Source organism: Streptosporangiales bacterium (assembly GCA_009379955.1).
Taxonomy (GTDB): domain Bacteria; phylum Actinomycetota; class Actinomycetes; order Streptosporangiales; family WHST01; genus WHST01.
In genome coordinates, this window is record WHST01000018.1 from 1 (window position 1) to 56,749 (window position 56,749).

A 56,749-nucleotide genomic window follows, 5' to 3' on the forward strand; every position below is an offset into this window, starting at 1 on the left:
CACGCCGGCACGGTGAACCGGCCGGGCCTCGGGGCTGATCCGCGGCCGGTCACCAGCTCAGACGTTGTTCCAGACGGGGACGTGGTACTTCTCGGCGAGGCACATCGGGCACGGGAGCCGGTTGCCGTGCGGCTCGCACCGTTCGTCCGTGTCGTCGTCGATCGGTGCCGTCTGTTCCTCGCTCACTGCTGTTCCCCCAGTCACTCCCAGACGAGATCGCGCTTCATGTCCGCGACGGTATGTGGGGCGCTCGGGGGCGGGCTACGAGTGTGCCGAAAGTTGCCCCTACGGGGCGAGCGACTCCGCGGCGCTGGCGATCAGGGCGCGAGCCGCCGCTCCATGCACAGCGGTCGCGGCGAGAGCGTCGAACTCGTCGCGGTACAGCGCGAGCTCGGATGGCGTGGTGATCTGGAGGTAGCCGGAGACCAGCTCCACGTTGACTTTCCTCCAGCCGGGTCCTTCCATCATTGCGAACCCCTCACACGGCCAGCGCAGCGGGCGATCGACGTCCGACGGAATGATGCCGAGAGAGACCGACGGGTAGGACATCACCGCACGGAGGTGCTTCAGCTGGGCGCGATGGACGTCAGGGACGCACACGCGATGATGTAGCACCTGTTCTTCCACCACGAACAGCCAACGGGCGTCGGGTCGATGGAGCACATGTTGGCGATCCATCCGCTCGACGACAGCCTCCGCGACGTCATCACCACTGAGACCGAGAAGGTCATTCACGGACTCCAACGCGGTTGCTGTGTAGTTCGCGATTTGTAGAAGCCCCGGCACGACCATCGGCTGGTAGCAGCGGTAGAGGCGGACCTGTTCAAACTCCGAGCGTACGGACTCCTGTGCCTGTTTCAACCCGGCGCGGTGCAGGCGCTGCATCGTCGTCCACATGCCGGCAGCAGTCGATCGCTCGGCCAGCAGCTCCTCTGTCCGTTCCGGTGAGACCCCGCAGATCTGGCACCACGTCGACAGGTCCACCGCCGAGATCGGGCGGACGCCATGCTCGACCCGGCTGATCTTCTGCGGGCGCCAGCCCGCCTCGGCGGCGAGTGCCCGTGCCGTTAGTCCAGCTCGCTCCCGAACCTCCCGTAGCTGGACGACGAGGGCTTGTCGGGCGGCCTGCGCGCTGGAGGAGCTGGACGACGGCACGGGTGGGGGGCCGTCAGTCCGGCTGGAACTCGCCGTGCAGGATGCCGTGCTCCCATGCGGCGTCGAAAGCGGCGATCGTCTGTGCGACCACGGCCGGATCGTTGGTCAGCTCGTCGCCGTGGTCGATCAGACCCTCACCCTCGGGGTCGGGTGACAGATGGTGGAACTTCACGGTCCGCCGGTCGAACAACCAGAGGTCGTTGCCCGGCAGCAGCAGCCCGGAGGCGCGGCGGCGGGGCAGCCACCGCACCTCCTCGCCCGCCTCGACGTTCACCGCGGTGGTGATGTGGTGCTCCCACCTCAGGTAGTCCGTCAGCGGCTCGGGAACGACCCGCAACCGCCGCCAGGTCACGCCACGTGCAACGGATTCCCGGACCAGCTCGTGCCACTTCTCCGCTTCTGCTGGCAGGACAGCATCGCCACGTTGCCCTTCCCGCCACCGTAGGTAGGCAGGGTCGTCGTGGCCGTAGTGCTCGCGCATCTCCAAGTGGGCGAGCGACCGTTGGGTCGCGCCGACCAGCTTGGCGAACGTCGGTCGTCCCGGTCCCTGGCGGCCCTTCTCGTAGGTGCCGCCTGCGGCCTCCGCGATGATCGGCCACATCCGAGCGGGCATCCGGAACACGCCCTCATCCGCGGCAATCGCGGTGTGCTCCGATACGTACGCGATGGTGGCGGGGTCGGTGACCTTCTTGCCGACGAACAGTCCGTCGCCGCTCTCGTCGTCCACGAGTACCGCCGGGCACTTCTCAGCTGGGCTGTCAGGATCCGTACCTACGAGGTCGAGTGCCATGGTCGACGCCTCCATGTCTGGTTGCCGGGAGTTGCCCCCCACGCAACCGACCCTCACCGCACCCGGTCAAGGAAGTTGCCAGAAGTTGCCCCTGGTTGCTCGGCAAGCATCGTTGTGCTGCCTGACGACGTCAAGAGCGTCCGTCGCCGCACCGTTGCGTCCGAGTAACCGGTGGCCATGGCGACCACTTACTCGGACGCAACGACCGGCGAGACCGCCGAGTAGGCTGTGCGCTCGAACCGACCGGTACCTTGACGCCGTGGCCGTACGCGTGGCGCGGGACTGAAGCGGAAGGTACGTGATGTCCGAGCCAGCGCCTCGGCCGCAGGCCGAGCGGCCCGGCCGCCTCACCGTCGGCGTCGTCGGCGCCGGCCGGGTGGGTGCGGTGCTCGGGGCGGCGCTGCAGCGCGCGGGTCACCGGGTCGTGGCCGTCGCGGCCACGTCGGAGGCGTCGCGCACCCGGGCCGAGGCGATGCTCCCCGGCGCCGAGATCCTCCCGGCACGCGACGTCGTCGCCGGTGCCGACCTCGCGCTGCTGTCGGTACCCGACGACGTGCTGCCCGACCTGGTCACCGGGCTCGTCGACGTCGGCGCGGTACGCGAGGGGCAGCTGCTCGCACACACCAGCGGTCGGCACGGCATCGGCGTCCTCGAGCCGGCGCTACGGGTGGGCGCCCTGCCGCTCGCACTGCACCCGGTCACCGCGCTCACCGGCACCTCCCTCGACCTCGGCCGGCTGTCCGGCTGCTGCTTCGGTGTCACCGCGCCGGACGTCCTGCGACCGATCGCCGAGGCGTTGGTGATCGAGATGGGCGGCGAGCCGGTGTGGGTGCCCGAGGAGCACCGCCCGCTCTACCACGCCGCGCTCACCGTCGCGTCCGACCACCTCGTGACACTGGTGGCGCAGGCGGCCGACCTGCTGCAGCAGGCGGAGGTCGCCGACCCCAGGCGGCTGCTCGCGCCGCTGGTGTCCGCCGCCGTCGACCAGGCGCTCGCCGTGCCCGACGTCACGGCCGGTCCCGTCGCCCGTGGTGACGTGACGACCGTCGCGGCGCACCGCGCCGAGCTCGACCGCACGTCGCGCGAGGCCGCCGCGGCGTACGTGACGCTCGCCCGCCTCGCCGCCGACCGTGCGCTCGCAGCGGGAGCGCTGGCACCCGACCAGGCCGAGGCACTCCTCGACGTGCTCGCCGCCCCCACCGACAGGGAGGCCTGAGCCGGCATGCTCCTCACCATCGACGTCGGCAACAGCAACACTGTGCTCGGCCTGTTCGAGGGCGCCGTGATGGCCGAGAAGTGGCGCATCGCCACCGACCCGCTGCGCACGGCGGACGAGCTTGCCGTCGTCCTGCAGGGCCTGCTCGCGCAGTACCCCGAGCCGGGCGGTGCCGAGGTCACCGGCATCTCGCTGTGCTCCACCGTGCCCAACGTGCTGCAGCAGGTGCGTCAGCTGTGCAGCCGCTACTTCGCCGACGTCCCCACGGTGATCGTCGAGCCGGGGATCAAGACCGGCGTGCCGATCCGTTACGACAACCCGCGCGAGGTCGGCGCCGACCGCATCATGAACTCCCTCGCCGCGCACGAGCTGTACGGCGGCCCCGCCATCGTGGTCGACTTCGGCACCTCGACGAACTTCGACGTCGTCTCCGGCCGCGGCGAGTTCCTCGGCGGCGCGCTCGCTCCCGGCATCGAGATCTCGCTCGACGCGCTCGCGGGCCGCGCCGCCCAGCTGCTCAAGGTCGAGCTGCGCCGGCCGCGGTCGGTCGTGGGCAAGTCGACGGTCGAGGCGCTGCAGTCCGGCATCCTGTACGGCTTCGTCGGTCTCGTCGACGGCATCGTCGAACGGATGATCACCGAGCTCGGCCTCCCCGCGGGCGACGTCACGGTGATCGCCACCGGCGGCCTCGCGCCGACCATCGTGCCCGAGTCGCGCACGATCACCGTGCACGACCCGTGGCTCACCCTCGTCGGCCTGCGCCTGGTCTGGGAGCGCAACGTCGGTTCCGAGAGCCACGCGGCCTCCTGACGCCGGCAACCGGCGCCCGGGTAATCGGGTCGCGGGGCCGTCGGGGCCCGGCTATAGCCTGGCGGGGTGAACGAGCAGCCGACACCGTACGACGACCTGCCCGAGCAGATGCGGGTGCGCAGGGAGAAGGTCGACCGCCTGCGGGAGCGGGGGATCGACCCCTACCCGCTGGGCTTCCCGCGCACCGACACGGCGGCCGACGTACGAAAGCGGTTCGGCGATCTCGAGGCCGACACCGCGACGGGGGAGCGCGTCACCGTCGCCGGGCGGGTCATGCTGAGCCGCAACACAGGCAAGCTCTGCTTCGCCACGCTCCAGGACGGCACCGGCCGGCTGCAGGTCATGGTGTCGCTCGCGCAGGTCGGCGAGGAGTCCCTCGCAGCATGGAAGGCCGACGTCGACCGCGGCGACCAGGTGGGCGTCGAGGGCGAGGTCATCACGTCCAGGCGCGGTGAGCTGTCCGTCCTCGTCGACAGCTGGGCGATCACCAGCAAGGCGCTGCGCCCGCTCCCGGAGAAGTGGCTCGGGCTCGCCGACCCCGAGGCGCGGGTGCGGCAGCGGTACGTCGACCTCCTGGTCAACCCCGACAGCCGCCGCGTCCTGGAGATCCGCGCCGCCGTGACCAACGCGCTGCGCGACTCCATGCGCGAGCGCGGCTTCCTCGAGGTCGAGACCCCGATGCTGCAGGTGATCCCCGGCGGTGCCACCGCCCGGCCGTTCGTCACCCACATCAACGCGTACGACCTCCCGCTCTACCTGCGGATCGCTCCCGAGCTCTACCTGAAGCGGTTGCTGGTGGGCGGCGTCGAGAAGGTCTACGAGATCAACCGCAACTTCCGCAACGAGGGCGTCGACCGTTCGCACAACCCCGAGTTCACGATGCTCGAGGCGTACGAGGCGTACGGCGACTACGACAGCATCGGCGCGCTCACCCGCGACCTCTACCAGGACGCCGCGCGCGCGGCCTTCGGGTCCACCGTCGTCACCCACGCCGACGGCACCGAGCACGACCTCGGCGGCGAATGGCGCCAGGTCACCATGTACGGTGCGCTCGCCGAGGCACTCGGCGAGGACGTTTCACCGGAGACCGCCCGCGACAAACTCGCCGTGCTCGCGGACAAACACGGTATCGAGGTGCACGACTCCTGGGGACAGGGCAGGATCGCAGAGGAGCTCTTCGACGAGCTGGTGCCGCCTACCCTGATCGCACCGACGTTTGTCCGCGACTATCCGGTCGAGACCTCACCGCTGGTACGTTCGCACCGCGAGACTCCCGGCGTCGTCGAGAAGTGGGACTTGTATATCCAGGGGGTCGAGGCCGGTACGGGCTACTCCGAGCTGATTGACCCGATCGAGCAACGTGAGCGTTTTGTCGCACAGGCCGCGCTCGGTGCGGCTGGTGACGACGAAGCGATGTGGCTCGACGAGGACTTTCTGCGCGCGCTCGAGCACGGAATGCCCCCGGCGGGCGGCGTGGGCTTCGGAATCGACCGGCTGATGCTCTTCCTCACCGGCCTGCCGCTGCGCGAGACCATAACCTTTCCCCTCGTGAAGCCGGAGCAGTAATGGTCGACGTGCTCGTGGCCCTTCTGCCACCCGGAGTCATGGCGGGGGTCGTCATCGCTTTCGTGGTCTGGGTATTCCGTCAGCGGTCGAAAAAGGACGCCGAGGATCACCTGCAGAACCCCTCGCACCCCGATGAGGACCGCACTAAGCGCTGAATCCCTCGGTGTGCCGTCTCCAGATTTGCGTTCCCGAGTGATTTACTGTTTCCTAGGCGGGACGATTTCAGGGAGCGAAGGGAAGCCCAGTGGCGCAGAAGGTCATGACCCTACTCGTCTGCGATCTCCACGGTGACGAGACCGAGGGCGTCGAGACGATCGCCTTCGGCCTGGAGGGCAGTGCGTACGAGGTCGACGTGTGCAAGAAGCACGCGAAGGAGATCAGAGACGCGGTCGGCAGGTATGTGCCCGCCGCGCGCAAGGTGACAGCCCGGTCGGTCGGACGTGGCCGGGGCCGCCGCGGCTCGAAGGTCGCCGGCGCCTCCACCGCGGACGTCCGCACCTGGGCGATCGACAGCGGCTACGACGTGGGCGAGCGGGGCCGCATCCCCGCCGCCGTCGTCGACGCGTACCGCGCGGCACACTGACCGACGCGACGTCACAGGGCCTGCACGAGGTCGCCTCGTGCAGGCCCTGCGCACGGCCGGGTGCCGGACCCGGGACCGCTTCGTCACGCGGAATGCCTATCCTGTGACGCTATGTGATGATCCTGGCCCGCCGCCGTTCGCTCGGCGCGTAACGCGAAGACTCGGTGACCGGAACATGGTCAATTCGCGACCTGTTGTGGTCAGCATGGGAGAAGCACCCGCACGTGCGCCGTTAGCAGGATGCACGGGCGGGTGGCCAGCACCGAACGATTAGCATGCAGCGGGAAGGGCGCCGGCCTCCCGGCACCACCCCCACCGCGCCGAGGGAGCGGACTGATGTTCGAACGGTTCACCGACCGGGCTCGCCGCGTTGTCGTCCTCGCCCAGGAAGAGGCGCGGATGCTCAACCACAACTACATCGGCACCGAGCACATCCTGCTCGGGCTGATCCACGAGGGCGAGGGCGTCGCCGCGAAGGCTCTGGAGAGCCTCGGGATCTCCCTCGAAGCCGTCCGCCAGCAGGTCGAGGACATCATCGGCCAGGGACAGCAGGCCCCGTCCGGACACATCCCGTTCACGCCGCGGGCGAAGAAGGTGCTCGAGCTGAGCCTGCGTGAGGCACTCCAGCTCGGACACAACTACATCGGTACCGAGCACATCCTGCTGGGCCTGATCCGCGAGGGCGAGGGCGTCGCGGCCCAGGTGCTGATCAAGCTCGGCGCCGACCTGAACCGCGTCCGCCAGCAGGTGTTGCAGCTGCTGTCCGGCTACCAGGGCAAGGAGCCGGCGGCCGCCGGCGCGTCCGGCGAGGCGGCGCCGTCCACCTCCCTCGTGCTCGACCAGTTCGGCCGCAACCTGACCCAGGCCGCCCGCGAGGGCAAGCTCGACCCGGTGATCGGTCGCGACAAGGAGATCGAGCGGGTCATGCAGGTGCTGTCGCGCCGCACCAAGAACAACCCGGTGCTCGTCGGCGAGCCCGGCGTCGGCAAGACCGCCGTCGTCGAGGGACTCGGCCAGAAGATCGTCAAGGGCGAGATCCCCGAGACGCTCAAGGAGAAGCAGCTCTACACCCTCGACCTCGGCGCGCTGGTGGCCGGCAGCCGCTACCGCGGTGACTTCGAGGAGCGTCTGAAGAAGGTGCTGAAGGAGATCAAGACCCGCGGCGACATCATCCTGTTCATCGACGAGCTGCACACGCTCGTCGGCGCGGGTGCCGCCGAGGGCGCGATCGACGCCGCGAGCATCCTCAAGCCGATGCTCGCCCGCGGTGAGCTGCAGACCATCGGCGCCACGACGCTCGACGAGTACCGCAAGCACCTCGAGAAGGACGCCGCACTGGAGCGCCGCTTCCAGCCGATCCACGTCGAGGAGCCGTCGGTCTCGCACACGATCGAGATCCTCAAGGGCCTCCGCGACAGGTACGAGGCGCACCACCGGGTGTCCATCACCGACGGCGCGGTCGTCGCGGCGTCGACGCTGGCCGACCGCTACATCAGCGACCGCTACCTGCCGGACAAGGCGATCGACCTCATCGACGAGGCCGGCTCGCGCATGCGCATCCGCCGCATGACCGCGCCGCCCGACCTCCGCGAGTTCGACGAGCGGATCGCCAACGTCCGCCGCGACAAGGAAACCGCGATCGACAGCCAGGACTTCGAGAAGGCCGCCGCCCTGCGCGACCAGGAGAAGCAGCTGATCGGGCAGAAGGAGCAGCGCGAGAAGGAGTGGAAGGCCGGCGACATGGACGTCGTCGCCGAGGTCGGCGAGGAGGAGATCGCGGAGGTGCTGTCCACCTGGACCGGCATCCCGATCTTCAAGCTGACCGAGGAGGAGAGCCACCGGCTGCTCCAGATGGAGGACGAGCTGCACAAGCGCATCGTCGGCCAGGAGCAGGCGGTCAAGGCGCTCTCCCGGGCGATCAGGCGCACGCGAGCCGGGCTGAAGGACCCGCGGCGTCCCGGCGGCTCGTTCATCTTCGCCGGCCCGTCCGGCGTCGGTAAGACCGAGCTGTCCAAGGCGCTGGCCGAGTTCATGTTCGGCGAGGAGGACGCGCTCATCCAGCTCGACATGAGCGAGTACTCCGAGAAGCACACCGTCTCGCGGCTGTTCGGCTCACCTCCGGGCTACGTCGGCTACGAGGAGGGCGGCCAGCTCACCGAGAAGGTGCGCCGCAAGCCGTTCTCGGTGATCCTCTTCGACGAGGTCGAGAAGGCCCACCCGGACATCTTCAACTCGCTGCTGCAGATCCTCGAAGAGGGCCGGCTCAGCGACGCGCAGGGCCGGGTCGTCGACTTCAAGAACACCGTGGTCATCATGACGACGAACCTCGGCACCCGCGACATCTCGCGCGGGTTCGCCACCGGGTTCGCGTCGGCCGTCGACGACGGTGACGACTACGACCGGATGAAGTCGAAGGTCGACGAGGAGCTCAAGCACCACTTCCGGCCGGAGTTCATCAACCGTGTCGACGACATCATCGTCTTCCACCAGCTGCGGCAGGACGAGATCGTGAAGATCACCGACCTGCTCGTCGCCCAGGTCGACCTGCGACTGCGCGACAGGGACATGACGATCGAGCTCACCCAGGCCGCGAAGCAGCTCCTCGCCAAGCGCGGGTTCGACCCCGTGATGGGCGCCCGGCCGCTGCGTCGCACGATCCAGCGGGAGCTCGAGGACAACCTCAGCGAGAAGATCCTCTACGGCGAGGTCGAGTCCGGTCAGATCGTCGTGGTCGACGTCGAGGGGGAGGGTGACAGCGCCCAGCTCAGCTTCCGCGGTGAGCCCAAGCCGAGCAGCCTCCCCGACACGCCGCCGGTGGTCGCGGTCGAGGAGTAGCACCGCACGGAGCCGCACGAGGGCCCGCATCCGATCCGTCGGGTGCGGGCCCTCGTCGTCGCGGTTACCGCTTGCACAGTACTGCGCTATATGGAATAGTCCCCCGTGCGCCATAGAGGAGGGCAGCGGTGGACACGAGCCAGTTGTTGAAGGGTGTGCTCGACGTCGCCGTGCTCGCCGTGCTCAGGGGTGAGGACGGCTACGGCTACGACGTCCTCCGCCGGCTGCGGCAACAGGGCATCGCGGAGGTGGGCGACGCCTCGGTGTACGGCACGCTGCGCCGACTCTACGGCCAGGGTGCGCTCACGACCTACGTCGTGCCCAGCGAAGAGGGTCCGCACCGCAAGTACTACGCACTCAACGACACGGGCAGGTCGGTCCTGGAGTCGTCGAGCACGACCTGGCGCCAGTTCTCCGACACGATGACCCGGTTGCTCGACGGCACGGAGGCTGGGCGAACGGAGGTCATCCGATGACGGTGACGCAGGCCGCCGAGGCCGTGCGGCGCTACGCGGCCGAGGTCAGGCAGGCGCTGTCCGACATCCCGGAGGCCGAGCTCGGCGAGCTGGGCGAGGACCTCGACGGGCACCTCGCCGAGGTGGGCGCCGAGATCGGCGACGACGTCCCGTACGAGGCCATGGTCGAACGCCTCGGCACACCCGCGGAGTACGCCGCCGAGCTGCGGCAGGCGGCCGGCCTCCCGGCGGCCGGCAACGCGCCGGACAGCCGGCCAGGAGTCGGCTGGCGCGTCGCCGGCTGGTGGTGGCTGTGCGCGCAGATCGTCGCGACGCTGCCCTTCCTCGGCCTCGCCGGCCTCGCGGGCGGCGCCCCCGAGGCCGTGGTCCTGGCCCTGATCCTCGCCGTGGCCGCCTGGGGGGCGGCGCTGCTGGCCCTGAGCATCGGCTCGCGACGTCTCGCGCGGTGGTCCGACATCGTCGCCACCGCACGTGAGGCACGGCGCCCCGACCACGGCGGCACGGTGCCCGGATGGGCGGTGTCGGAAGGGGTCACCACCTGGTGGCTGCGCGTCCTCGCCGTGCTGACCCTGGTCGCCTTCGTCGGCGCCGGCGCGACCGACGGAATCGCGCTCGGACTCGCCGTCGCCGTCTGGCTCGGCACCGCCGTCGGCTTCGCTATCGCATGGGGTAAGGCGCCCTGGCGGGCGTCGTACACCCAGATCGTCAAGGACCTGCCGGACGTCCGCGCCCTGCGGCGCCTGCGCGACCATCTGCACGACTGGTCACCCGGCGCCCAGGTGCTCGACTACCTCGCGTCGTTGCGCCCGGCCTGGTGGCTCGCCCGCGCCCTCGCCGCGACCGTACTCGTGGACCAGGCCCTCGGGGGTGGTCTGGTCCTCGACCTCGTCGTCTTCCTCGCGGCGGCGGTGATCTCGGTCTGGCTCGGCCGGCGCAACCGGGTCTACGCCGGGTGGAACGCCGTCACCGTTCCCGGCAACCTGCTCGCCGTCGCCGTCCTGCTCGCGCTGCTGACCTGGTGAGGTGCGCCGTGCATGTCATGACCGACCCCGCCGACCGGTGCCGAGGGCGATACTGGCAGGATCGGGACGTACCGTACCGGAGGCGGGTTCCGGTACGTGCAGGGTCCCGGATGGGCGAAAACCGGTCGAATTTGATATCAGAAAGCCATCGTCCACAGGCTGTGGATCGCGGTACCCTCATAGTCAGGATGTCCGAAACCTTCCCCAGCCTGGTGCCGCCAGGCGGCTGAAGCAACCGGATCTTCCGATGAAGCTGCGCACATCTCGGGGCAGCGTAAGGCTTCGTCGGACTGCTCGCGCAATTGCACGCGGGCGGGCGGGGCGGCTCGCAGGGGCGCGAGCCGCCCCCTTCCTTCCCCCTGTTCGTTGGTCGTTGAACCAACTTCCCCAGCCCGTGCATCTACCTGGGGGCCGAGCCCCCAGACCCCCACGTTCCCGGGTCGTCGTGGAATGCCTCTGGTTGGGCGCTTTGGGACTTCGTCCCTCGCTCTTCCCTTGACCTTCGGCTGCTCTCCTCGCGTCGCTTCGCTGCGGTCTGGGGGGTGACCGGTTGTGTGGTCAGGTGAGTGGTGGGGTGGTGCTGGGGAGGCGGTAGCGGTTGCCTTTCAGGGGCTCTACCAGGCCGTCGGATACCAGGGTGTCTAGGGCTCTCGCTCGCTGGAGGGGATCCGGCCAGGTCTTGTCGAGCTCGGCGGCCGGCAGCGGAGCCGCCGAGTCGCGGAGGGCTTGTAACAGGCGGCCTCGCGCCTGGCGGTCGGTGCCCTCGTAGCGCTGGACCCTGCGGGTCCCGTCGCCGGGCGGGTAGCCCGCGCGGCGCCAGGTACACCTGCTCGTGATCGGGCATCTCTCGCACGCCGGCGACCTGGCCGTGCAGACCAGGGCGCCCAGCTCCATCGACGCGACCGCCCAGCGCGCCGCCGTCGGGCCGTCCGCAGGGACGAGGGCCTCGGCTCGGCGGCGTTCCGACACCGTGGGCGCGGCGGCCGGCAGCGCGGCGCCGCCGACCACGCGGGACAGCACCCGCCGGACGTTGGTGTCGAGGACGACATGACGGCGCTGGTGGGCGAACGACGCCACGGCCGCCGCCGTGTAGTCGCCGACGCCCGGGAGCGCGACGAGATCGTCGTACGAGGCCGGCACCGCTCCGCTGTGGCGTTCGACCACGGCACGGGCGGCGGCGTGCAGGCGCAGCGCGCGGCGCGGGTACCCCAGCCGACTCCAGGCGCGTACGGCCTCCCCCGGCTCCTCCGCGGCCAGCGCCGCCGGGGTCGGCCACCGGTCGAGCCAGGACAGGTACGCGGGCAGCACCCGGCCGACGGGCGTCTGCTGGAGCATGAACTCGCTGACGAGCACCGCCCACGCCGACGCCCCCGGATCCCTCCACGGGAGGTCGCGCGCGTGCCGGGCGTACCAGTCGAGGACCTCGCGCACCAGGGGATCGGGGGCGGTCACCGTCACGGACCGATCGTCACATACGGGTCCGGAGGCGTGGAGAGCGGTGCCGGACCGCCGCGGCGACTTCGGGGCGTGTCCGGCGTGCCGTCGCGATGTTGCGCGCTGACCGTTTTATGGTCGAAGCGTGGACACGCTGCGTAATCCCTCGGGACCGCTGCCTGCCAGCACCTACTGGCGTCGGCGGCTCGTGATCATCGGCGTGCTCCTGGCCGTCGTCGCGGGGGTCGTCTGGGCCTGCGCGAACAACTCCGGCGCCGAACAGAAGCCCACCGGGGCCGCCGGCACGCCGACGGACATCCCGACCGTGCCGGCCGATACGGTGAGCCCGACACCCACCCCGACCCCCACCGGGACCGGTACGACCGGCACCGGAGAGCCGACGGGCACCGCGACCACGGGCACGACCTCGGCGAAGGCGTCGCCGTCGCTCAGCACCAGGAACGGCAAGCTGTTGTGCCCGGCGAGCGACCTGCGGGTGAGCGTCCGCTCGGACCAGAAGTTCTACTCCGCCGGCCAGCAGCCGAAGTTCACGCTCATCGTGGTCAACCTCCGCAAGAAGCCGTGCTACGTCGACGTCGGGTCGAGCGCTCTCGGGGTCACCGTCATCTCGGGCAAGGACCGCGTCTGGTCCACCGTGGACTGCGCGAAGTCGCCGGCGGAGAAGCTACGCAGGTTCGAGAGCGGCGACGTCTACACCGCCACCGCCAGCTGGAAGAAGACCAGGTCCGCGAAGGGCTGCCCCGCCACCAAGGGCACGGCCAAACCCGGCTACTACGTGCTCGACGGGCATGTCGGCAAGGTGAAGCCGGAGGAGCGATCGGTCTTCGTGCTGGAGAAGGGCTGACCCGCGAGTTTCGATGGCGTGGAACGACACGCCGCAGGGCTCACGTCACTGCGATCATGCGCGACCTCGAAGCCATTGACCCGTCCTCGGTCCGCCGCCTGCCGGCCGCCCACCAGCACTTCCTGCGACCGCTCGGCCTGATCCTCGTCATGAACGGCGTCAACCTTCTCACCTCGACCCTCCTCGACGACGCCCCGAGCGCCGGTGCCGTACTCGACGGTCTCGGCCTCGTCGCCGGCGCCGTCAGCCTGCTCGTCGCGCCGTTGCTCATCGTCGCGCCGCGGCTGACGTGGGCCCGGCTGGAGGGCACGACCCTGGTCACCAGGCACGTGTTCGTCACGCGCAGGGTGGACCTTGCCGCCGCCCGGGTACGGATCACCAACCATCTGCTGGTGGCCAAGGACGACCTCTCCGGTCGCTCGGTCTCCCAGCCGCTGCTCAGTGAGGGTGCGCCGCTGGCGTCCGCCGACCTGCTCGCACTGGCCGACGCGGTCCACCGGGTGGAGGGGCAGGCGAGTGGCGCGTCCACGGCGGCGGAGACGGCCGGTGCCCTGCGTGACCTGGCGACCAACGAGCCACTCAGGCACAGTCTCAGTGGCCGGAAGAACCGGCTCGTGTCGGTCATGTACGTCCTGGCCTGGATCGTCTGTGGCCTGACGGTGCTCGCCATCCTGATCCGGTTGCTCGACTTCTCGTCCTGAAGACCGTCTGCGGCACTACGGGTCGGCGATGCGGGAGAAGACGACCGCGTCCGTACGTCGTCCGCCGAAGGTGAGGAAGCTGCGCAGCACGCCCTCGCGCTCGAACCCCGCGGCCAGCAGGGCGCGTTGCGACGCGGCGTTGTCGGGCTCGACCCAGGCCTCCACCCCGGGAGAGGCCGAGACGGTCGAGGCCCCAGGCCGTCATGAGCCGAACCGCACGGGTGGCGCGACCGGCGCCGCGGGCGCTCGGCACGATCCAGTAGCCGAGGCCGCCGACGCCACACTGCGGCCGCAGCGTGAGGATCACCAGGCCGACGGCTCGGTCGGTGGCGCTGTCGGCGATCGCGAGCGACACGCCGTGGCGGTCGGTGAGCCGGCTCCACTGCCGATGCACGAACGCCACGCCCTCCTCGGGCGTGAACACCGAGGGCACGGTCGTGTAGTGCGGGATGAGCGGGTCGTGAGCGGCCTCCTCGACGCACCCGATGTCGTCCTCGGCCCACGGGCGAAGGCGCAGCGTGCCGTCGTCGATGACGGGATCGGGGTACGCGAGCGTCGTCATCGTCGCTCAGTTGAACCGGTCGACGAGCGAGACCTCGGCGATCCGTGACAGGCCCTCGCGTACGGCGCGTGCGCGCAGCTCGCCGATGCCCTCGACGAGCTGGAGCTCCTCGACGCTGGCGGCGAGGAGCTCCTGCAGCCGGCCGAAGTGGTTGACGAGTCGGTCGCACACGGCCTGCGGGAGGCGCGGCAGCTTGGCGAGCAGACGGTAGCCGCGCGGGCTCACGACGCTGTCGAGCACCTCGCTGCCGCCGAAGCCGAAGGCGCGGGTCACGGAGCCGATGTCGAGCATCTCGGTGTCGCCGAGCCCTTCGAGCGCGGCGAGCACGAGGGGGGTGAGCTCGGCCGGGTCGCCCGGTGCGTAGTCGCGCACCACGAGGTCGCGGTCGGGCTCGATGCCCGCGACGAGTTCGTTGAGCTGCAACGAGAGCAACCGGCCGTCGGTGCCGAGCTCGACGACGTAGGCCTCGATCTCGGCGGCGATGCGCCGCACCATGTCGAGGCGCTGGACCACCGTGCAGACGTCGCGGACGGTGACGTGGTCCTCGATCTCGAGGGCGGACAGGCCGCGGGACACCTCGTCGTACCTGAGCCGGTAGCGCTCCAGGGTCTGCAACGCCTGGTTGGCGCTGAACAGGATCGTCGCCGGCTGCTCGATGACGTGGCGCCGGTCGCCGACGTACAGCTGGATGATCCGCATCGACTGGCTGACGGTGATGACGGGCCGTCCCGTCTGCAACGCGACGCGGGCCGCGGTGCGGTGCCTGGTGCCGGACTCCATCGTCGGGATCGACGGGTCGGGCATCAGGTGGACGTTGACCCGCAGGATGCGGTTGTGCCCGCTGTCGAGGACGATCGCGCCGTCCATCTTCGCGAGCTCGCGCAACCGCTGCCCGGTGAGCTCGACGTTGAGGCCGAAACCTCCGGTGCACAACGAGTCGACCGTGCGGTCGTGGCCCAGCACGATGAGGGCGCCGGTGTTGCCGCGGAGGATGCGCTCGAGCCCGTCACGCATCGCCGTGCCTGGGGCGACGGCGGCAAGGGTCACCCGCAGCAGTTCGCCGTAGTCCTTGACCACCTGGTGTTCCGCCCCGGTTCCGTACAACTGGCCTCGCCGCGGATCCCCTCCGGTCACGGCGAAATCGGTCGTAAGTGTACAGGTCGGGAAGCCGGCGCCCGCCGCCCACGGCCTCCGCGGTACGGCGAGCGCGCCGGAGCCTGGTGGGGGACGGGCCACTCGGCGGGTCGAGCCGCGACTCGGCCGGGTCTGGTGCCGAGCCCGATCGCCAGCAGCGCGGCTCCGACGTCGGCGACCTCGACCACCTCGATCCCCCGGGGAACGGGACCGGGGTCGGGCGGGACGAGCGCGCGGGTGAAGCCGAGCCGTGCCGCCTCGGCCAGCCGCTGCCTGACGTCAGGGATCCGGCGGACCTCCCCGGCGAGGCCGACCTCGCCGATCGCGGCGGTCATCGACTGCCCCGGCTGGTCGGTGGCCGCGCTCGCGACCGCGAGCGCCACGGCGAGGTCGACCGCCGGCTCGGCCAGCCGAACGCCGCCGACGGTGGCCGCGAAGACGTCGGACGTCGCGAGCGGCAGCCGCGCCCTGCGCTGCAGGACGGCGAGTACGAGTGCCAGCCGCGAGCCGTCGAGGCCCGAGGTGGTGCGGCGCGGCGAGCTGCCGGACATCGGCGCCACGAGCGCCTGCACCTCGGCCACGAGCGGTCGCCGGCCCTCGAGTGCCACGGTGACGCTGGTGCCCGACACGGGCTTGTCGCGCTTGCTGAGGAACAGGCCGCTGGGATCGGGCAATGAAGTGATGCCCCCGGCGCCGAGGTCGAAGCAGCCGACCTCCTCGGTGGGACCGAAGCGGTTCTTCACGGCGCGGACCATGCGCAGCCTGGTGTGCCGGTCGCCCTCGAACGACAGCACGACGTCGACGAGGTGCTCCATCACGCGTGGCCCGGCGACGGTGCCGTCCTTGGTGACGTGACCGACGAGGATGGTGGGGATGCCGCGCTCCTTGGCGACCCGGACGAGGGCCGCCGCGACCGCGCGGACCTGCGAGACGCCGCCCGCGACGCCGTCGGTGTCGGCGGTGGCGATGGTCTGAACGGAGTCGACGACCAGCAGCGACGGACGTACCTGCTCGAGGTGACCGAGCACCGCGCCGAGGTCGGTCTCCGCGGCCAGGAACAGGGCGGGAGCCAGCGCGCCGACGCGGTCGGCCCGCAGCCGCACCTGGGCCGCGGACTCCTCGCCGGTGACGTACAGCGCGGGCGAGCCGCTGCGCGCGGCCTCGGCCGCGACCTCGAGCAGGAGCGTCGACTTGCCCACGCCGGGCTCGCCGTGGAGCAGCACGGCCGCGCCCTCGACCAGCCCGCCGCCGAGCACGCGGTCGAGCTCGGGCACGCCGGTCGGCCGGTGCTGCGCGTCGACCGCCGGCACATCGACGATGCGCCGTGCCGGCGCCGAGACCGGGCCCGGTGTCGTGCGCACCGACGTCGGCGCGGCCTGCCGCTCGCCGACCGTGCCCCATGCCTGGCACTCGCCGCACCGGCCGACCCACCTACCGGTCTGCCAGCCGCACTCGGCACACCGGTACGTCGCGCGCTCCGCCGCCTTCTTCACCATGCCGAGCACCGTAGGCCCGCCCACCGACAGTCGACGCCGGGCCACGCCGTCGGCCGCAACCGCGGACGGCGCCAGCTCTCCTCGTTGATCACGTCAACGTGATCAACGAGGACTTCACCTCGTGCAGGGACGAGGTGAAGTCCATGTTCGTGAGATGACGTGGACGGCGGGTGTCACAGGTCGAGCAGCGCGGGGAGCTCGGCGAGGGACGTGATGCGTTCGCCGGTCCAGGAGGCGCCCTCGTAGTCGGCGCCCGGGCGTTCGGGGCGTTCGGCGTCGAGGTGGATCGTCCTGATGCCGAGCGCCGCGGCACCGGTGAGCTCGTTGCTGTTGCCGTCGCCGACGTACATGCAGTGCTCCGGCGCGACCCCGAGCGCCTCGTACGCCGTGGCGTACATGACGGGATCGGGCTTGCGGGTGCCCATCGCCGAGGAGAACACGGCGACCGGGAAGTACGCCGCCATCGGTGTGGTCGGCCAGATGTCCTCGACGTCGGGGGAGCAGTCGCTCACCAGTGCCAGTGGCACGCCGGCGTCGCGCAGCCGGCGCAGGGTCGGCAGGGTGACGTCGCGTGGAGTCATCCAGCGCCGCATCGACGCGATACGGGCCGCCTCGGCGGCCTCGACCTGGGCGTCGGTGACCGGAACGCCGGCGCCGGCGCAGATCTGCTGGATGCTCGTGGCGAAGTCGAGCGTTCCCGCCATCCGTTGTGGCCGGGTGCGGGTGAACCCGTCGCCGACCACGTCGACGGGCAGGCCGAGCGGCTCTGCCAGCCGGCGCATCTGCTCGTCCCAGCTCTCCTCGGGTCCCGCGGGTACGAGCGTGCCGAAGAAGTCGAACAGCACCGCCCCGGGACGGCCGTCCGTCATCGCGGTCAGACCTCGACGATCGGCAACGATCGCTTGCCGGCCGGGAGCGGTGGATCGGCGGGATGCCTGGCGACGAGCCCGTCGCGGTGGCGCTGGTCGCAGATGTCGGCGAGCACCTCGTACGCCTTGGCGCCCATCAGCTCGCGGAGCTCGGGGGCGTACGAGACGTACAGCGGGTCGGCGCCGACGTGCGCCTCCGTGGCGCTCGAGCACCACCAGGCGAACTCGTGGCCGCCAGGCCCCCACGCGCGGCGGTCGAACTCGCCGATCGAGATGACGAGCACGCGGGTGTCGTCGGGACGGTCGACCCAGTCGTACGTGCGGCGCACCGGCACCTGCCAGCAGACCTCGGGTTTGGTCTCATGGATGGGCTGGTCACGCTCGAGTGCGAGCTTGTGCAGGGCGCAGCCCTTGCCCGCGGCGAACCCCGGCCGGTTCAGGAAGATGCACGCGCCGTCGACGGTGCGGGTCTGCTTCTCGCCGTCGTCGTCGCGCATGAAGATGCCGCCGTCGCGACCCTCGTCGTGGTACTCCCACAGCTCGGGGGTGAGCTCGGCGGCGTACTTCCTGACGCGCTTGCGGTCGGCCTTGTCGGTGAAGTGCGCGCCGAGCGTGCAGCACCCGTCGTCCGGGCGGTCGGCGTAGATGCCCTTGCAGCCGTTGCCGAAGATGCACGTGTACTGCGAGCACAGGTATGTCAGGTCACAACGGAAGACCTGCTCGTCGTCGTCGGGGTCGGGGAACTCGACCCATTCGCGGGGGAAGTCAAGACCTACCTCGGGCACCGCTCAACGATACGCGTGCCACCGCCAGCTGCGACGCGTGGGGCGGTCACTCGGCGCGTCGTAAGGCCCACGGATTCCACGCGATCGCGGCGGCCGCCAGCAGGGTGGACGACGCCATCAGCACGTACGCCACGGGGAAGCCGCCGACCGCGTCGGCGAGCAGTGCGCCACCGCCGGGGGCCAGTGCGATCACGGCGGTGATCGGAGCGCTGAAGACGCCGTTCCTGCGGCCGAATCCCCGCGTGCCCCAGCGGTCTGCGACGGCGGTGGCCTGCAGCAGCGTGAACGAGCCGCGCACGGCGCCCGCGACGACGGCGACGCCGATGAGGACCGCGGTGGGTCCGGGAATCAGGCCGAGGGCGACGATGGTCGCGGCGCCGGCGGCGACGATCCCCGCGGTACGCACGCGCGGCGTCGTCCGCCGGGACAGCGAGGCATAGCCGAGCCGGCCGAGCAACTGGCCCGCGCCGCAGAGGCCGAGCGCGATCGCGGCGAGGTGGGTGCCGATCCCGCGCGAGGTGAGCAGCGGTACCAGGTTGACCGTCGCCGCGTACATCCCGAACGCGCCGGCGGCCATGGCGACGGTCAGGGTGACGAACGCGCCGCTGCGCAGGACGGACCTCGTCTCCGCCGGTGTCGCGTCCGGCGCCACTTGCCGTCCCCGCCGGCCGACGGGCCAGGGCGGTGTCAGACAGGTCGCGTGCAGCGGGATCGTCACGACCGCGAGGACGACGGCCAGCACGACGTACACGCCGCGCCACTCCATCCGGTCGAGCAGGACGGCGGTGAGCGGCGCGAAGACGGTGCTGGCGAGACCGCCGACGAGCGTCAGAGTTGTCAGCGCGCGCACCCGATCGGGTCCGTACCACCGGGTGAGCGCGACGAACGCGGGCGGGTACAGGAGCATCGACTGGGCCAGTCCGGCGACGACCCACGCCCCGAAGAACAGCGGCAGTGTCGGCGCGGCCGCGATCGCGAGCACGGCGAGCACGCCGACGACCGATCCCAGCGTCATGACCCGCCGCGGACCGAACCTGTCGAGCGCCCGCCCGACCACGACCCCGGCGAGCGCGTTGACCACGGCGCCTGTCGAGAACGCCGCCATCGCCTGGGCGGTGGTCCAGCCGGTGTCGTCGGTGACCGACGCCAGCATCACGGGGAACGCGTAGTAGAGGACGCCCCAGCTGGTGATCTGCGTGGCGCAGAGGGCGACGAGCGCGCGTCGCAACCGGCGGCCGTCCGGGGTGCGTCGCGCCGGTGATCCTCCGTGCATTCCGAGCGACTCTATCGACGCCCATCGATTGACGCAATCGCGGGCGCGCTCGATAATCGAGCCACATGACAGGGGAACACGTGCCGACGCCCACTCTCGCCGCCGAGTCCGCCGCCGTCTACGCGAGCTGGTTCGGGTGCCTCGCCGACCCGACCCGGGTGCGCCTGCTCCACGCGGTCGCCGCCGCGCGCAGGGAGAGCACGGTCGGCGAGCTGACCGAGGCGCTCGGCATCAGCCAGTCGACCTGCTCCCACCACCTGCGCAAGCTCGCCGTCGTCGGCTTCGTCCGGCTGCGCAAGGACGGCACGAGCACGCTCGTGTCGGTCAACGAAGCCTGCTGCGCCGGGCTCCCGCACGCGGCGGACGTCGTGATGGGCTCGCTCGCGGCGCAGGCGCGTCCGCCGATCGACCCGCCCGGTGGTGTCTCGGTCCGCGCCATGCGCGTGGCGGACTGGACGTACATACGCCGCATCTACGCCGAGGGCATCGCCACCCGCAACGCCACCTTCGAGACCGACGTGCCGAGCCGCACGAGCCTCGACGCGAAGTGGCTGCCGGACCACCGCTGGGTCGCCGGGGTCGACGGCGACGTCGCGGGCTGGGCGGCGGTCACGCCCGTCTCACCGCGCGGCTGCTACGCGGGGGTCGCCGAGACCTCGCTGTACGTCGGGTCGGCCTTCCGCGGTCGGGGGGTGGGGAAGGCGCTGATCCACCGGCAGGTCACGGCCGCCGACGACGGCGGGCTCTGGACGCTGCAGAGCGCGATCTTTCCCGAGAACCGGGCGAGCCTCGCCCTGCACCACGCGGCCGGCTTCCGCACGGTCGGCGTCCGCGACCGCATCGCCAAACTCGACGGCCGATGGCGCGACACGATCATGGTCGAGCGCCGCGGACCGCGCGACTGACGCCGCCACTGATCTGGGGTCCGCGGTCGTGGTGCCTGTACCGGTTGGGGTCCCCGGTCGTGGTGCCCGCCCCCGCCGGGGTCCCCACGTGTGGCGGGTGGTCCCGGACCAGTCGACCGGCAGTGGCGGCGTGACCAGTCGGCGTGGGGGCCGATTACAGTGTCAGCGTGCGCGATACCTCGGCCGTTCCTGAGACGGACGTCGTCCTGTCGACCGGCTCGGTCTACCCGGAGTCGACGGCCACGGCGTTCGAGATCGCTGCCCGCCTCGGGTACGACGGTGTCGAGGTCATGGTCTCGACCGACCCGATCAGCCAGGACATCGACGCCCTGCAACGCCTCTCCGACTACCACGAGATGCCGGTCAAGGCGATCCACGCGCCGTGCCTGCTCGTCACCCAGTTCGTCTGGGGCAGCGATCCGTGGGCCAAGGTCGAACGCTCGCGCGACGCCGCGGAGAAGCTCGGGTCCGACGTCGTCGTCCTGCATCCGCCCTTTCGCTGGCAGTTCGACTACGCGCGCGACTTCACCGGCAAGGTGAGCAGGCTGCAGGAGACCACCGACGTCGCGCTGGCCGTCGAGAACATGTACCCGTGGCGCGGGCCGGGCGGCATCTCGACCGGCGCGTACGCCCCGCACTGGTCGCCCGTCGGCCAGGACTACGCCCACGTCACGCTCGACCTGTCGCACGCCGCGGTGTCGCACTCCGACTCCCTGGAGATGGCGAAGGCCCTCGGCGACCAGCTCTCCCACCTGCACCTCGGCGACGGCACCGGCAGCAAGACCGACGAGCACCTGGTGCCGGGCCGCGGCAGCCAGCCCTGCGCGGAGGTGCTGGAGTTCGTCGCCGCGTCCTCGTTCACCGGCATGGTCGTGCTGGAGCTCAACACCCGCAAGGCGGAGAGCCGCGCCGACCGCGAGGCCGACATCGCCGAGTCGCTCGCGTTCGCCCGGCTGCACCTCGCGGCCGCGCACGACGACAGCGACCACTCGGCCTGGCGTCGCTAGACCGCATGACGCGGCAGGGCGGTCGCGCCGCGCGAGGGCCGGGCCGCCGTCCCGGCGCTCCCGACACCCGTGGCTCGATCCTCGACGTGGCGCGCCAGTCGTTCGCCGACCACGGCTACGACGCCACGACGCTGCGGGGCGTCGCGCGGGCGGCGGGCGTCGATCCGGCTCTGGTGCACCACTACTTCGCCGGCAAGCACCAGCTGTTCCTCGCCGCGATGGACCTTTCCGTCGACCCAGAGGTCCTCGTCTCCCAGGTGCTCGACGGTGACCTGGCCGACATCGGTGATCGCCTGGTGCGGACGTTCCTCGGCGTCTGGGGACAACCCGCGCACCGGGCCAGGCTCACCGCCATGGTGCGCGCGACCGCGAGCAGCGAGAACGTCTCGGGGCTGATGCGCGAGGCGCTCACCCACCTCATCTTCGACCGGATCGCGGCCCGCCTCGACCGGCCCGACACCGCGCTGCGCGTCTCCGCGGTCGCGAGCCAGCTGATGGGTCTGGCTATGGCGCGCTACGTGGTCCGGATCGAGCCGCTGGCGAGCCTCGACGACGACGCCGTGGTCCGCCTGGTCGGGCCGACGATCCAGCGCTACCTGACGGCGGATCTCTAGGAGACTCCGGCCTCTTGACCGCGCCACGTTCGCGGCGTTGAATTCATCGTATGGTGAATTCGGTGGACGAGGGCGCCTCGGCCGCGGTCGTCGCCGAGGGGCTGCGGGTCGTGCGCGGTGGGCGTGAGGTGCTGCACGGGATCGACTGCACCATTCCGCGCGGCGAGGTCGTGGGACTGCTCGGACCCTCGGGTGGCGGGAAGACGACGCTCATGCGGTGCGTCATGGGCGTCCAGGTGGTGGCGGCCGGAACGGTCACCGTGCTCGGGCTGCCGGCGGGACACCCGCGGTTGCGCAGGCGGATCGGCTACCGCACACAGGCACCGTCGGTCTACGACGACCTCAGCGTCGAGGAGAACCTGCGCTACTTCGCCACCGTGCTCGGCGCCCCGCGTGACCATGTCGACCGCGTGGTCGACGATGTCGATCTCGGCTCGCACCGTCGCCAGGTGGTCAGGCGGCTGTCCGGTGGCCAGCAGGCACGGGTCTCGCTCGCGGTCGCGCTGCTCGGCGATCCCGAGGTGCTCGTGCTGGACGAGCCGACGGTGGGCCTGGACCCGGTGCTCAGGCACGACCTGTGGGCGTTGTTCGCCCGGCTCGCCGCCGACCGGGGCAGCACCCTGCTCGTGAGCAGCCACGTGATGGACGAGGCCGCCAGGTGTGATCGGCTCCTGCTGCTGCACGACGGCGACCTGCTGGCCACGTCGACGGCGGACGGCCTGCGCGAGCGAACGGGCGCGGCCGACCTGGAGGAGGCCTTCCTCGCCCTGGTGCGAGATGCCGGGCACGAGCGGAACGGGGTGCGGACATGAGCCTGCGTCTCACCCTCGCGACCGCCGGGCGGATCCTCGCCCAGCTGCGCCGCGACCCGCGGACGATCGCCATGCTGCTGCTCGTCCCGCTGATCCTGATGGCGCTGCTCTCCTGGGTCTTCGACGACGAGCGCCGGTTCAACCAGGCGGGGCCCGCGCTGCTCGGCCTGTTCCCGTTCGTCGTGATGTTCATCGTCACCTCGATCGCCACCCTGCGCGAACGCACGTCAGGCGTGCTCGAGCGCCTGCTCGCCATGCCGCTGCACAAGCTCGACCTGTTGTTCGGCTACGCGCTCGCGTTCGGCCTCGTCGCGACGGTGCAGGCGCTCGTCACCGCGAGCGTGTCGGTCTGGTGGCTGGGGCTCGACATCGCCGGGTCGACGTGGCTGCTCGTCGTCGTGGCGGTCCTCGACGCGCTCCTCGGCGTCTCGCTCGGACTCCTCGCGAGCGCGTTCGCCCGCACCGAGTTCCAGGCCGTGCAGTTCATGCCCGCGCTCGTCCTCCCGCAGGCGCTGCTGTGCGGCCTGCTCGCGCCGAGGGACCAGATGCACGACGTGCTGCGATGGATCTCCGACGCATTGCCCCTCAGCTACGCCGTCGACGCGATGCAGGAGGTGACCGCCCACGCCGACGTGACGGACGCCGTCGTCGTCGACCTGGTGGTGGTCGGCGGTTGCGTGGTGCTCGCCCTGCTGCTCGGCGCCGCCACCCTGCGCCGTCGCACCGGCTGACCGGGCGCCTCAGGCACCCGGTGCGGCGGCCCTGAGGTAGAGCTCCTGGATTGCATGCTCGGCCTGCTGCGCCTCCACGCCCTGCCTCGCGCCCGTGCGGATGGCGGCGACAAGTGCCTCCACCTCGTGGAGCGGCAGGTAGCCGTTCCTGGCGCGACCGAACGCGACCTTCGCCGATCGACCTTGCGCGTCCATGCCGGCGAAGAGCGTCGAGACGGCCGACATGCCGCTCGACTCGGCGGCGAGCCGCAGCTGCCTGGCGGACGCCAGGTCGACCCGGTGGGTCGAGAACGCACCCGGCCGTACGGTCAGCTCCGTGCCCTCGAGGTGCGCGCCGGCACGGAAGACGCGGAGGAGACCCCAGACGAGAGCGACCAGCAGGCCGAGCAGGAGCAGCCCGATGAACAGCGGTCCCGCGACCGACATGGCTCCGCCGAAGCGGGAGAAGGCCGAGGCGATGATGGGACCGAGGGGCAGCACCATCAGGACGACGACGGGCACCAGGACGATGAGCAGGATCCTCCCGAACGACGGCAGGCCCGCGGCGGTCAGCGTCAGTCGGGTGGTCGGTGGGGTGGTCACGGGGACATCGAACCATGTGACCGCTAGCGGCTCACTAGCGCCGCGCTAGCGGCTCAGAGATAGCGCCGGGCGCCGCGGATGAAGCCGTCGGCGTACGTGTCGGCCGGGAAGTCGCCGAGGTAGTAAGACCGCGCCTCCCGCCTGACCTGCCCGAGCGGGTCGGTCTTGAGCAGGTTGTCGAGCACGTCGTCGACGTTCGACAGGTTGCGGCGCAGGACGTACGCGGCCCGCGCCAGGGGGAACGAGTCGGTGAACTCCCCACGCTCGTCGACCATGTCGGTGATGGCGAACGGCTTCTCGGAGAACAGGAAGTCGGACACGACGCTCGACACGTCGGACACGAGCACGTCGGCCCTGTTGAAGCACTCCACGATGCCGATCTCGGTGGTCGCGGCCGCGCCGAACAGGTGCTTGCGGCCGGTCTTCTGCGCGTCGGCGGCGAGCATCTGCTGCAGTGTGCTGAGCTGTCGTGCCGAGGCCGGGTCCTTGGACGTGAACGGGTGCGCGCGCAGGATGATCGTCGTGTCGCGCTCGAGCAGCTTGCCGAGCAGCTTCTTCCCCACCGGCAGCGAGCAGTAGTTGACGTCCTCGGAGTAGCCCCGCCAGGTCGGCGCGTACAGCACGACCTTGTGGTCGCTGTCGTCCGCGCTGCGCTCGGTGACGCGGATCGTCTCGACCTGGGGCCGGCCGACGATGTCGAACTTCGACTCGGGGATCTGGATGCCGTGCTTGCGGTACCGGTCGATCCCCGCCTGTCCCGCCACGAAGATCCGGTCGTACATCCCGGTGACCGGGTTGAAGCTCGGCGGCTTGTCGCTGTCGCCGTGCAGCAGCTGGATGTGGGTGAGGTGCCGCAGCCGGACGAACTGGCTGTTCTTCATGCCGTTGTTGACGTAGAACGCCGCGTTCAGGCCCTCGACGGCGACGTTGTCGAGGCTCGCGATCGAGTGGCAGACCACGACGGGGGCCGAGGTCAGGTCGGTGATCGTGTCGAACGCGTGGGTCTCGCGCAGCACCACGACGAACGGCTTGCCCAGCCGCTCGAAGTACGGCAGCCACATCTCGAACTGGTAGAGCACGCCGAGCGGCCCGCTGAAGTAGACGGCGAACGCGGGCCCGTACGCCTCCAGGGCCTTGCCGAGCTCCGCCCAGGTCTGCTCGCTGCGGTTGCGCAGGTGTCGCGCGTCGAGCAGCAGCGCCCCGACGCCGAGCACCAGCGCGATGCTCACGAGCATCAGCGGCCAGCTCGGCAGCCTCGGCACGGCGAACGCGCCGAGCAGCACGATCATGCCGGTGTTGGCGTGGAACACGATCTGCGGGTCGGCGAACGCTCCCTTGCGCGTGGCGAAGCCGGGCAGGTTGGCGATCGAGAACTGCGCCGACGACACCACGCGCCTGATCATGCTCTCGTGCATGATCAGCATCACCAGCAGCGCGGCGGCCACGAGCAGGCCGTAGTCGTTGCCGTCCTCGAGCTCGGGGACGTACGCCGCGAGTAGGCCGCAGGTGACGAGGATGCGCGCGGCGACGGCCTTGCCCAGCCCGGCCGTGCGGTTGCGGTACCAGGCGATGGCGAGCGCGGCCGCGCCGATCACGAAGCCGAGCCAGGTGAGCGGGCTCAGGGCGAGGAGAGCGAACGAGGCGATGGCCAGCGCGTTGAGGCCGAACATGCGTACGAGGTTCTGCGCACGGCGGATCACGTAACGGAGGCCTTCCCTGATGGTGCTGGAGCGCGCATTCCGGCGGCTCACATCCTGACGATGAGGTTCTGACTGTCGACGAAGCGTCCGGTGTCCGAGGCGAGCATCTCGATGACCGCGGCGACGTCGCCCGGCTGCATGATCGTGGACGGATCCTCGTCAGGAGCAAGCGTACGGCGCAGGTCGGTGGCGCACCGGCCAGGGGAGAGGCAGACGACCCGGGTGCCGTAGATCTTGAGCTCCTCCTTCATCACCTCGGACATGGTGATGAGCGCCGACTTCGACGCGGAGTAGGTGAGCCAACCGGGCCGGCCGCCGAGACCGGCGGTGGAGGCGATGTTGACCACGAGGTCGAACGTGTTGCCGAGTCTGAGCAGCTCCTGGACGATCGTGAAGGGCGCGTACAGGTTGACCGCCATCGTGCGCTCGAACGAGCCGAAGTCGATCTGCTGGATGGCCTTGGGGTCGGTGTAGCCGGCGTTGTTGACGAGGACCTCGACGTGCTCGTGCCGGTGCATGACCTCGCCCATCAGCGCGACGAGGGCGTCGCGGTCGGCCAGGTCGATGTCGTAGCGGTGCAGCACCTTGTCGTGCGGGTTGTCGGCCGCGAGCTCGTCGAGGGTCTCGTCGAACGCCTCGGACGACCGGGCGAGCAGGACCAGCTCGGTCACCGCGTTGTCGGTGTGGAAGAAGCGGCGAACGGTTTCGCGTCCGATACCCTTGGAAGCCCCTGTGACCAGCATCGTCTGTGGCTTCGTCATCGGTGCACGGCCTCCAGCGGCACGGAGTTGAACGACGGGCGTCACCTGCGTGAACGCCACGAGCGTAGCGTGCCGGACTCGGTGGGTAGGCACACCGGGGTCGTCCGGCCGGGGCGCGTAGCCTTCTGGTCGGACCGAGGAGATGAGGAGCGGGTGGTGCTGAGCAGGGTGCTGGGTCAGGTCGCGGATTCGGCGCGGTTGAAGCACGTCGTCGAGACCGCACCGGTGTCGCGCGGGGTCGTCAAGCGGTTCGTCGCGGGCGATCTGGAGGCCGACGCCGTCGCCGTGACCCGCGACATCACGGACACCGGTCTCCTGGTGACGCTCGACCACCTCGGCGAGGACACCACCGACCTCGAGCAGGCGTCGCGCACGGCGGAGGCGTATGTCTCCGTGCTCCACCGGCTCGCCGCGGAGGGGCTCGCGACGCACGCCGAGGTGTCGGTGAAGCTGTCGGCGGTCGGCCAGGCGCTGTCGATCGTCGGCGACGGGCACAAGATCGCGCTCGAGCACGCTCACCGGATCTGCGCCGCGGCGAAGGATTCCGGCACGACGGTCACCCTCGACATGGAGGACCACACCACCACCGACTCCACGCTGGAGATCCTCACCGAGGTACGCCGTGACTTCCCGTGGGTGGGTGTCGCGCTGCAGAGTTACCTGCGCCGCACCGAGGGCGACTGCCGCGACCTCGCCGGCGCGGGGTCGCGCGTGCGGCTGGTGAAGGGGGCGTACGCCGAGCCCGACTCGGTCGCCTACCAGCGCGGCCGCGACGTCGACCGCGCGTACGTGCGGTGCCTCAAGCTGCTGTTCAACGGCGCCGGGTACCCGATGGTGGCCACGCACGACCCGCGGCTCGTCGAGATCGCGGCATCCCTGGCCGTGCAGTACCACCGCGACCCGTCGTCGTACGAGTTCCAGATGCTCTACGGCGTGCGTCCCGACGAGCAGCGGCGCCTCGGCCAGCGCGGCGAGCAGGTGCGCGTCTACGTGCCGTACGGCGTGCAGTGGTACGGCTACCTGATGCGGCGCATGGCGGAGCGACCGTCCAACGCCATGGTGTTCCTGCGCGCCCTCACCACGAAACGCTGACGTCTGGAGTCTTCGGTCCCATGACAGACAAGGTCGCCGTCCTCGGCGTGGGCAAGATGGGTGAGGCGCTGCTCTCCGGCATGCTGCGCGCGGGCAAGCCGGTCGGTCAGCTGCTCGGCACCACGCGCGGGGCCGAGCGCGCCGACACCCTGCGGGAGCGCTACGGCGTCGCCATGGTCGACAACGCCGAGGCCGTCACGTCCGCCGACACCCTGCTGCTCGCGGTCAAGCCGCAGGACATGGGCGTGCTGCTCGACACCATCGCTCCGCACGTGTCGGCGCACCAGCTGGTGGTGTCCGTCGCCGCGGGCATCCCGACCGCGTTCCTGGAGAGCCGGCTGCCGGCCGGCACCCCCTGCGTCCGCGTCATGTCCAACACCCCGGTGCTGGTCGACGAGGCGATGAGCGCGGTGTCGGCCGGTGCGCACGCCACCGAGGAGCACCTGCGCCGCACCGAGGAGATCCTGCAGCCGGTCGGCAACGTCATGCGCGTGCCCGAGTCGCAGCAGGACGCCGTCACCGCGCTGTCCGGCAGCGGCCCGGCGTACGTCTACTACCTCGTCGAGGCGATGACCGACGCCGGCATCCTGCTCGGCCTGCCCCGCGGGGTGGCGCACGACCTGATCGTCCAGGCCGTCCGCGGCGCCGCCGCGATGCTCGTCGAGTCCGGCGAGCACCCGGTGCGCCTGCGCGAGGCCGTCACCTCGCCCGCGGGCACGACCATCAACGCGATCCGCGAGCTGGAGAACCACGGCGTCCGCGCGGCCGTCCTCGACGCGATCGTCGCCGCCCGCGACCGCTCCCGCGAACTCGCCTCCGGCAGCTGAGGCGCCGCGCCTTCTCCCGTTGATCACGTCAACGTGATCAACGTGGGCTTCACCTCGTGCACGGACGAGGTGAAGCCCGAGTTCGCTGGGTGAAGCAGCCCGTCAGCGCCCGGCCGGCGGCGCCGGGAGCGGCATCAGGCCGAACGCGCATTGCGCCCTGGCCAGCACCGGGGCGGCGAGCTCCGTGGCGTGCTGGGCGCCGAGTGCCAGCGCGGTGTCGACGTAGCCGGGGTCGGCGACGAGCGTCGCGTACCTTTCGCGGACCGGGCGGAGCGCGTCGAGCACGGCGTCGGTCACGTCGGCCTTCAGCTCGCCGTACGTGGCGTACCTGGTGGCCAGATCCTCGGGACCGTCGTCGGAGAACGCCGCCAGCAGGTCGAGCAGGTTGGACACGCCCGGCCTCGCAGCCGGGTCGTACCGCACCTCCCGCTCGCTGTCGGTCACGGCGCGGGCGATCTTCCTGCGTACGACGTCCGGCGGGTCGAGGAGACGGACCGCGCCGAGCGCCTCGTCCGGGTCGGACTTGCTCATCTTGCGTTCCGGCTCCTGCAGGTCCGACAGTCTCGCGGCCACCCGTGGCAGGACGGTCTCGGGCACGACGAACGTCTCGCCGTACCGGTGGTTGAACCGCAGCGCGAGGTCGCGGGCGAGCTCGACGTGTTGGCGCTGGTCGTCGCCGACCGGCACCTCGGTCGTGTCGTACAGCAGGATGTCGGCGGCCATCAGCACCGGGTACGTGAGCAGGCTCGCGCGCACCGACTGCTGCCGGCCGGCCTTCTCGCGGTACTGGATCATCCGTCGCAGCTCGCCGTCGTACGCCGTGCACTCCAGCAGCCAGGTGAGGCCGAGGTGCTCGGGCACGTGGCTCTGCACGAAGACCGTGCAGACCTCCGGGTCGAGCCCGGCCGCGAGCAGCGTGGTGGCGAACTCGCGGGTGCGTACGGCGAGCTGCCGCGGGTCGTGCTCGACGGTCGGCGCGTGCAGGTCGACGACGGAGAAGAGGCAGTCGGCCTCGTACTGCTGCACTGTCCAGCGGCCCACGGCGCCGAGCAGGTTGCCGAGGGTGAGTCGCCCGCTGGGAGCGGTACCGCTGAAGATGCGGCGCTTGCGTGCCATCGTTCCTCCGTCGTACGGGCCTCGCGGAGGTGGGCATGAAAAAGACCGCCTCGGCGAGGCGGCCTCAAGGTGTCGTGCGCTACCCGGCTCGCCTCAACAGGCGAGCCAGCACTGGAGCGATCGGATGCGCACGCGTCCAATCTACCGCACGGGACCGGGGATATCGTCGCGTCATGCCAGGTCCCGTCCGCGTCCGCACCCTGCGCCCCGACGATTGGCGGACGGCGCGTTCCGTCCGGCTCGCCGCCCTCACCGACGCGCCGCTGGCGTTCGCCTCGTCGCTCGACCGCGAACGGGCGAAGGGCGAGGCCGACTGGCGCGAGATGCTGACGCCGGAGCGCGGCGTACGCGCGCTGGCCGAGTGCGACGGCGCCGTCGCCGGGGTCATCGGCGTGTTCAGCAGGGGCGACGACGGCGAGATCATCTGGATGTGGGTCGACCCCGCGTTCCGCGGCCAGGGTGTCGGCGACGCGCTCGTCGCGTACGCGCTCGACTGGTGCTGGAGCCGGGGCCTCGGCTGCCACCTCTGGGTGGCCGACGGCAACGACGTCGCGTGGCGGTTCTACGAGCGGCTCGGTTTCGTGGCGACCGGCGAGCGCCAGCCGCTGCCGAACGACGGCGCCCGCATGGAGTCGCAGATGCGTTACGTGGGCAGCCAGGACCTCCACCCGTGACGGGCACCCGCACCGTGCCAGGACGCGGTGAGGGTGCCCCTCACGGGGTGGACGGATCGTGAGCACCGCCTCGGGGCATCGAGCCGCGATCTCACCGAAGGTGATCGGCGGGAGACTCTGGGTCTTCCGCCGTGATCGTCGTTGCTCGTACGTTCAGCTCGTTACTCGCCCGTGATCCGGGCGGACGAGAGAAGGTGCCCATGAAACGCATGCGATATCTCCTCGCGACGCTGGTGGCCCTCGCCGGCTGCCTCGTCGCCGTCTCACCGGTGTCGGCCGCGCCGCCCCCGGGCGTACCGTCGGCGGCGCCGAGCTTCAAGGCGCCGTTCCCGTGCGGCCAGTCGTGGACGTACTCCCACCACGGTTCCGAGGTACGGCTCGCGCTCGACTTCATCGACAACGCCGGCAACACCAACGGTGCTCCCGCGCTCGCCTCCGCCCCCGGGACGGCGTACCAGCACTCGCAGCCCTCCGGCGCCGGCAGCTGGATCTCCATCGACCACGGCGGCGGCTGGCTGACGTACTACTTCCACCTCCAGTCGTTCTCCGTCGCGAACGGCGCGGCCGTGGCGCAGGGACAGGAGATCGGCAAGGTCGGCTCGTCGGGCAACAGCAGCGGACCTCACCTGCACTACGAGCAGCTGTACAACGGCGGCGGCCAGACCGTCCACATCAACGGCCAGTCGCTGGCCCCGTACCCGGGCAGCTACGGACAGAAGAGCATCACCAGCGACAACGCGTGCGGCGGGCCGGGCAAGCCGTTCCAGACGTGGGGGAGTGGCATCAGGGTGCGCAGCGACGCCTTCCTTTCCTCGCCCGTCGTCACCACCCTGCCCGGGCCGACCGGTGTGTACGTCCTCTGCCAGAAGCAGGGCGACGTGGTGAACGCCGAGGGCTACACGAACGACTGGTGGGCCAAGCTGCGCGACCAGAACGGCTTCATCTCGAACATCTACATCGACACGCCGGAGGCGGTCTTACCCGGCGTGCCCACCTGCTAGCGCAGTGCCGTCGCGCCTCGCCCGCCCGTGCGGGCGGGACGTGACGGCAGGTTGCGAATCGGCCACAAATGGTCTGTTGACGTGGTGTGGACCACCCTGACAGGGCACCCTCCCGGAGAAGCGGGACAGTACTTTTCCGAAGGAGACCCATGAGTCGAAAGATCTTGCCCCGCGTCATCGCGGGCGCGGCGGTGCTCGCGCTCGCCGCGGCGTGCGGCGGTGGTGGCGGTGGCGAAGAAGAGGCCGCGGCGTCGAGCTTCTCGCTGCAGGGGTGCGAGCCCGAGGAGTTCATCACCCCTCATAGCAACGAGCTGTGCGGCGGCCAGATCCTGAAGTTCCTGTTCACCGGTCTCGTCGACTTCGACAAGGACTCCAAGCCGGTCAACGCCATGGCCGAGTCGATCGAGTCGCCCGACCAGAAGGTCTGGACGATCAAGATCAAGAGCGGGTGGAAGTTCCACAACGGCGATGCGGTGACCGCCCAGTCGTTCGCCGATGCATGGAACTACACCGCGTACGGCCCCAACGCGATGAACAACAGCTACTTCATGGAGAAGATCGAGGGCTACGCCGACCTCAACCCCGAGAGCGGCAAGCCGAAGACCGACAAGATGTCCGGTCTCGAGGTGGTCGACGACACGACGCTGAAGGTCACGCTCGACGCGCCGTTCAGCCAGTTCCCGCTCGTGATCGGCTACAGCGCCTTCTCGCCGATGCCGAAGGTCGCGTTCGAGGACATGAAGAAGTTCGAAGAGGCCCCGATCGGCAACGGGCCCTACCGAATGAACGGCAAGTGGCAGCACGACCGCGAGATCAAGATCAAGCGGTACGCCGACTACCAGGGGTCGGAAAAGGGCAAGGTCGAGAACATCGACTACAAGATCTACTCCAACCTCGAGACGGCGTACAACGACCTGCTCGCCGGCAACCTCGACCAGTCGCCGATCCCGCCGACCCGCCTGTCGGGCGCCAAGGCCGAGCTCGGTGACCAGTACTTCCAGGCACCCACGTCGCAGTTCTCGCGGCTGGACTTCCCGATGTACGACAAGAGGTTCCAGAACAAGGACCTGCGTCACGCCCTCTCGATGGCGATCAACCGGCAGGAGATCATCGACAAGATCTTCGCCGGCGCGCACACACCGGCCAAGTCGCTCATCACGCCGGTCGTCGGCGGGCAACGACCCGACGCCTGCAAGGAGTACTGCGACTACAACCCGACGGAGGCCAAGAAGCTGTACCAGAAGTCCGGTGGCCTCAAGGGCACGCTCACTCTCTGGTACAACAGCGACGGTGGCCACGAGGAGTGGATGCAGGCGGTCGCCAACCAGCTGCGCGCCAACCTCGGCATCAAGGACATCAAGCTGAAGCAGCTGCAGCAGGCCGAGTACCTGCCGGCGCAGCGGGCGAAGAAGATGGACGGCCCGTTCCGCAACAGCTGGGTGATGGACTACCCGTCGATGCAGAACTACCTCGAGCCGCTGTACGCGACGGGTGGTTCGGCGAACCGCACGTTCTACAGCAACAAGCAGGTCGACAAGTACATCGACCAGGGCAACCAGAAGGACACGATCGAGGCCGGTTACCCGGACTACTACAAGGCCGAGGACCAGGTACTCGAGGACATGCCGGTCATCCCGCTGTGGTTCCACAACACCCAGCAGGCACGGTCCGACCACATCAAGAACGTCAGGGTCGACCCCTTCAGCGTCGTCGTCCTGACCGACATCGAGATCGCCGACTAGCGCGGGCGCTCACCGCGGGCGGTTCAACGGCGAACGGTCCCGCGGAACGAGGAAGCGGTCCCGGACCCCACAGGGGTCCGGGACCGTCCCCGTTCCGGATATAGGCTGAATGTCCGTTATGTAGGCGAGGCGTGAACTGAGATCACAGGAGTCCCAGAGGGGTCACCAGGTCTCGCTCTTCCCCACTGGTCACTTCACCGGTACCCTCGACCCACACAGTGGGTGGACGGGAAGATGCGAGCTCGATGAGTCCAGGAGACAGGCCCCTCAGCGAGGTCAGGTTCCTTACCGTGGCCGAGGTGGCCACGGTCATGCGCGTGTCCAAGATGACCGTCTACCGGCTGGTCCACTCCGGCGATCTCCCCGCCGTGCGGGTCGGCCGGTCGTACCGGGTGCCCGAGCAGGTCGTGTACGACTACCTGCGTCCCTCCGGGGCGAGCTCGGCTGACACCGCGTAGCACCGCCCGGCCCGGCAACCTGCTCCCGTCAGGTCGACGGTAGGCTGATGCGTCGGCCGCGTGACATCTTTTCCCACGCGCCGTCCCGTCCCGCGCCTGCGGGAAACTGCCAGTCGAAGGAAGACGTCCGTGGGTTCTGTCATCAAGAAGCGTCGCAAGCGCATGGCGAAGAAGAAGCACCGCAAGCTGCTGAAGAAGACGCGGGTGCAGCGACGCCGCCAGGGCAAGTAGCCACGAACCAAGGCACGAGTACGCAGGAGCCGCGGGGAGGAGGACGCGATGGCGAGCGTCGTCCTGGTCACCGGTGTCGCGAGCGAGCCCGGTGTGGCACTCGCGCTCGACCTGGCCGAGCGTCCCGGGGTCGAGCGGGTCATCGGCGTCGACGTCGTCCCGCCGCGCCGTAGCCTTGCCCCCGCGGAGTTCATCCGCGCCGACGTCCGCGGCACGTCGCTGAGCCGGCTGCTCGACGCGTACGAGGTCGACACGGTGGTCCATGCGGGCGTGCTGACCGGGCCCAGCCGGGCCGGTGGACGCACCGCGCAGAAGGAGATCAATGTCATCGGCACGATGCAGCTCCTCGCGGCCTGCCAGCGTGCCGAGCGGCTGACCAAGCTCATCGTCAGGTCGAGCACGGCCGTCTACGGCCTGTCGCCCCGCAACCCGGCCGTCTTCACCGAGGACGAGCCGCCGCGGTCGCCCCCCGGCTCGGGGTTCGCGAAGGACGTCGTCGAGGTCGAGGGCTACACCCGTGGCTTCGCGCGGCGCCGCCCCGACGTCACCGTCACGACGCTGCGCCTCGCCTACCTGCTCGGCGACGACTCCGCGCTCGGGCGCTACCTGACGCTGCCGGTCGTGCCGACGATCCTCGGGTACGACCCGCGGCTGCAGCTGCTGCACCTCGACGACGCGGTGGAGGCGCTCGGCCGGGCCACCGTCGAGGAGCATCCGGGCACCTTCAACGTCGCCGGCGACGGCGTCGTCACGGTGTCGCAGGCCGCGCATCTCGCCGGTCGGCCCACCGTCCCCGTCTTCTGGCCGGCCGTGGGCGGGGTGGCGCGTGCGCTGCGGCGCGCACGCATCGTCGACATCAACCCCGAGCTCGCCGCCACCATCATGCACGCGCACGTCGCCGACACGTCCCGGATGCGGGCCGAGTTCGGCTGGCTGCCGTCGCGGTCGACGAGGCAGGCGCTCGCCGATCACGTTGCCGGCGCCGGCCTGGAGCCGACCGTCCCGGTGTCCCTGCTGCTCGATCGCGCCGAGGAGGTGCTCCGTGCCTGACGCCCAGGTGATCCCGTTCGACGGCGACCGCAGGCGCGACGGCGCGCGATCCGTCCCTGACGACGACCACGCCACCGCGCACGACGACGCCCGCGAGGAGACCGGGGAGACACCGCGGGAGTCCGCCGCAGGCCGCGGGCCACTCGACGGGCTCCTCGGCGATACGTTCGCGTTCCTACGGCGGCGGCTGACCGGCGACTACACCGTCGACGACACCGGGCTCGACACCGACCTGACCGACCACCTCGTGCTGCCCGCCCTGCGCCTGCTCTACGACGGCTGGTTCCGGGTCGACGCGCGTGGGCTCGACAACGTCCCGGCCGACAGCGGTGCGCTCATCGTCGCGAACCACTCCGGGGTGCTCCCGCTCGACGGCCTGATGGTCCAGGTGGCCCTGCACGACCATCACGAGGCGAAGCGCCGGCTGCGGCTGCTCGGTGCCGACTACATCTTCCGCTGGCCCGTCTTCGGACAGCTGGCGCGCAGCAGCGGCGTCACGGTCGCGTGCAACTCCGACGCGGAACGCCTGCTCGCCGCCGGCGAGGTGGTCGGCGTGTTCCCCGAGGGGTTCAAGGGCATCGGCAAGCCGTTCACCGAGCGGTACAAGCTGCAGCGGTTCGGCCGCGGCGGCTTCGTGTCGGCCGCGCTCCGTACGGGCACGCCGATCGTGCCGTGCTCCGTCGTCGGCGCCGAGGAGACCTACCCGTTGCTCGCCGACGTCCGTCCGTTGGCCCGGCTGTTCGGCGCGCCGTACGTGCCGGTCACGCCGACGTTCCCCTGGTTCGGGCCGCTCGGCCTGGTGCCGCTGCCGTCGAAGTGGCAGCTGCAGTTCGGCGAGCCGATCCGCACCGACCGCTACGACGCCGGCGCCGCCGACGACCCGACCCTCGTGCTCGGGCTCACCGACCACATCCGCGAGACGATCCAGCACACGCTCTACGCGATGCTCCTGCGGCGCCGGTCGGTCTTCCGCTCCTGACGGGGTCAGTGGCGGCGCTTGAGGCGCTCGATCTCGATGACGGCGCGCTCCGCCAGTGACCTGCGCCGCCGCTTGCGGACGACGAGGGCGGCGTAGAGCGCGCCGACCGCGGCGCCGGTGATCGCCGCGGCGGGGAGCACCACGCGCAGGGTGCGGCGGGTCGTGCGGAAGTCGTACACCGGCCAGCCGTTGTGCCGCGCGTACTCCGCCAGTGCGGGCTCGGGATTGACCGCGACCGGGCGGCCGACGAGCTCGAGCATCGGCAGGTCGTTGATCGAGTCGCTGTACGCGGTGCACTTGGCGAGGTCGAGGCCCTCGCGTTCGGCGAGCTCGCGGACGGCGACCGCCTTGGCCTTGCCGTGCATGAACTGACTGAGCTGGCCCGTGTAGACGCCGTCCTCGGTCTTGGCGATAGTGCCGAGCGCGCCGGTGAGGCCGAGCTTCTTCGCGATGATCTCCGCGAGCTCGACCGGTGTCGCCGTGACGAGCCACACCGGCTGGCCGGCGTCGAGGTGCAGGTCGGTGAGGGCTCGGGCTCCCGGCCAGATGCGGTCGGCCATCCGCTCGTCGTAGATCTCCTCGGCCAGCCTGACGACGTCGGTCAGCCGGTGGCCGGCGATGAACGAGAGCGCGGCCTCCTGCGCGTCGGAGATGGTCTTGTTCGTCTCGCCGCGCAGGCGGAACTGCGCCTGCTGCCACGCGAAGCTCGCGATGTCGCGGGTGGTGAAGAAGTCCCTGGCGGCCAGGCCGCGGGCGATGAAGTACAACGACGCGCCCTGCATCACCGTGTTGTCGACGTCGAAGAAGGCCGCCGCGCCCGGCCCCTGCTCGAGCAGGCCGAGCTGGCTCGCGTGGACGTGCGCGATGACCTGCTCGGAACTCAGGGGATCGTCGTGCTGTCCTGCGCCGTCGGTGGGGGCGTCGCCGTCTCGCCGGAACTTGGGCATGCGCCGAGCTTAGTGCCCTAGCCGTCGCCTTCGGTGGACGTGGCGTCGGCGGCCGTGCGCTCGGCGTCGGGCGCCACCTCGTCGCCGGAGGAGGTCGACTCGTCGGCCGACGTGGTCGAGTCCTGGGAGCCCGTCGAGTCGGACGGCTGCGAGGGCACCCCGGTGGGCTGTGGTGGGCTGGAGGACGGCGAGCCCTCGGAGGGTGTGCCGGTGCCGCTGGGGTCCGTGCCGCCGCTCGAGCCGCCCGTCGTCGACCCGCTGCCGCTCGTGCCGCTGCCGGGCGGCGGGTCGGTGGATCCGCCGTTGCTCGATTCCTGCGAGCTCGAGCTGCCGGAACCGGTCGAGGAGCCGGGTGCCAGGGCGCTGCTCGACGACGACGAGATCGGCGGTGCGCTCGTGCTCGGATCGCCGGCCTGCGTCGACGAGCTGCTACCCGACGACGACGCGGTCTCGCCATCGCAGCTGGCGGACGGCCGGCAGCTCGCCTGCAGCATCGTCGTGGTCTGGCGGCTCAGCTCGCTGACGAGGTCGAGCGACCTGCTGGCCGAGCCGCGCGACGCGCCGGGGAGGCGGGGGAGGAGCGCGCGGATCGCGTCGCTCTGGTCGCGGGTGAACTCGTCGAGGTAGGACAGCGGCTGGGTCTCGCCGGTGGCCTGGTATGCGCTCCGGAGCAGGTGCGCCCCGGAGTCGGTGTAGGTGTTCATGGTGGTCAGGGTGCGGTTGATGAGGCCGGCGACCGACCTGCCGCCCTTGTGTCCGTCTGCCTTGGCCGTCTCGACCGACGGCCAGACACCGCCGTGCTCGACCAGTCGGTCGACCTCCTCGAGCCGGGAGTCGGCGAACCTGAGGTTCTTGCGCCCGCGCTCCTCGTCGGAGTTGACGAAGGCGAGCTGCACGCTCTCGCCGCGCAGCTTGACGCCGTACAGCGTGTCGCCGGGCAGTGCGCTCATGGTGCCCACGCCGATGCCGGTGATGGCGACCGCCGCCGTCACCATGACGGTCGTCGAGGCCAGGCCGCGCCTGATGCGGAGGTGGTCGAGCCACTCGAGCACGGCCGCCCGGCGAGACGTGACCGGCGTGGTGGTCGCGGCGGTCTCGAGCCGGCGGCGGATGGCCTGCCGGAGGTCGCCGCCGGGACGCAGTGGCACGGCACGGAGGGCGTTGGCGAGGGTGACCAGGCGGGACACCGACGGGCCTGGTGTGGCGCCGCCGTCGACGGCACGCGAGAACTCACGCGTGCGCCGCCGGCCCGGCAGCTTCCTCATGGGTGACGCTCCACTGTGCCCGATCCCGCTCGACCCGAATCCTTCATCTCCCGCTCGCCCAACCTGGAAACGAGTGGTCGGGGCCGGGGGTTACGGGCGACGCCGTTCTGGTGCGCGGAGTATTCGTTCACCGAAGGTCGTCGGGGACGAGCCGGCCGAGCGCCCGGACGGCTCGATACTGGAGCGCCTTGACCGCGCCCTCGTTCCTGCCCATGATCCGCGCGGTCTCGGCGACCGACAGGCCCTGCAGGAAGCGGAGCACGATGCACTCCTGCTGCTCGGGGCCGAGCTGCTTGACCGCCTCGATCAGCGCGACGTTGGTGAACGCCTTGAGCACGGCGTTCTCCGGGCTCTCCTCGATGCGGTCGCTGTCGAGCATGTCGGCGGTCGTCACCTCGAGCCGGTAGCGCGAGGATTTGAAGTGGTCGGCGACGATGTTGCGCGCGATGGTGACGAGCCAGGCGCCGAAGTCGCGGCCCTGCCAGGTGAAGCTGTCGAGGCGGCGCAGCGCGCGGAGGAAGGTCTCGCTGACGACGTCCTCGGCCAGCTGTTGGGAGCCGACCCGGAAATAGACGTAGCGGTAGACGAGGTCGGCGTACCGCTCGTACAGGCCGGCGAACGCGGCCATGTCCTGCGCCTGTGCCGCGTGGATGAGGGCGACGATCTCGGCCTGGTCGGCGTCGACCGCGGCGGGTGGCGCGGTCTCCCTGCGTGCACGGCGCCTGAGGCGTACCGGCGCGGTGAACCCGGGCAGGAAGGCCCCGGGGTCGACGGTCGCCTCGGAACGGGCGATGAGTGCCCCGCCTCCCGCGACGGCGACGGCGGGCTGGAACGGTCCGAGGAACATCGGTTCGAGGCGGGCGGCGAGCTGCCTGGCGGCCTGGGCCGCGAGGGCGCGCAGCTGCTGAAGGCCGTGCGGTAGCCGCTCGGGTGTCGGCATGTAAATGGTCCCCCTGTTGCCCGGACTGCTCGATCCGTCGGTTGTGCCCACCCCGGTGCCCCGTCCTAGGCTGGCGTGAGTCGATCTCCGGACGCGCGGCCCATGCTAGGAAACGACCGGACCCGCAGGCTAGGGCCTAAAGACCGTGGCCCTGTTCGCTGCGACGGGTTTGCCCGGTTCGTGCGTCGATTGATGGTATTGACCTGCTCAGCGTAGCCGAAAGGGTTCGTCTTGTGGCCGAGAGTAGCGGTGCCGAGCGACGACCACGGGTCCGCCTTCTCGGTAAGGCGGACTGTCACCTCTGCGACGACGCCCGGACGGTGATCGCCGAGGTCTGCGCCGAGCTCGGCGTCGCCTGGACCGAGGACGACCTCGGCGGCTCGCCGGACGAACTCGCGCGCTGGTGGGACAAGATCCCCGTCACCCTCGTCGACGGTGAGGTGCACAACTACTGGCGCCTCGACCCGACCCGCCTCCGCACCGCACTGACCAGGCCACCCCGCCGCTGACGGGCGCCACGGCTAGGGCTGGTGGGCGTGGTGGATGCGGACGGCCCGGAGCCAGTCGATCCAGAGCCAGCCGGCCACGAGGGCGCCGACGATCCCGGCCACGCAGATCGTGACACCGATCGTCAGCTGCCGCGCGAGCGCGCCCGCGGCGATCGTCGACACGCCCTGGGCGAGCATCAGCAGGGTCTGCGCGAGACCGAGGGCCTGGCCGCGGGTCGCGTGCGGCACGATCGAGATGAACGCCTGGTTGGCGGCGAGGTTGTAGCCGCAGGCGAGTCCCGAGAGGAACAGCAGCAGGCACGAGACGTAGAAGCCCGGCACGAACCAGAACGGCAGCAGCAGGAGCAGCCCGGCGACGGCGAGCGGGCCCATCAAGCCGACCCGGCGGCTTGGCCTGACCAGCCTGGTGATCAGGATCGCGCCGAGCGCGACGCCGAGCGGTCCGAGTGCCAGCATCGCGCCGGCGTGCGTGGCGTCGAGGCCGAGCTCCTGGCGGACGTACGGGACGGCCAGCGCCTCGGGGACGACGTAGAAGCCGGCGAGCATGCCCAGACCGATGAGCGCGCGGAGCCGCGGGTCGGCGAAGATCGCCCGCGAGCCGTGTCGTACGAGGTGCCGCAGGGTCGGCCTGCGGTCGGCGTGCGGGGCGTCGCGCTTGCGCATGCCGACGCGGAACAGCAGGGCGGCGAGGAGGAACGAGGCCGCGTTGAGGGCGAGAGCCTGCGGTGCCCCGATCAGGGCGACGGCGATGCCGCCCACCGCGAAGCCGAGCACCTGGGTGGCCTGGTTGGTGGTCTGGGTGACGGCGCTGCCGACGACGAACAGGTCACCGGGGAGGATGTCGGGCAGGCTCGCGGAGCGCGCCGCCTCGAACGGTGGTCGCGCGAGACCGGTGGCGAAGACCAGGACGAACAGCACCCACAGCGGCAGACCGGGGATGACCATCAGCCCGACGAGGCAGGCGCGGACGAGGTCGGTGGTGATGAGCACCGCGCGGCGGGGGTACCTGTCGGCGAGCGGCGACAGCAGGGGGCCTGCGACCAGGTACGGCAGGTAGGTGACGCCGTAGGTCAGGGTCGTCAGCAGCGCGGAGCCGGTGCGGTCGAAGACGAGGATCGACAGCGCGACCTTGGCGAGCTGGTCGCCGATCCCCGACTGGGCGAGCGCGATCCAGAGCACCTGGAACTCGCGCACGGAGAAGACCTCCCCGAACCGCGCAGTGCGGTCCTGGGAGGGCGGGCGGAACGCACGGTCTTCCCCGAGAGACATTGGCGTGAAGACTAACCCCACGGTAGTTCGGACGCTGCGGTAATCCCCAACCCACGCGAGGTGTTCGCGCCGGCCGGTCGGGCCCGGTGGCCGGATCCTCGGGGACACTGTGCCATGACGGGCTTCTGTCGTTCTGCTGAGCAGCCGGCCGACGTCACGTACCGTGGTGTCCATGGCGATGCCGCAGATCTTCGAGGAGCCCAAGAAGCCGCTGGGCGCCGTCACGGCGGTCGTCGCCGCGTTCGGCGGGATCTTCGCGTATGGGCAGGACCGCAGCGACCTGGGCATGATCGTCGTGCTCTTCGTGCCGGTCGTGATCCTGGCCCTCGTCGCCAGGACGAGCAAGGGGTTCCGCGGCTGGCTCCTCCTGGTCATCGCGTGGGTCCTCGGCGTGCTCGGCGCCGGGGCCGTCCTCGGCGTGAACTGACGAGGGCTCCGGGCCCCCGACTTTGTGCGAACGTTCACAAGGACGTAGCCTGGGGACGAGAGCGCACCGTCCGTCGCGGCGCGTCCACCCCGTCCAGGAGTCCCGTGTCGTCGCCCAACCGTCCCGCCGACCGCGTCCGCCGCGCGCACGGGGGTCGTGACCGCGGCATCCCTGACGCCACCGTCGCCAGGCTGCCGCTCTACCTGCGTGCCCTGACCGGGCTGGGCGAGCGCGGCACCCTGACGGTCTCGTCCGAGGACCTCGCCGCCGCGTCGGGGGTCAACTCGGCGAAGCTTCGCAAGGACCTCTCGCACCTCGGGTCGTACGGCACTCGCGGCGTCGGCTATGACGTGCAGTACCTCGTCTACCAGATCTCCCGCGAGCTCGGCCTCACCCAGGACTGGGCGGTGGCCATCATCGGGATGGGCAACCTGGGCCGCGCCCTCGCCGACTATGGCGGCTTCGTGTCGCGCGGGTTCAGCGTGGCGGCGCTGTTCGACGTCGACCCGGGCAAGGTCGGCAACCAGGTGGCCGAGAAGGTCGTGCGGCACGTCGACACGCTCGAGGCGGTCGTCCGCGAGGCGCGCATCGCGATCGGGGTCATCGCGACGCCCCCGCAGGCCGCGCAGGACGTCTGCGACCGGCTCGTCGCTGCCGGTGTCCGGAGCATCCTCAATTTCGCGCCCGCCGTGTTGCATGTGCCGTCGGACGTGCAGCTACGTAAGGTCGACCTGTCGATCGAACTGCAGATCCTCGCGTTCCACGTCCAGCGCAACACCGGTGTCGACCCGGTGCACGCGATCCAGGACGCCGGCACGAGTGACGACCGAGGAGGTGAGCGACGGTGACACTGCTCGTGGTGGGGCTCAACCACCGCACCGCCCCCGTCGACGTGCTGGAACGCGCCGTGGCGGCCGACGCCCACGGCAAGGTCACCGCCGACGTGCGTGACTCCCACAACGTCCTCGAGTCCGTCGTCCTCGTGACGTGCAACCGGGTCGAGCTCTACGCCGACGTCACGAGGTTCCACGTCGGGGTCGCCGACCTCACGAGCGCGCTCGAGCGCCACAGCGGCGTGCCGCAGGAGCAGCTCACCCGCTGCCTCTACGTCCACTACCAGGAGCGCGCCGTCCAGCACCTGTTCGGCGTCGCCTGCGGGCTCGACTCGATGGTGGTGGGCGAGCCGCAGATCCTCGGCCAGGTACGCACCGCGATGCGCACGGCCGACGACGACGGCAGCCTGGGTCGCGAGCTCGGCGAGCTGTTCCGCCGCGCGCTGCGGGTGGGCAAGCGCGCGCGGTCGGAGGCCGGCATCGACGCCACGGGTGCGTCGCTCGTCAGCGTGGCCCTCGACGAGGTCCGCGAGCTCACTGGCGAGGCGGCCGGCAGGCGCGCGCTCGTCGTCGGGGCCGGTGCGATGGGCGGCCTCGCCGTGTCCGCGCTGAGCCGTGCGGGTGCCGACGTCGTCGTCGCCAACCGCACCCCGGAGCCGGCCGCGCGGCTCGCGGCCGACTACGGCGGACGGGCGGTGGGGCTCGCCGACGTCGACGCCGAGCTCGCCGCAGCCGATGTCGTGGTCACCTGCACCGGTGCGGTCGGCACCGTGCTCTCCCGGTCCGGCGTCGAGGCCGCGCTGGCGCGCCGCGACGGTCGCCGGCTCGTGCTCGTCGACCTCGCCGTGCCCCGTGACGTCGATCCCGAGGTCGCCGACCTGCCGGGCGTCACGCTCGTGGGGCTCGAGCGGCTCGCCGACCGCAGCACCGAACCGGCCGAGGTGGCCGCCGTACGCCGGCTCGTCGCCGAGGAGATCGAGGCGTTCGCCAGGAGCCTCGAACAGGCCCAGGTGGCGCCCACGGTCGCCGCGCTGCGCGGTGTCGCGGCGCGGGTCGTCGAGCACGAGATGGAGCGGCTGCGCGGCCGCGCACCCGACCTCGACGAGCGCACCAGGGCCGAGGTCGCCAAGACGGTCCACCGGATCGTCGACAAGCTCCTGCATACCCCGACCGTGCGGGTGAAGCAGCTCGCGTCGGGGCCCGGCGGCGGCTCCTACGCCGCCGCGCTGCGCGAGCTGTTCGACCTCGACCCGGCCACGGCTGAGGCCGTCGCCCGGGTCGACCATGGTCGCGGGGGAGACGGCGAGTCGTGACCAAGGCCATCAGAATCGGCACCAGGGCGAGCGCGCTCGCGCACGCCCAGACCCAGCTCGTCGCCGACGCGCTCGCCGAGGCGTCCGGCCGCACCGTCGAGCTCGTCGACGTGACGACCTACGGAGACGTCAACCGCGGCTCGCTCGCGCAGATCGGCGGCACCGGCGTCTTCGTCAGCGCCCTTCGCGACCGGCTGCTCGACGGCACCGTCGACGTCGCCGTCCACTCGCTGAAGGACCTGCCGACCGCCGAGCCGGAGGGCCTCGCTCTCGGGGCGGTACCCGTCCGCGGGCACTGGGCCGACGCGCTCGTGGCACCGGGTGCCCGCACCCTCGCCGCGCTGCCCGCCGGCGCGCGGGTGGGCACGGGCTCGCCGCGGCGCGCCGCGCAGCTGCTCGCCGCCCGTCCCGACCTCGAGATCATCGACATCAGGGGCAATGTCGACTCCCGGCTGAAGCGCGTGCTCGGTGGCCCCGACGTACCCGACGAGCGCCGGCTCGACGCCGTGGTGCTCGCGCACGCCGGGCTCGACCGCCTCGGTCGCGCCGGCGTCGTCACCGAGGTGCTCGGGCCCGACGTCATGCTGCCGGCACCCGGGCAGGGCGCCCTCGCCGTCGAGTGCCGGGGCGACGACGAGGGAACCGCGGCGCTCCTCGCGGCGTTGGACGATCGGGGGAGCCGGGCTACCGTCACCGCTGAGCGTGCGCTGCTCGCGGCGTTGGAGGCCGGGTGCGCAGCCCCCGTGGGTGCGCTCGCGACCGTGATCGACGCCGGACGGCTGGAGCTGACGGCCGGCGCGTTTGCTCTCGACGGCACCGTTTCGGTAAGAAGGACCGCCACTGGTTCCTCAGGTGAGCCCGCACGACTCGGCCGCGAACTCGCGGCGGGGTTGCTCGCCGAGGGTGCCGCAGCTCTGATGGGAGAGCACGTCTAGTGAGCTCGGCTCGCACCCGCAAGAAGAAGACAAGAGGACAGATCTGGTTCCTCGGGGCAGGTCCCGGCGACCCGGAGCTCCTGACGCTCCGCGGTGTCGCCGCGCTGTCCGACGCCGAGGTCCTCGTCGTCGACGCCGACGTCGCGACCGACTCGCTGCGCGGCAGGTGCCGCGACGACGTCGAGGTGCACCGGGTCGACGGTGACGACCACGCCGGCAACGGCAAGCTCGTCGTCCGCGAGGCCAGGGCCGGCCGCCAGGTCGTCCGCCTGGTCGGCGGCGACCCCGTGCTGTTCGGGCCGTTCGCCAACGAGGCCGCGGCATGCGCCAAGGCCGGCCTCCCGTACGAGGTGCTCCCCGGCGTCAGCGCGGCGATTGCCGTCCCCGCCTACGCGGGCGTGCCGCTCACGACCGCGAAGCAGCGCGAGGTACGGGTCGTGTCGGCAGCGGACGAGACCGAGGTCTCCGCGCTCGGCGACTCCACCGCCACGGTGGTCGTCCTCGACGTCGAGGCGGCGGTCGCCGAGACCGCGGCGGCACTCGTCGAGGGCGGCAGGGACGAGTCCACGCCCGTCTCCGTCACCTGGGAGGGCACCACCACGAGGCAGCGCACCGTCGTGTCGACCCTCGGCGGCGTGGCCGCCGACACCAAGGACTCCGACACCGAGGCGCCTGCCGTGCTCGTCGTCGGCGACGTCGTGGCGCAGCGCGAGCGCCTGTCGTGGTTCGAGACCAAACCACTGTTCGGTTGGCGGGTGCTCATCCCGCGCACGAGGGAGCAGGCCGCACCGCTGACCGAGCGGCTGCGCCGCTACGGCGCGGTGCCCGAGGAGGTCCCCACGATCTCCGTCGAGCCGCCGCGCACCCCGCAGCAGATGGAGCGCGCCGTCAAGGGGCTCGTCAACGGCAGCTACGAGTGGCTGGTGTTCACCTCGGCCAACGCCGTCCGTGCCGTCCGCGAGAAGTTCACCGAGTACGGCCTCGACGCGCGTGCGTTCGCCGGAGTCAAGATCGCCGCCATCGGCGAGCAGACTGCCGAGTCGATCGAGGCGTTCGGCATCAGGCCCGACCTCGTCCCGACCGGCCAGCAGTCGAGCGAGGGCCTGCTGGAGGAGTTCCCGCCGTACGACTCGGTGTTCGACCCGATCAACAAGGTGCTGCTGCCACGCGCCGACATCGCCACCGAGACGCTCGTCGCCGGTCTCGAACGGCTCGGCTGGGAGGCCGAGGACGTCACCGCGTACCGCACCGTCCGCGCGGCGCCGCCGCCGGCCGAGACCCGTGAGGCGATCAAGTCGGGCGGGTTCGACGCGGTGCTGTTCACCTCGTCCTCGACCGTCCGCAACCTCGTCGGCATCGCGGGCAAGCCGCACGCCACCACGATCGTCGGCGTGATCGGTCCTGCGACGGCGGAGACCGCAGAGGAGTTCGGCCTGCGGGTCGACGTCACCGCGTCGTCGCCGTCCGCGCTGCAGCTGGCCGACGAGGTGGCGGAGTTCGCCGCGACCCGTCGCGACGAGATGCTCGAGGCCGGCCAGGCGTTCCGCCGCCCCAGCGAGATGCGCCGCGGAGCCCGCCGCCGCGCCAAGTAGTCGAGCACCCGCCGCCCGGCGGGTTCCGGTCATCGCGGCGCTGACGTTCACCTCACGAACATGGACTTCACCTCGCTCCTGCACGAGGTGAAGTCCACGTTGATCACGTCAACGTGATCAACAGGGAGGCAGGCAGCCCGCGGGAGGCCCGGCGTACCCTGGACGGGTGAGCACGCCCCGTTTTCCCGTCGCACGTCCACAGCGCCTCCGTCGGACGCCCGCACTCCGCCGGCTGGTCGCGGAGACCGCACTCGCGCCCGGCGACCTCGTGCTGCCGCTGTTCGTCAAGGAGGGCATCGCGGCGCCGGCGCCCGTCGCCTCGATGCCCGGCGTCGTCCAGCACACCAGGGAGTCGTTGCGCAAGGCGGCGTTCGACGCCGTCTCGGCCGGCGTCGGCGGGCTGATCCTGTTCGGCATCCCGGCGCACAAGGACGCCCGCGGCTCGGGGGCCGACGACCCCGCCGGGATCGTGCAGCTCGCCCTCGGTGACCTCGCCACGGAGGTCGGCGACGAGACGGTGCTCATGGCCGATCTCTGCCTCGACGAGTACACCGACCACGGCCACTGCGCGGTCCTGCGGGCCGACGGGAGCATCGACAACGACGCCACGCTCGAGCGCTACGCCGCGATCGCCGTGGCCCAGGCGCGCGCAGGTGCCCACGTCGTCGGACCGAGCGGCATGATGGACGGCCAGGTCGGCGCGATCCGCACCGCGCTCGACGAGGCGGGCTTCGCCGAGGTCGCGATCCTCGCCTACTCCGTGAAATACGCCTCCGCCTTCTACGGGCCGTTCCGCGAGGCGGCCGAGTGCGTGCCGAGGTTCGGCGACAGGTCCGCGTACCAGCAGGACCCGCCGAACGTCGACGAGGCGTTGCGCGAGGTGCGCATGGATCTCGCCGAGGGCGCCGACATGGTCATGGTGAAGCCGGCGCTCAGCTACCTCGACGTCGTCCGCGTCGTCGCCGACGAGGTCGACGTGCCCGTCGGCGCGTACCAGGTGTCGGGGGAGTACGCGATGATCGAGGCGGCCGCGGCGAACGGCTGGCTCGACCGCGACCGGGTGATCCTCGAGACGCTCACCGCGATGCGGCGTGCCGGTGCCGACATCGTGCTGTCGTACTGGGCGACCGAGGTCGCCCGCCGCCTCACCGCCGGCTGACCAGGGCTCAGCCGCCGACGGTGAAGTCCGCGGGCCGCAACGGCGCCGACGGGAACTCGGCCGCCTCGCCGGTCTCGGGCGGGCCGCACCACAGCTGGTCCACCACCTCGACCACGCCGCCGACCTGGCGGGTCAGGTGCACCGCGAGCGGGATCATCCCACTCGCGGGGACCTCGCCGGAGAGGGTCACCACGGCCTCGGCGACGTCGACCTGTGCCACCGCCGCCACCGACGGCAGGTGGGTCCCCAGGACCTCGCGCACGATCTCCGCCCTGATCTCGTCGTCGGGTCGGACGTACATCGCCAACAGGTCGCGCGCGCCGACGATACCGACGAGCTTGTCCTGCCGGTCGACGACGGGCAGGACTCCGACCCCGCGACCTGCCATCAGCCTGGCCGCGGCGGCGATCGAGGCGTCGGGCGGGATCGTCACCGCCGGGGACGTCATTCGCTCTCCCACGGTGGACGAGGTCGCCAGCGGCCGCCACAGTCGTTTCCGCCGCCGCAGGGGCGACGCGTTCGGGTCGTGCTGGAACAGGTCGGGGTAGGACACGACACCGACGACCCGGTCGTAGAGGTCGAGCACCGGTACGGCGGTGAGACGCAACGCGATCATCAGCTCCGCGAGATCGACCGCGCGCGTGTCCTGCAACGCGATGACGACATCTGCCGTCATGACGTCGCGGACCGGGCGGTGTGCGGACATCGTCATGTCCTGCCCGACCGCCGCGGCGTGAAACGCGGTCCGCACGGCCGGTGCTGGGCACCGTCGCGACGAGGCATGGGCGTCGCCTTCTCCCACCGAAGAAGGCCGCCGGATCCGAGGCGACCGACAACATGGCATCAGCAGTGACAGCTGATGACGAAAACCCTATGCGACCTCACCTGCAAACGACTGCTTCCTCTGTGCCTGGTACAGCACGTAGTCACATCTGCGGGGTGTAGTCGCACGACTCCGGCGTGCGGCTACAGGTCAGCCATGTCGGTGCCTCGGTTCCACGTGCTGATGTCCGCCGTCCCGTCGATGACCGCCGTGGCCAGCTCGCCGAGGCGGGTGTTCGTACGCCTGGCCCGCTGGCGGAGCACGGCGAAGCCGTCGGTCACGCTGATGCCCAGCCGCTCGGCCAGCACACCCTTGGCCTGCTCGATCAGGACCCGGCTGTTGAGTGCGGTCTGTAACTGCTCGGCGAGCACCTCGTGCCGGCGGACCGCGCGTTCGTGCAGGATTCCGATCGTTGCGATGTCTGCGAGTGCCTGGCCGAGCTCCAGGGCAGGCGCACCGAGAGCGCCCGGCGCCTCGCTGAACAGGTTGATCGCACCGATGGTCTCGCTGCGCAGGCGCATCGGCAGGGCGTGGACGGCCCGGTATCCCTCCTGCAGCGCGGCCGGCGCGAACTGCGGCCAGCGCCCTTCCTGCCCCGACAGGTCGGGGCATGAGACGGGTGCGCCCTGGCCGTAGCAGTCGAGGCACGGCCCCTCGGAGTTCTGGAGCTGGAAGAGCTCGAGCAGGCGCGCACGCTCGTGTGACGCCGCTACCGCGTTGAGCCGGCCGCCGAGGTCGACGAGCAGGAGTCCCGAGGCGTCGACGCCCAGGAGCTGGACGCTGCGGTGCGCCAGCATGTCGAGGAAATCGATGACGTCGAACTCGGCGACGAGCGTGTCGGCCAGTTCGACGAAGGTCTCGCGTACGAGCTGGTCAGCGGCGGGAGTCATGACCCTGCATCCTCACTAGTGTCCCGTCCAGGGGAGAACCGAAGCCGCCTGTCGACGACATCACCTGCCACGTCGGCTACCCGCCGGTCGTTCACGTAAGCGTAGGCCCGTAACCGGGCGAGCGCATCGATGGCACCGACGCCGAGCTGTACGGACATCATGCCGGTTGCCTGGTGCACCTCCGCCGATCGCTCGACGAACCCGCCGTCGACGAACGGGCGCCGGGCGGTGTCGACGCCGACGAGGTCGTCGAGCACCAGCGCGAGCGCCGCGTCGGCGTAGACGTACGCGTCGGTCAGCTCGTCGCGGGTGAGTGAACCGGCGCGGCGCCGGTAGAGACCGAGCACGCCGACCTTCACCGCTCCTGCCGCAAGGGGCATCGCGAACACCGCGCGCACGCCGTGGCCGACCGCGGCGGGAGCGAACGCCGGCCAGCGCCGGCCGTTGTCCTCGGTCGACAGGTCGGAGACGAGGACGGACTGGATCAGGCCGAGCGCTTCCACGCACGGGCCCTCGCCGATGGTGAACTGCAGCTCCTCGAGCTCGTCGCTCAGGGGGTCGCTGGAGTAGACGGGCTCGCGGTCGTGTCCAGGGCCGCGGCTGAGGGACAGTCCGGCGCCGGTCACGGGCAGCGCCTCCGCGCAGGCGATGCACGCATGTCGCAGCGAGACGGTCTTCCCCTCGCGCCGGGCGCATTCCGTGACCGCCGTCCAGACCCGGCCGGCGCGGCTGCGGGCCGGTACGACGTTGACCTGCGGAGGGTCTGCCGACACCCGGTCATTGTCGCCCATGCTGCCGGGACCGGACAGTCGGACGGCGGGCGACCGCAGGGAGTGCTCAGTGGTGGCCGCGGTGGGCGTGGACGACGGCGTGGCCGCGTCCGTGCCCGATCATCCATTTGTTGACCGGGGTCGTGACGACGAACGCGATCACGAGCGCCAGCGCCAGTGCGCCCCAGAACAGCGGGCTGGCCAGACCGGCCTCCATCGCACCCGGGACACCGACGATCACGAGGTTGTCGACGATCTCCATCACCGCGATCGACACGGTGTCGGCGGCCAGTGCGATGCGCAGGGCCTGGCGAACGGTCAGACCGGCGCGCATGACACCGCGCATCGTGAGGCCGTAGCCGAAGACGAAGGCCAGCGCGATCGCGAGCACCACTGTGGCCGCGTTCGGCAGGCCGGCGGTCGTGCCGATGACCATGCCGAGTACCTCGCCGATGGCGCAGCCGGTGAGGCAGTGCAGCGTGGCGGATGCGGCGGTCGACCAGGACGCGGTGCTCGTAGCCATGGCAACTCCTCTGCGTAGATACCCCACTAGGGTATCTACGCAGTTCTTGGCCCAACGTCAAGGGAGAGTACCCGGCCGCTATTTGCCGCGATGCTCTCCCTGAGACGGTTGTCCGCCGCGTTCTCCGTCACGAGGTCGGCGGACCGCGTTCCGGAGGTGACCGCGCGGGCGGGGACCGCGCCTGCGAACGTACGTCGACGATGTGCGCCGGGGAAGCCTCGCTCACCGCGACGACCACCGTGCCGTGCGCGGCCGAGTCGATGCCGGAGTAGTGGGTCGGCAGGCCGGTCACCGGGACGACCGCGGGGACCGGGACGGGCCGGGGCCGGTCGCCGTTCCATGGCGGCGCGGCGGTGCCGACGCCGCGCATGCACGGGTCACGGGTCAGCGCGATGAGCGTGGCGTGGAGTCGCGCGACGCTCGGCAGCGGTGCGACGACCGGCTCCGGCGTGGTCGTCGACTCCAGCGTCGAGCCCGGGACCAGGCCGCTGACGTTCGCCGGCTGCAGCTCGGGGTTGTCAGCGGTGGACGAGCCGTCGGTGCCGTCCTGGCCGCTGCCGTCCGAGCCGTTGCCGCCGGAGCCGCCGTCGTCACCGCCGCCGGTCTGGCCCGGCGTCGGCGTCGGCTTCGGGGTGTCGCTCGGCGTGGGTGACGTCGTCGGCGTCGGGTCGGTCGGCGTCGGGTCGGGTGACTGCGTGGTGCAGGGCGTCGGCGACGGCTCGGTGCCGCCGGTCGAGGTCGCGCACGGCGTGGGCTCGCAGGTGGTGGTCGTCGTGGGCGTCGGCGTGCTGGTCGGCGATCCCGTCGGCCGCGGGCTCGTGCACGGTGTCGGCGAGTCGCTCGGGTCTGGTGTCTCCGACGCGTCCCCATCGTCTGCCGCGAGCATCGCGGCCGAGAGCGCACGCCCCTGCGCCGTGCCCTCGGTCCCGTCGGTCTTGTCGTCGGCGCAGGTCGGCGAGGGCGACGGCGTGGGGGTCGGCGTGGCGCTGTCGCTCGGGCACGGGGTCGTGCTGGGGGTCGGCGTGGTCTTGGTCGCCGTCGGGCGCGGCGACGACGCCGTGACCGTGGGCGATGGCGACGTGGTCGAGTCGGTGGGCCGTGGCGTGTCGCCGTCCGAGTCGGTCGGGTCGGGCGAGTCCGGTGGGTCAGGTGAGTCGGACGGGGTCGACCCGGTCGGATCCGGTCGGCTCGAGGTCTCGCCCGGCGTGGGGTCCGGGACGTTCGAGGTCGGTGAGGAGCCGGGCGTGGTGGAACCGGTCGGCCCGCTGCCGCCCGGCGAGGTCGTGCCGACAGACCGCGGCTCCGGCAGGCTGCCGGCGAGTCCGCTGCGGTACGCCTCGGCCAGCGTCAGCACCTGCGCCACGTAGGTGAGCGAGTGGTTGTACCGGTAGACCGCCTGCTCCGGGTCGGCGACCAGGTCGGCGCCGCCGCTGCACAGGTAGCGCGCCGCCGCGAGTGCGGCGTCGAAGACGTTCTGCGGATCGGCCCGGCCGTCGCCGTCGCCGTCTGCGCCGAAGCCCTGCCAGGTGCCGGGGATGAACTGCATCGGACCGACGGCCCGGTCGAAGGTGCTGTCACCGTCGAGGCGGCCACCGTCGGTGTCGCGGATCTTCGTGAGCGTCGGCCCGAGGATGGCGGGGACGGCGACGCCGTCGGTCCCGAGGTTCGCGCCGCCGTGCCGGCCGTGGTCGGACTCGATCCGGCCGATCGCGGCGAGCAAGGCCCAGTCGATGCCGCATTGGGGGGTCGTGCGCGCCATCGTGTCGGCGGCGGACTGGTACGCCTGCATCGCGACCGTGGGGATGCCGTTGCCGGTGAGGCCGGTCGTGCCGACGCGTCCCCTGCCCGTCGGGTCGTCACCGACCGTGATCGGCTCCGCGCCCTCGTAGCCCTCGGATCCATCCGCCCCCGGCTCGGACTCGGGCGGCAACGCTCCGTACCCGGCCTGCGGTGGCGCGGCGAGCGGGGTGCGGGGGACCAGGACGTCGTCGGTGACGGTTCGCGCGGGAACGCCCAGGAGAACAGGCATGATCGCGGCGCAGCACACTGCTGCGACTGCCATCGCGCGCGTTCCACCGGTCACGTGTGCCCCCGATCGCAAGGGGACCGAACACCCAGCTTCCCTCACCTCGGCGGGCGACGGAACCCGCTTCACGAAAGGTTCAGCGGAACGTCGTAGTGCGTAGCGAGGCGGCCTCCAGAGTGAGCATCGCAGCGACCCACCCCCATGCGTGCCATGTGACCACGTAGCGAGGAGCGGAGCGGAGGAGGGCGACGGGAGGCACGACCGCGACGGGCGTTGCGACAGGATGGGGGCATGGTCTCGCCTCCTATCGACCCGACCCTCGAGCCGCGCCTGTCCACCGACAACTCCGCCGCGCTGATGGACCGCGCCCGCAGGAGCATTCCCGGTGGCGTGAACTCGCCCGTCCGGGCGTTCCGCGCCGTGGGCGGCACGCCGCTGTTCATGGAGTCGGGTGAGGGTGCCTGGATCCTCGACGCCGACACCAACGAGTACGTCGACCTCGTGTGCTCGTGGGGCCCGCTGCTGCTCGGTCACGCGTACCCGCCGGTGGTCAAGGCGGTGCGCAGAGCGGTCAGCCGCGGCACGTCGTTCGGCACGCCGACCGAGGGGGAGGTGGCGTTGGCCGAGGAGATCCTGGCGCGTGCCCCGCAGGTCGAACGCGTCCGCCTCGTCAACTCCGGCACCGAGGCGACGATGTCGGCCATCAGGCTCGCCCGTGGGTTCACGAGCCGGCCCAGGGTCGTGAAGTTCGCCGGCTGCTACCACGGTCACGTCGACTCGCTCCTCGCCGCGGCGGGCTCCGGCGTCGCGACGCTCGCCCTGCCCGACTCGCCCGGCGTCACGCCGGCGCAGGCGGCCGACACGATCGTGCTGCCGTACAACGACCTCGAGGCCGTGGAGCGCATGTTCGCCGAACGCGGCGAGGAGATCGCCTGCGTCATCACCGAGGCGGCCGCGGGCAACATGGGCGTGATCGCCCCGCGCGACGGCTTCAACGAGGGGCTGCGCCGGATCTGCGACGAGTACGGCGCGCTGCTCGTCATGGACGAGGTCATGACGGGCTTTCGCGTCACGAGGTCGGGCTGGTATGGCGTCGACGGCGTCGCGGGCGACCTCGTGACGTTCGGCAAGGTGATGGGCGGCGGGTTCCCCGCGGCGGCGTTCGGCGGCCGGGCCGACGTCATGGCGATGCTCGCACCCGAGGGTCCGGTGTACCAGGCGGGCACGCTGTCGGGTAACCCGATCGCGGCCGCCGCCGGTCTCGCGACCCTGCGGGCATGCACCGACGAGGTCTACGCACGCGTCGACGCGACGTCGGCGCGGCTGCGTCAGCTCGTCCACGAGGCGCTCGACGAGGAGGGCGTCGCCCACCGGATCAGCGCCGCGGGCAACATGTTCAGCGTCTTCTTCACCGACGAGGACGTCACCGACTTCGCCGCGGCGAAACGGCAGCAGGCGTACCGGTACTCCGCGTTCTTCCACGAGATGCTCCGTCTCGGGGTCTACCTGCCGCCGAGCGCGTTCGAGGCGTGGTTCGTCTCGGCCGCGCACGACGAGGAAGCGATCGACAGGATCGCCGCGGCGCTGCCGTACGCTGCGCGCGACGCTCTCATCGCGGAGCCGGAAGGGGCGCAGTGACTCCGTTTCCCGGCGGCCTCCGCCGCTCCGCTCCTCGCTCTGTGGTCACGTGGCGCGCAGGAGACGGGGCCGCTGCGATACTCACTTTGGAGGCCGCCTCTTGACAGCCGCCGGCACGCGCACGGTCGTCCACCTGGTCAGGCACGGCGAGGTGCACAACCCCGCCGGCGTGCTGTACGGCCGGCTCCCCGAGTTCCATCTCTCCGAGGCGGGACGTTCGATGGCCGAGCGCGTGGCCACGTGGTTCGCCGGACGCGCCGTGGGTGCCCTCTACTCCTCACCGCTCGTCCGCGCACGCGAGACGGCGGCTCCGCTCGCCGACGCGACCGGCATGGACGTCGAGATCGACCTGCGGCTCATCGAGCCGTGGAACCACTTCGAGGGCCTGACGTTCGGCGTCGGCGACGGCTCGCTGCGGCACCCGCGGCACTGGCCGTACCTGCTCAATCCGCTCCGTCCCTCGTGGGGCGAGCCCTACCGCGAGGTCGTCGCACGGATGCGCGCGGCCATCGCGCGGGTGCGCACCGAAGCGCGGGGCGGCGAAGCGGTGTGCGTGAGCCACCAGCTGCCGATCGAGGTGACGCGGCGCGCACTGCAGGGCGACCGGCTGTGGCACCGGCCCGACCGGCGGCAGTGCGGGCTCGCGAGCGTCACGTCGTTGACCTACTTCGACGACCAGCTGGTCTCGATCGACTACGCCGAACCGGCGACCGACCTGCTCGTCGGACGCCCGGACCAGTTCGGCGCCTGACCACCCCCACCGGGGTCCCCGGCAGCGGTGGCACCGAGAATGGCCGTATGTCCGTCCGCACCGGTCTCGTCGTCGCGCTCTGCGGCGCCGTGTTCGCCGTCGGCGGGTGCACGACGGCCGGTGGTGTCACGGGATCGACCGGCTCCGGCGGCGACAACCAGCGGTACATCTCCGGTGACGGTGAGGTACAGGCGGTGCCCGTCGGCGAACGGAAGCCGGCTCCGGTCCTGACCGGCGAGTCGTTGTCCGGCAAGCGGATCAGCACAGCGTCGTACCGCGGTGACGTCGTCGTCGTGAACTTCTGGGCGTCGTGGTGCGCGCCGTGCCGCTCCGAGGCGCCGGCGCTGCAGGGCGTCCAGGACGCCACCCGCAAGGACGGCGTGCGCGTCGTCGGCGTGAACTTCAAGGACAACCGCGCCAACGCGAGCGTCTTCGTGCGGGAGTTCGACCTGACCTACCCGAGCATCTACGACCAGCCGGGGGAGACGGCACTCGCGTTCCGCGGCGAGCTGCCGCCCGCGGCGGTGCCGAGCACGATCGTCGTCGACCGCGAGGGCAGGGTGGCGGCGCGCATCATCGGCGAGACCACGTACACGAAGCTGTTGCGGGTCGTCCGGCAGGTGGCCGGTGGTTGACTTCCTGGTCCAGGCGGTGACCGGCGGGTCGCTGCTGCTCGCCTTGCCGGTGGCGATGTTCGCCGGCCTCGTCTCGTTCCTCTCGCCGTGCGTGCTGCCGCTCGCGCCGGGCTACGTGTCGTACGTCACCGGCCTGTCCGGCGCCGACCTCGCGGCAGGCGGTCACCGGGGCAGGACCCTCGCCGGCTCGGCGCTGTTCGTCGCCGGCTTCAGCGCGGTGGTCGTCAGCGCCGGGGCGCTCTTCGGCGGTGTCGGCTACCTCCTCCAGGAGTACGCCGACCCGATCACTCGCGTGCTCGGCGTCGTCACGTTCGCGCTCGGCCTCGCGTTCATCGGCATGGTGCCGTGGCTGCAGCGCGACACCCGTCCCGTGCACAGGTGGCCGGCGCACCTGGGCATGGTCGGGGCGCCGCTGCTCGGCGTGCTGTTCGGCATCGGCTGGACGCCGTGCCTCAGCCCGACGCTCGGAGCGGTGCAGACGCTGGCGTTCAGCGAGGGCAGCGCGCTTCGCGGTGCGGTGCTCGGCGTCGCCTACTGCGTCGGTCTCGGCCTCCCGTTCCTGTTGGCGGGGGTGGCGTTCCGCCATGCGCTCGGGGCGTTCGGTCGGCTGCGGCGACTCGGGCCGCTGGTCACCCGCGTCGGCGGCGCCATGCTCATGGTGCTCGGCGTGCTGCTGGTGACGGGTGTGTGGACACAGATGGTCATGGCGATGCGTGGCTGGGTGTCGGGCTTCCAAACGATTGTGTAGAGGCAGACGATTGTGTAGGGGCAGAAGTGGGAGCGGATGACGCGTAGCGAGGCGGTCGAGTCCGAGCAGGCGGTCGACGACGCCGTCGTCGAGCCCGGGGACGAGCTCGGCACCAAGCCGGTCGAGCCCGCGGCGCTGCGACCGCGTGGCATCGGCGTCCGCGGCTCGCTGCGCTGGGGCTGGCGTCAGCTCACGTCGATGCGCACCGCCCTGGTGCTGCTCTTCCTGCTCGCCCTCGCCGCGATCCCCGGATCGCTGCTGCCCCAGCGGGCGGTGAACGAGGGCGGTGTCGCGCAGTACTTCGTGGAGCACCCGAAGCTCGCGCCCGTCCTCGACGCCATGTCCGGCTTCGACGTCTTCGCCGCACCCTGGTTCGCGGCGATCTACCTGCTGCTGTTCGTCTCGCTGGTCGGCTGCATCATCCCGCGTACGAAGGCGCACCTCGCGCAGATGCGCGCGCGACCGCCGGCCGCACCTCGCAACCTCGGCCGGCTGCCGCACAGCGACGGCTTCGAGGTCGACGCGACGCCAGGTGAGGCGATGCGCGCCGCGGAGGAGCTGCTGCGGTCCAAGCGCTTCCGGGTCGACGCGTCGGACGGCGACCGCCCCTCGGTCGCGGCAGAGAAGGGGTTCCTGCGCGAGACCGGCAACCTCACGTTCCACGTCGCGCTGCTCGTGCTGCTCGTGGCCGTGGCGCTCGGCTCGCTGTTCGGCTACCGCGGCAACGTCCTCGTGACCGAGGGCGACGGGTTCGCCAACACGGTGATCTCCTACGACTCGCTGCAGCGCGGCCGGCTGTTCGCCGACGACCGGATGGCGCCGTTCACCGTGACGCTCGAGGACTTCAAGGCGACCTATGTCGCCCGCGGCGAGGAACGTGGGACGCCGGAGACGTTCGACGC

55 protein-coding genes and 1 pseudogene (1 of these 56 cut by a window edge) are annotated in these 56,749 nt (G+C 71.1%); 34 read left to right on the plus strand and 22 right to left on the minus strand.

Features of this window, described 5'->3' with window-relative positions:
- Positions 1–285: 285 nt before the first annotated feature.
- Together GEV10_07810 and GEV10_07815 are read right to left on the minus strand one after the other, a co-directional pair.
- Positions 286–1,254, minus strand: coding sequence for a helix-turn-helix domain-containing protein (locus GEV10_07810; protein ID MQA78369.1), 969 nt, complete (start codon positions 1,252–1,254; stop codon positions 286–288).
- Positions 1,169–1,675 carry a hypothetical protein gene (locus GEV10_07815; protein MQA78370.1) on the minus strand — a complete coding sequence of 169 codons (507 nt, stop codon included), beginning with the start codon at positions 1,673–1,675 and terminating at the stop codon, positions 1,169–1,171. Before GEV10_07815 ends, GEV10_07810 begins: the two co-directional genes overlap by 86 nt.
- A 571-nt stretch (positions 1,676–2,246) precedes the next feature.
- On the opposite strand from GEV10_07815, the gene GEV10_07820 reads away from it, so the two are divergent.
- The 7 genes from GEV10_07820 (at position 2,247) to GEV10_07850 (ending at position 10,453) form a co-directional block, all read left to right on the plus strand.
- On the plus strand, positions 2,247–3,161 hold the full coding sequence (locus GEV10_07820; protein MQA78371.1) for a DUF2520 domain-containing protein: 915 nt from the start codon (positions 2,247–2,249) through the stop codon (positions 3,159–3,161).
- Between the two features lie 6 nt (positions 3,162–3,167).
- Positions 3,168–3,971 (plus strand): type III pantothenate kinase, encoded by an 804-nt coding sequence (locus GEV10_07825; GenBank protein MQA78372.1) that lies wholly within the window; start codon positions 3,168–3,170, stop codon positions 3,969–3,971.
- Positions 3,972–4,079: 108 nt separating this feature from the next.
- Positions 4,080–5,537 carry a lysine--tRNA ligase gene (lysS, locus tag GEV10_07830; protein MQA78373.1) on the plus strand — a complete coding sequence of 486 codons (1,458 nt, stop codon included), beginning with the start codon at positions 4,080–4,082 and terminating at the stop codon, positions 5,535–5,537.
- Between the two features lie 244 nt (positions 5,538–5,781).
- A complete protein-coding gene (locus GEV10_07835) occupies positions 5,782–6,120 on the plus strand; it encodes an Lsr2 family protein (protein ID MQA78374.1) in 339 nt (112 codons plus the stop codon).
- Positions 6,121–6,456: 336 nt separating this feature from the next.
- Complete coding sequence (locus tag GEV10_07840) at positions 6,457–8,955, plus strand: AAA domain-containing protein (GenBank protein MQA78375.1); 2,499 nt, start codon at positions 6,457–6,459, stop codon at positions 8,953–8,955.
- A gap of 128 nt (positions 8,956–9,083) precedes the next feature.
- Positions 9,084–9,431 (plus strand): PadR family transcriptional regulator, encoded by a 348-nt coding sequence (locus GEV10_07845; GenBank protein ID MQA78376.1) that lies wholly within the window; start codon positions 9,084–9,086, stop codon positions 9,429–9,431.
- Complete coding sequence (locus GEV10_07850; GenBank protein MQA78377.1) at positions 9,428–10,453, plus strand: hypothetical protein; 1,026 nt, start codon at positions 9,428–9,430, stop codon at positions 10,451–10,453. The genes GEV10_07845 and GEV10_07850 overlap by 4 nt, the downstream gene beginning before the upstream one ends.
- A gap of 558 nt (positions 10,454–11,011) precedes the next feature.
- Here the strand turns inward: GEV10_07850 and GEV10_07855 are convergent.
- Positions 11,012–11,788 carry an A/G-specific adenine glycosylase gene (locus tag GEV10_07855; GenBank protein MQA78378.1) on the minus strand — a complete coding sequence of 259 codons (777 nt, stop codon included), beginning with the start codon at positions 11,786–11,788 and terminating at the stop codon, positions 11,012–11,014.
- A gap of 244 nt (positions 11,789–12,032) precedes the next feature.
- Here GEV10_07855 and GEV10_07860 point away from each other — a divergent pair, with 244 nt between their 5' ends.
- Together GEV10_07860 and GEV10_07865 are read left to right on the plus strand one after the other, a co-directional pair.
- Positions 12,033–12,752, plus strand: coding sequence for a hypothetical protein (locus GEV10_07860; GenBank protein ID MQA78379.1), 720 nt, complete (start codon positions 12,033–12,035; stop codon positions 12,750–12,752).
- A gap of 56 nt (positions 12,753–12,808) precedes the next feature.
- On the plus strand, positions 12,809–13,453 hold the full coding sequence (locus tag GEV10_07865; protein MQA78380.1) for a hypothetical protein: 645 nt from the start codon (positions 12,809–12,811) through the stop codon (positions 13,451–13,453).
- Between the two features lie 15 nt (positions 13,454–13,468).
- Here the strand turns inward: GEV10_07865 and GEV10_07870 are convergent.
- The 6 genes and pseudogenes from GEV10_07870 to GEV10_07895 all read right to left on the minus strand — a co-directional run bounded on the left by GEV10_07870 (position 13,469) and on the right by GEV10_07895 (position 19,572).
- Positions 13,469–14,015: pseudogene (locus GEV10_07870) on the minus strand (GNAT family N-acetyltransferase).
- A 6-nt stretch (positions 14,016–14,021) separates the two neighbouring features.
- Positions 14,022–15,149 (minus strand): DNA integrity scanning protein DisA, encoded by a 1,128-nt coding sequence (gene disA, locus GEV10_07875; GenBank protein MQA78381.1) that lies wholly within the window; start codon positions 15,147–15,149, stop codon positions 14,022–14,024.
- Positions 15,146–16,645, minus strand: a complete 1,500-nt coding sequence (gene radA / locus GEV10_07880; protein MQA78382.1) for a DNA repair protein RadA — start codon at positions 16,643–16,645, stop codon at positions 15,146–15,148. The genes disA and radA overlap by 4 nt, the downstream gene beginning before the upstream one ends.
- 173 nt (positions 16,646–16,818) lie before the next feature.
- Positions 16,819–17,514 carry an HAD-IA family hydrolase gene (locus GEV10_07885; GenBank protein MQA78383.1) on the minus strand — a complete coding sequence of 232 codons (696 nt, stop codon included), beginning with the start codon at positions 17,512–17,514 and terminating at the stop codon, positions 16,819–16,821.
- A 5-nt stretch (positions 17,515–17,519) separates the two neighbouring features.
- A complete protein-coding gene (locus GEV10_07890) occupies positions 17,520–18,299 on the minus strand; it encodes a hypothetical protein (GenBank protein MQA78384.1) in 780 nt (259 codons plus the stop codon).
- Between the two features lie 46 nt (positions 18,300–18,345).
- Complete coding sequence (locus tag GEV10_07895) at positions 18,346–19,572, minus strand: MFS transporter (protein ID MQA78385.1); 1,227 nt, start codon at positions 19,570–19,572, stop codon at positions 18,346–18,348.
- A gap of 65 nt (positions 19,573–19,637) precedes the next feature.
- On the opposite strand from GEV10_07895, the gene GEV10_07900 reads away from it, so the two are divergent.
- The 5 genes from GEV10_07900 to GEV10_07920 all read left to right on the plus strand — a co-directional run bounded on the left by GEV10_07900 (position 19,638) and on the right by GEV10_07920 (position 23,641).
- Positions 19,638–20,477, plus strand: coding sequence for a metalloregulator ArsR/SmtB family transcription factor (locus GEV10_07900; GenBank protein MQA78386.1), 840 nt, complete (start codon positions 19,638–19,640; stop codon positions 20,475–20,477).
- A gap of 167 nt (positions 20,478–20,644) precedes the next feature.
- Entirely contained in the window at positions 20,645–21,484 is an 840-nt protein-coding gene (locus tag GEV10_07905; protein MQA78387.1) for a TIM barrel protein, read from the plus strand.
- Between the two features lie 5 nt (positions 21,485–21,489).
- Positions 21,490–22,098: a TetR family transcriptional regulator gene (locus tag GEV10_07910; GenBank protein ID MQA78388.1), complete on the plus strand. Its 609-nt coding sequence runs from the start codon at positions 21,490–21,492 to the stop codon at positions 22,096–22,098.
- A gap of 50 nt (positions 22,099–22,148) precedes the next feature.
- Entirely contained in the window at positions 22,149–22,910 is a 762-nt protein-coding gene (locus GEV10_07915) for an ATP-binding cassette domain-containing protein (GenBank protein MQA78389.1), read from the plus strand.
- Complete coding sequence (locus GEV10_07920) at positions 22,907–23,641, plus strand: ABC transporter permease subunit (GenBank protein ID MQA78390.1); 735 nt, start codon at positions 22,907–22,909, stop codon at positions 23,639–23,641. The genes GEV10_07915 and GEV10_07920 overlap by 4 nt, the downstream gene beginning before the upstream one ends.
- 9 nt (positions 23,642–23,650) lie before the next feature.
- Here the strand turns inward: GEV10_07920 and GEV10_07925 are convergent, their stop codons facing one another.
- From GEV10_07925 to GEV10_07935, 3 genes are read right to left on the minus strand one after another with little or no spacing between them, the layout of a single operon-like run.
- Positions 23,651–24,223: a hypothetical protein gene (locus GEV10_07925; protein MQA78391.1), complete on the minus strand. Its 573-nt coding sequence runs from the start codon at positions 24,221–24,223 to the stop codon at positions 23,651–23,653.
- 53 nt (positions 24,224–24,276) lie between these two features.
- Positions 24,277–25,974, minus strand: a complete 1,698-nt coding sequence (locus tag GEV10_07930; protein ID MQA78392.1) for a CDP-glycerol glycerophosphotransferase — start codon at positions 25,972–25,974, stop codon at positions 24,277–24,279.
- Entirely contained in the window at positions 25,971–26,666 is a 696-nt protein-coding gene (locus GEV10_07935) for an SDR family NAD(P)-dependent oxidoreductase (GenBank protein ID MQA78393.1), read from the minus strand. Before GEV10_07935 ends, GEV10_07930 begins: the two co-directional genes overlap by 4 nt.
- 174 nt (positions 26,667–26,840) lie before the next feature.
- Between GEV10_07935 and GEV10_07940 the strand changes: the two genes are divergently transcribed.
- Together GEV10_07940 and proC are read left to right on the plus strand one after the other, a co-directional pair.
- Positions 26,841–27,776, plus strand: a complete 936-nt coding sequence (locus GEV10_07940; GenBank protein ID MQA78394.1) for a proline dehydrogenase — start codon at positions 26,841–26,843, stop codon at positions 27,774–27,776.
- 20 nt (positions 27,777–27,796) lie between these two features.
- A complete protein-coding gene (proC, locus tag GEV10_07945) occupies positions 27,797–28,603 on the plus strand; it encodes a pyrroline-5-carboxylate reductase (protein MQA78395.1) in 807 nt (268 codons plus the stop codon).
- 102 nt (positions 28,604–28,705) lie between these two features.
- Here proC and trpS read toward each other — a convergent pair whose 3' ends face one another.
- Complete coding sequence (gene trpS, locus GEV10_07950) at positions 28,706–29,719, minus strand: tryptophan--tRNA ligase (protein MQA78396.1); 1,014 nt, start codon at positions 29,717–29,719, stop codon at positions 28,706–28,708.
- Positions 29,720–29,754: 35 nt separating this feature from the next.
- Here trpS and GEV10_07955 point away from each other — a divergent pair, with 35 nt between their 5' ends.
- From GEV10_07955 to GEV10_07985, 7 genes are all read left to right on the plus strand, one after another.
- Complete coding sequence (locus GEV10_07955; GenBank protein MQA78397.1) at positions 29,755–30,393, plus strand: GNAT family N-acetyltransferase; 639 nt, start codon at positions 29,755–29,757, stop codon at positions 30,391–30,393.
- A gap of 200 nt (positions 30,394–30,593) precedes the next feature.
- Positions 30,594–31,394, plus strand: a complete 801-nt coding sequence (locus GEV10_07960) for a peptidoglycan DD-metalloendopeptidase family protein (GenBank protein MQA78398.1) — start codon at positions 30,594–30,596, stop codon at positions 31,392–31,394.
- Positions 31,395–31,543: 149 nt separating this feature from the next.
- Positions 31,544–33,136 (plus strand): ABC transporter substrate-binding protein, encoded by a 1,593-nt coding sequence (locus GEV10_07965; protein ID MQA78399.1) that lies wholly within the window; start codon positions 31,544–31,546, stop codon positions 33,134–33,136.
- A gap of 245 nt (positions 33,137–33,381) precedes the next feature.
- The gene (locus GEV10_07970; GenBank protein ID MQA78400.1) at positions 33,382–33,594 is read left to right on the plus strand and encodes a helix-turn-helix domain-containing protein; all 213 of its coding nucleotides are present in this window, start codon (positions 33,382–33,384) and stop codon (positions 33,592–33,594) included.
- Between the two features lie 129 nt (positions 33,595–33,723).
- On the plus strand, positions 33,724–33,825 hold the full coding sequence (locus tag GEV10_07975) for an AURKAIP1/COX24 domain-containing protein (GenBank protein ID MQA78401.1): 102 nt from the start codon (positions 33,724–33,726) through the stop codon (positions 33,823–33,825).
- A gap of 48 nt (positions 33,826–33,873) precedes the next feature.
- A complete protein-coding gene (locus tag GEV10_07980; protein MQA78402.1) occupies positions 33,874–34,875 on the plus strand; it encodes an NAD-dependent epimerase/dehydratase family protein in 1,002 nt (333 codons plus the stop codon).
- Entirely contained in the window at positions 34,868–35,854 is a 987-nt protein-coding gene (locus GEV10_07985) for a glycerol acyltransferase (GenBank protein ID MQA78403.1), read from the plus strand. Before GEV10_07980 ends, GEV10_07985 begins: the two co-directional genes overlap by 8 nt.
- A 5-nt stretch (positions 35,855–35,859) precedes the next feature.
- On the opposite strand, the gene GEV10_07990 is transcribed toward GEV10_07985, so the two are convergent.
- From GEV10_07990 to GEV10_08000, 3 genes are all read right to left on the minus strand, one after another.
- Positions 35,860–36,801, minus strand: coding sequence for an HAD-IB family hydrolase (locus GEV10_07990; GenBank protein MQA78404.1), 942 nt, complete (start codon positions 36,799–36,801; stop codon positions 35,860–35,862).
- A 17-nt stretch (positions 36,802–36,818) separates the two neighbouring features.
- Positions 36,819–38,066: a hypothetical protein gene (locus GEV10_07995; protein ID MQA78405.1), complete on the minus strand. Its 1,248-nt coding sequence runs from the start codon at positions 38,064–38,066 to the stop codon at positions 36,819–36,821.
- A 127-nt stretch (positions 38,067–38,193) separates the two neighbouring features.
- Positions 38,194–38,913: a sigma-70 family RNA polymerase sigma factor gene (locus GEV10_08000; GenBank protein ID MQA78406.1), complete on the minus strand. Its 720-nt coding sequence runs from the start codon at positions 38,911–38,913 to the stop codon at positions 38,194–38,196.
- A gap of 326 nt (positions 38,914–39,239) precedes the next feature.
- Here GEV10_08000 and GEV10_08005 point away from each other — a divergent pair, with 326 nt between their 5' ends.
- Positions 39,240–39,515: a glutaredoxin family protein gene (locus tag GEV10_08005; protein MQA78407.1), complete on the plus strand. Its 276-nt coding sequence runs from the start codon at positions 39,240–39,242 to the stop codon at positions 39,513–39,515.
- A gap of 12 nt (positions 39,516–39,527) precedes the next feature.
- On the opposite strand, the gene GEV10_08010 is transcribed toward GEV10_08005, so the two are convergent.
- Entirely contained in the window at positions 39,528–41,159 is a 1,632-nt protein-coding gene (locus GEV10_08010; protein ID MQA78408.1) for an MFS transporter, read from the minus strand.
- Here GEV10_08010 and GEV10_08015 point away from each other — a divergent pair.
- The 5 genes from GEV10_08015 (at position 40,899) to hemB (ending at position 47,043) form a co-directional block, all read left to right on the plus strand.
- Positions 40,899–42,059: a redox-sensing transcriptional repressor Rex gene (locus GEV10_08015; protein ID MQA78409.1), complete on the plus strand. Its 1,161-nt coding sequence runs from the start codon at positions 40,899–40,901 to the stop codon at positions 42,057–42,059. The genes GEV10_08010 and GEV10_08015 overlap by 261 nt on opposite strands.
- Positions 42,056–43,357: a glutamyl-tRNA reductase gene (locus GEV10_08020; protein MQA78410.1), complete on the plus strand. Its 1,302-nt coding sequence runs from the start codon at positions 42,056–42,058 to the stop codon at positions 43,355–43,357. Before GEV10_08015 ends, GEV10_08020 begins: the two co-directional genes overlap by 4 nt.
- A complete protein-coding gene (gene hemC, locus GEV10_08025) occupies positions 43,354–44,292 on the plus strand; it encodes a hydroxymethylbilane synthase (protein MQA78411.1) in 939 nt (312 codons plus the stop codon). The genes GEV10_08020 and hemC overlap by 4 nt, the downstream gene beginning before the upstream one ends.
- A complete protein-coding gene (locus GEV10_08030; GenBank protein ID MQA78412.1) occupies positions 44,292–45,884 on the plus strand; it encodes a bifunctional uroporphyrinogen-III C-methyltransferase/uroporphyrinogen-III synthase in 1,593 nt (530 codons plus the stop codon). Before hemC ends, GEV10_08030 begins: the two co-directional genes overlap by 1 nt.
- A gap of 166 nt (positions 45,885–46,050) precedes the next feature.
- Positions 46,051–47,043 (plus strand): porphobilinogen synthase, encoded by a 993-nt coding sequence (hemB, locus tag GEV10_08035; protein ID MQA78413.1) that lies wholly within the window; start codon positions 46,051–46,053, stop codon positions 47,041–47,043.
- Positions 47,044–47,050: 7 nt separating this feature from the next.
- Here hemB and GEV10_08040 read toward each other — a convergent pair whose 3' ends face one another.
- From GEV10_08040 to GEV10_08060, 5 genes are all read right to left on the minus strand, one after another.
- Positions 47,051–47,887 carry a CBS domain-containing protein gene (locus tag GEV10_08040; protein ID MQA78414.1) on the minus strand — a complete coding sequence of 279 codons (837 nt, stop codon included), beginning with the start codon at positions 47,885–47,887 and terminating at the stop codon, positions 47,051–47,053.
- Between the two features lie 122 nt (positions 47,888–48,009).
- On the minus strand, positions 48,010–48,756 hold the full coding sequence (locus GEV10_08045) for an ANTAR domain-containing protein (GenBank protein MQA78415.1): 747 nt from the start codon (positions 48,754–48,756) through the stop codon (positions 48,010–48,012).
- Entirely contained in the window at positions 48,753–49,529 is a 777-nt protein-coding gene (locus tag GEV10_08050) for a hypothetical protein (GenBank protein ID MQA78416.1), read from the minus strand. Before GEV10_08050 ends, GEV10_08045 begins: the two co-directional genes overlap by 4 nt.
- A gap of 64 nt (positions 49,530–49,593) precedes the next feature.
- On the minus strand, positions 49,594–50,049 hold the full coding sequence (locus GEV10_08055; protein ID MQA78417.1) for a DUF4396 domain-containing protein: 456 nt from the start codon (positions 50,047–50,049) through the stop codon (positions 49,594–49,596).
- Between the two features lie 127 nt (positions 50,050–50,176).
- Complete coding sequence (locus tag GEV10_08060; GenBank protein ID MQA78418.1) at positions 50,177–52,111, minus strand: hypothetical protein; 1,935 nt, start codon at positions 52,109–52,111, stop codon at positions 50,177–50,179.
- Between the two features lie 255 nt (positions 52,112–52,366).
- Between GEV10_08060 and hemL the strand changes: the two genes are divergently transcribed.
- The 5 genes from hemL to GEV10_08085 form a co-directional block, all read left to right on the plus strand.
- Positions 52,367–53,713 carry a glutamate-1-semialdehyde 2,1-aminomutase gene (gene hemL, locus GEV10_08065; GenBank protein MQA78419.1) on the plus strand — a complete coding sequence of 449 codons (1,347 nt, stop codon included), beginning with the start codon at positions 52,367–52,369 and terminating at the stop codon, positions 53,711–53,713.
- A gap of 100 nt (positions 53,714–53,813) precedes the next feature.
- Positions 53,814–54,464: a histidine phosphatase family protein gene (locus GEV10_08070; GenBank protein ID MQA78420.1), complete on the plus strand. Its 651-nt coding sequence runs from the start codon at positions 53,814–53,816 to the stop codon at positions 54,462–54,464.
- 47 nt (positions 54,465–54,511) lie between these two features.
- On the plus strand, positions 54,512–55,099 hold the full coding sequence (locus GEV10_08075) for a redoxin domain-containing protein (GenBank protein MQA78421.1): 588 nt from the start codon (positions 54,512–54,514) through the stop codon (positions 55,097–55,099).
- Positions 55,100–55,154: 55 nt separating this feature from the next.
- The gene (locus tag GEV10_08080; GenBank protein ID MQA78422.1) at positions 55,155–55,847 is read left to right on the plus strand and encodes a cytochrome c biogenesis protein CcdA; all 693 of its coding nucleotides are present in this window, start codon (positions 55,155–55,157) and stop codon (positions 55,845–55,847) included.
- 36 nt (positions 55,848–55,883) lie between these two features.
- A protein-coding gene (locus tag GEV10_08085) for a cytochrome c biogenesis protein ResB (protein MQA78423.1) crosses the window boundary here: on the plus strand, positions 55,884–56,749 show its 5' portion. The gene runs 799 nt beyond the window's last position; only the first 866 of its 1,665 coding nucleotides appear in the window; the start codon lies at positions 55,884–55,886; its stop codon lies beyond the right edge, outside the window.

What these genes read in the sequence shown, in the direction of transcription:
- GEV10_07895 (MQA78385.1), bottom strand. Translation starts at nt 19,572, where the DNA reads ATGCACGGAGGATCACCGGCGCGACGCACCCCGGACGGCCGCCGGTTG.
- hemL (MQA78419.1), top strand. Translation starts at nt 52,367, where the DNA reads ATGGTCTCGCCTCCTATCGACCCGACCCTCGAGCCGCGCCTGTCCACC.
- GEV10_07840 (MQA78375.1), top strand. Translation starts at nt 6,457, where the DNA reads ATGTTCGAACGGTTCACCGACCGGGCTCGCCGCGTTGTCGTCCTCGCC.
- GEV10_08055 (MQA78417.1), bottom strand. Translation starts at nt 50,049, where the DNA reads ATGGCTACGAGCACCGCGTCCTGGTCGACCGCCGCATCCGCCACGCTG.
- GEV10_07965 (MQA78399.1), top strand. Translation starts at nt 31,544, where the DNA reads ATGAGTCGAAAGATCTTGCCCCGCGTCATCGCGGGCGCGGCGGTGCTC.
- GEV10_08080 (MQA78422.1), top strand. Translation starts at nt 55,155, where the DNA reads ATGTTCGCCGGCCTCGTCTCGTTCCTCTCGCCGTGCGTGCTGCCGCTC.
- GEV10_07980 (MQA78402.1), top strand. Translation starts at nt 33,874, where the DNA reads ATGGCGAGCGTCGTCCTGGTCACCGGTGTCGCGAGCGAGCCCGGTGTG.
- GEV10_07865 (MQA78380.1), top strand. Translation starts at nt 12,809, where the DNA reads ATGCGCGACCTCGAAGCCATTGACCCGTCCTCGGTCCGCCGCCTGCCG.
- GEV10_08060 (MQA78418.1), bottom strand. Translation starts at nt 52,111, where the DNA reads ATGGCAGTCGCAGCAGTGTGCTGCGCCGCGATCATGCCTGTTCTCCTG.
- GEV10_07995 (MQA78405.1), bottom strand. Translation starts at nt 38,066, where the DNA reads ATGAGGAAGCTGCCGGGCCGGCGGCGCACGCGTGAGTTCTCGCGTGCC.
- GEV10_07900 (MQA78386.1), top strand. Translation starts at nt 19,638, where the DNA reads ATGACAGGGGAACACGTGCCGACGCCCACTCTCGCCGCCGAGTCCGCC.
- GEV10_08010 (MQA78408.1), bottom strand. Translation starts at nt 41,159, where the DNA reads ATGACCAGGAGGAGCCAGCCGCGGAACCCCTTGCTCGTCCTGGCGACG.
- GEV10_07825 (MQA78372.1), top strand. Translation starts at nt 3,168, where the DNA reads ATGCTCCTCACCATCGACGTCGGCAACAGCAACACTGTGCTCGGCCTG.
- GEV10_07820 (MQA78371.1), top strand. Translation starts at nt 2,247, where the DNA reads ATGTCCGAGCCAGCGCCTCGGCCGCAGGCCGAGCGGCCCGGCCGCCTC.
- GEV10_08075 (MQA78421.1), top strand. Translation starts at nt 54,512, where the DNA reads ATGTCCGTCCGCACCGGTCTCGTCGTCGCGCTCTGCGGCGCCGTGTTC.
- GEV10_07910 (MQA78388.1), top strand. Translation starts at nt 21,490, where the DNA reads ATGACGCGGCAGGGCGGTCGCGCCGCGCGAGGGCCGGGCCGCCGTCCC.
- GEV10_07960 (MQA78398.1), top strand. Translation starts at nt 30,594, where the DNA reads ATGAAACGCATGCGATATCTCCTCGCGACGCTGGTGGCCCTCGCCGGC.
- GEV10_07885 (MQA78383.1), bottom strand. Translation starts at nt 17,514, where the DNA reads ATGACGGACGGCCGTCCCGGGGCGGTGCTGTTCGACTTCTTCGGCACG.
- GEV10_07850 (MQA78377.1), top strand. Translation starts at nt 9,428, where the DNA reads ATGACGGTGACGCAGGCCGCCGAGGCCGTGCGGCGCTACGCGGCCGAG.
- proC (MQA78395.1), top strand. Translation starts at nt 27,797, where the DNA reads ATGACAGACAAGGTCGCCGTCCTCGGCGTGGGCAAGATGGGTGAGGCG.
- GEV10_07990 (MQA78404.1), bottom strand. Translation starts at nt 36,801, where the DNA reads ATGCCCAAGTTCCGGCGAGACGGCGACGCCCCCACCGACGGCGCAGGA.
- lysS (MQA78373.1), top strand. Translation starts at nt 4,080, where the DNA reads ATGCGGGTGCGCAGGGAGAAGGTCGACCGCCTGCGGGAGCGGGGGATC.
- GEV10_07955 (MQA78397.1), top strand. Translation starts at nt 29,755, where the DNA reads ATGAAAAAGACCGCCTCGGCGAGGCGGCCTCAAGGTGTCGTGCGCTAC.
- trpS (MQA78396.1), bottom strand. Translation starts at nt 29,719, where the DNA reads ATGGCACGCAAGCGCCGCATCTTCAGCGGTACCGCTCCCAGCGGGCGA.
- GEV10_08045 (MQA78415.1), bottom strand. Translation starts at nt 48,756, where the DNA reads ATGACTCCCGCCGCTGACCAGCTCGTACGCGAGACCTTCGTCGAACTG.
- GEV10_07935 (MQA78393.1), bottom strand. Translation starts at nt 26,666, where the DNA reads ATGCTGGTCACAGGGGCTTCCAAGGGTATCGGACGCGAAACCGTTCGC.
- radA (MQA78382.1), bottom strand. Translation starts at nt 16,645, where the DNA reads ATGGTGAAGAAGGCGGCGGAGCGCGCGACGTACCGGTGTGCCGAGTGC.
- GEV10_07855 (MQA78378.1), bottom strand. Translation starts at nt 11,788, where the DNA reads ATGCTCCAGCAGACGCCCGTCGGCCGGGTGCTGCCCGCGTACCTGTCC.
- GEV10_07920 (MQA78390.1), top strand. Translation starts at nt 22,907, where the DNA reads ATGAGCCTGCGTCTCACCCTCGCGACCGCCGGGCGGATCCTCGCCCAG.
- GEV10_08000 (MQA78406.1), bottom strand. Translation starts at nt 38,913, where the DNA reads ATGTTCCTCGGACCGTTCCAGCCCGCCGTCGCCGTCGCGGGAGGCGGG.
- GEV10_08040 (MQA78414.1), bottom strand. Translation starts at nt 47,887, where the DNA reads ATGCCATGTTGTCGGTCGCCTCGGATCCGGCGGCCTTCTTCGGTGGGA.
- GEV10_07970 (MQA78400.1), top strand. Translation starts at nt 33,382, where the DNA reads ATGAGTCCAGGAGACAGGCCCCTCAGCGAGGTCAGGTTCCTTACCGTG.
- GEV10_08015 (MQA78409.1), top strand. Translation starts at nt 40,899, where the DNA reads ATGACGGGCTTCTGTCGTTCTGCTGAGCAGCCGGCCGACGTCACGTAC.
- GEV10_07915 (MQA78389.1), top strand. Translation starts at nt 22,149, where the DNA reads ATGGTGAATTCGGTGGACGAGGGCGCCTCGGCCGCGGTCGTCGCCGAG.